Raw genomic sequence first — 57,671 nt, forward strand, 5'->3', positions numbered from 1 at the left:
CATATTGATGGAACCTTTAGTGCTAAAGAGCGTACAAAACAACTTGACTGGTTAAAGGAAGATGCGGGGGAAAATACTTGTCGTGTACTTACCAATGTACGCTGTCTTTCTGAAGGTGTTGATGTACCCGCTCTTGATGCTGTTCTATTTTTACACCCGCGCAAAAGTCAAATTGAGATTATTCAAGCGATCGGACGCGTCATGCGTCGAGCAGAGGGTAAAAAAAGAGGTTATATCATTCTACCCATTGGGATACCCGCTGACATTCCACCGGAAATAGCCTTAGAAAACAACAAAAAGTATAATGTCATCTGGCAAGTTCTCAATGCTTTACGTGCCCATGATGACAATTTTAATAAAATAATTCACCATATGCACAAAAAACAAGACGTAAGCGATTCTCTTGAAATCGTTGCTGCTTCTCAAGAACTTGCGTTAGAAGATACGACCACGGTTATTGATGATTTACCTATACGCTCAAAATTAGAGTATTCAGGACTTAATATTGGATTAGCAACTTACGAATCTTCTCACACATGTGAAGAACAAGGTGAACTCCCCCTTTTTTCTAAATGTAAAGATGTCATTAAAACTGCTATTGTTAATAGATTTTACGACCCTAGCTATTGGAAAAAATGGGCAATAAATGTTGGTGATCTTGCTCAAACTCATATCATACGCTTAACTGAGGTTTTGACGAAATCAGAAACTGAAACACGGCAGGTGTTTAATGATTTTATGACCGAATTACGTAACAATTTAAACACAACCCTCTCCGAAGAAAATGCGATTGAAATGCTTGCGCAACATCTTGTGACGCGTCCAGTCTTTAATGCTTTATTTGAGGGGCATCAGTTTGTTCAAGAAAATCCCGTATCTTGCGCTTTACAACGTGTACTCAATGCCCTTGATAAAGTTACTCCTAAAGAAGAATCTCAAGATCTCAAAAATATTTCTAAGAGTGTACAATTTTACACGCGTGGAATTACCACTCTTGAAGCACAACAAAGTTTAATTGTAGAGCTTTACAATGAATTTTTCCGTTATGCTTTTCCGCGTACAGTAGAAAAATTAGGCATTGTTTATACTCCCATTGAGGTTGTTGATTTTATCATTCATTCTGTTGATGATGTGTTGCGTCATGAATTTGGAAAAAGTCTAGGATCACGTGGTGTTTCTATTCTTGACCCTTTTACGGGTACTGGAACCTTTATCACAAGGCTATTACAATCCAATCTCATCAAACCAGAGGATATGGAATATAAATACCGTCATGATATCCATGCCAATGAGATTGTTTTGCTTGCCTATTACATAGCAGCCATTAATATCGAAGCAACCTATCATGGTCTTATGAAAGGAAATTATATCCCTTTCAAGCATATTGGTTTGACTGATACGTTTCGAATGATTGAAGAAAAAAATTTGATGGAAGGTATTCTCAAAGAAAACAGTGAATATTTAGAGCATCAGAAAAATCTAAACATTGAAGTTATCTTTGGTAACCCTCCTTATTCTTCTGGTCAAAGGAGTGCTAATGATAATAATACAAATGTAGAATATGAAATACTTGATAGAAGTATCCAAAATACGTTTGCACTTAAATCTCAAGCAACATTAAAAAGAAATCTCTATGATAGCTATATTAGAGCGATTAGGTGGGCTAGTAATCGCTTAAGTTCCCAAGGTGGTATTGTAGCTTATATTTCTGGAAATGGATGGATAGATAAAGCCTTTGCGGATGGCATGCGAAAATGCTTACGAAATGAATATTCTTCTATTTATATTATTAATCTTCGTGGTGATATTCGAAAAAATATAAAATCAAAAGAGCTATCAAAGGAAGGAGGCAATGTTTTTGGTTCTGGAAGCCAAAACGGAATAGCTGTAACGATTTTTGTGCGCAATCCAAATAAAAAACAACCGTGTAAAATTTATTATCACGACATTGGTGATAATCTTTCTACCGAAAAAAAGCTTGAGATGCTTCAATACTTTGATAGTGTTGGTGGTATTACACGTGAAGATGGTTGGAAAATAATTACACCGGATGAACATGGGGATTGGCTTCATCAACGTGATAACAATTTCAAAACATTTTTAGCTCTAGGTATTAGAAAAGGTCATGATAAAAAGCTCTTTGAAACGTTTTCTCTTGGGGTTGTAACCAATCGTGATGCTTGGACATATAATGCAAGTCGTGAAGCTTTAGCAAAAAACATGAGTAATATGATCACATTCTATAACAGCGAAGTGGAACGGTTTAATAATGCCTATGGACATGTTGATCGCAGAATACGTACAAAGGCTGTAAATAATTTCGTTGATACAGATGAGAGAAAGATAAGTTGGAGCTATAATGTTAAACAAGAATTAGTAAGAGGAAAAATCTTTGAACTTGAAGATAGATGCCTTATTCAAAGTCTTTATCGTCCTTTTACAAAACAATGGCTCTATTATAATCGCGCCTTTAATGAGAGAGTTTTACAAATGCCGCGGATATTCCCTATGGGAAAAACTGTTGAAAATAAAGTAATTCAAGTTACAGGTACCGGAACTCAAGCGGGTTTTTCTGTACTTATGGCAAAAAGTTTACCTAACCTTCACGCAATAGATACAGGTCAATGCTTCCCACGTTATATTTACAAAGATACTGAATCTTTAAAAGATAAAAGTGAAAAACAATCCCATTTATTTACGAATTCTACAGACGACAGCACATCAGCTGGTTTACAGAAGCGTGATGCCATTACTGATGAAGGTCTAGACTATTTTAAAGCGGCTTATCCTAATGAAGCCATAACAAAAGATGATCTATTCTATTACGTTTATGGAATTTTACATTCGGAAGATTATCGCACCCGTTATGCTGATAATCTCTCTAAAGAATTGCCTCGCATTCCTTGTGTAAAAACTGCTGATGATTTTTGGAAATTTGTGACAGCAGGGCGTGAACTCGGTCATTTGCACGTAAACTATGAAACTGTAGAACCTTATCCTGTCACCTTTAAAAAGGGTAATCCAAAAGTTACAGAGATCTCTAATCCCGAAAAATTCTATTATGTAACTGAAATGAAATTTGCAAAAATTAAGAATAGTAAGGAAAAGGATAAATCAACTGTTATTTATAACAGCAATATCACAATAACAGATATCCCTCTTGAAGCTTATGAGTATATCGTTAATGGTAAACCAGCTCTTGAATGGGTTATGGGGCGTCAATGCGTTAAGACTGATAAAAAGAGCGGCATTGTTAATGATGCCAATCGCTATGCTGTTGAAACCATTGGCAACCCTGCCTACCCTCTAGAGTTATTTCAGAGGGTTATTACCGTAAGTTTAGAGACAATGAAAATCGTTAAGAACCTACCAAAACTAGAAATTAGAGAAACTGAATAGACTTGGCTTGCTAAACTCACAAGGGGTATAGAGTCTTATAACCATAATCTATACCTCTCTTGTTAAGTTGATTAGATACAATCTTTAAAAAGAGTGCTTATATGCGTTATTCTAAAAAGAAATCATTTGCACTTTTAGATACTCTTATTTGGATTGCTTTAAGACTTTTAAGAAACCCTATCTAAAGTGAATTAGATTTTTTTACATTGCCTTTAAGAGGTTATACCGTAATCTAAAATGATAGCTTTATGCTTTTCAAAAGCTTTGTTTAAAGAGAGTTATATATATTCATTTTCTTATATTACTTATAGGTTTTGAAGGTTTCTCAAACCCTCAAAATACTCAAAATCTTCAAAACTCATAACCATAATGGTCTTGATAGCACTTCTTATGAGTTACAAACTATCTTTTGAAGGCTTTAAAAGAGCATATGCTTTTCATAAAGCACATTTTAATCACTCACTAAAATAATCTAGTTTGTCAGTTCAATTTACTGACACATAACTGACAAGTTTTAATCAATTCACATCATTGGTTATCTTTAAAGATTGTACTCTTGATATGAATTATGTCTTAAAAACATTAACCTATTGAAATATTATGTTTTTAATTTTCTCTCATTTAAAAAAAATAATATAGGCTCTAAAAAGAACTGACAAAACTGACACGGTCTATTAAAAGGGATTTTGCTCATCTCTATAATGATCAGTTTCTATTGAGATATTTTCATAACAGTCTATAAATTACAATTATCCTATTTATCAACTAGTTGTATAACATCATCTAAGGTATAAGTTTTCATGAATCTTCCCCTGCATACTCTTTAATTCTTTTGCAGAGAAATTCATAAAAATTACTTGCGTAATATTGGGGATCGTCAAGTGGAAACTTAAGATAGAGCGGGCACTCTCCATCCCGAAATTGAGTATAATCAAAGTAAAAGGTTTCACCGAAATCAGTTGTGCAGATAACAAGTTGTTTGGGATTCGTAAAGCCATCTCTTCTATCGAGCAAATTTCGGTAAACAATATCACCAGCAGGAATACCTGCGCAGATTTCATAAATACTGAATATTTCTTCACCTCCAATTTCTCCTCCTCCATAATTTTTTAAAAAATTCTTATAGGAAGAGGTAAATTGTAAATCGAGAGTGTTCTCAGCTGTTTTAATCCGTACATCATCAGGGGCATTATCTTGAGTACCAAAATTAATAGCATGACTATGCATATCAACATATTGTGCAACATCTGATAAAGTATAACTTTTCATAAATTTTTCTCCATAAGTCACAGCGTGTTTTTACTCATAATGAGTGTTTCTAATGATCAATCTTTTTCTACTATAGCCAATGAAATTGGGATGAGATTGATAAAATCATAAGAGATATGTTCTTGAAGGAGCTCTTTTCTCATCTGTCTCTGTACAATCATCTCGCATTTACAATATATGATGGAATAAAGGAGGTGATCATTAAAGTTTAGAGAGCGCCTTTTAGGGACATTACTCCAATATTTGCAATAATTACTTTTTCTTTTTTTCCTACTTAGGAATTTTTTTTTGAAATCCAACAAATAACTTTTCTGATAAAATTTGTCTTTGGATTCATAGGAGCAAGCAAACTCCTGCCTTGATAAAATGAGTAGAGAACCTCAACGAGAGGACTATCTTGTTGTTGTGTCATAGGATGTAACATAATAGGTCTAAAATCGACTCCAATAGGAGCTCTTCCTGATGCCATTCTTTCCAGATTTGTACCTGTTACTATCTGTCCTTTTTCTTTCCAAGAAGAAACTGTTTCAGGCTCAAACAGTTCATCTTCCTGATAAACTTTTTGACCTTTAAATTCCACAGGCTCAGCTGCCCCCATACTTTTTTTCTTTATCCATTTCATGATTCATAATCCCCTCGATTTTTTCAAAATAATCAATGTATTCTGTGTTCTAAATAGACTTAAATAAACTCTCCTTCCAAGAGCGAGGTTATTCCTCGCTAGAAAGCTCTGAGTGATCATCAAGCTTTTCTGCCACCTGTTTAATCAAAGCGTAACTCACTTGCTTCACCTTTGCTACTTCTTTGGCTAAAGCTAATGCACGTTCAAGGTGGGTTTTGTTGATGCTTTCGTCAAAGCCTAGGTGATCACCTGCTGTAAAACTTTTCTGATAAGATTGTAAGATCTCAATATCACCCAATAAAGCAAGAGCGCCAAGATGAAGTAAAGCATAATGTGCATCGTTTTCTTTAGACGTAGTGCTTTTTTTCCAAGGAGCAGTGCCATAATCAGAGCGAAGTCTTTTAGAAAGGTCAATGTCTTTGACTGACCATTCTAGTGCATCATCAAGTGCTTTCTTTAAGCGATCCGCAGTGATTTCTGGTTCAAAGATTTCTAACCCCTTTGCTTCAAAATTAAGCTGTATATCTGGAATATCTTCCGTGTGGGTAGGATCAATGAATTTACAAGCGGTGGAAAGAATGCCCGTGCTAATCAAAAAGGCGCTATCAAATTGCGGGTAATCTTTGGCAATTTCGTCGTTATAAAGAATATCTACTTCACGATCAGCCAATTGATAGCTTGCCATATGATCATTCTCATTGATTTTCTCGGTTGACCAGCCTAGGCTTTTTAAAAGTGCATGAGCACTTTCCATGGTAAGACGATCATCAGTGTCATCTGCTTCATCCACTTCCTCTGCCACTTCAACAGAAGTTGTTTTAGAAGCAACAGATGCTGTTTGCGGATCCAAGCTTAAAATCGGTGCATTTTTCGGAAAACCTGCTCGATAACCCCGTGCAAGAGTGAGGAGATTATCAATTCTATATTTTGAGATTTCTTCCACAAAACCTAAAGAATTTCCCTTTCTAAAATTCTCCTTATAAGATTTGAGCTTTTCAACATCCCCAATCAAAACAAGCGCAATAAGGTGACGCGCTACAAGATCAAGTTCACTGTTTGTTGGCAAAGCCGCATAATCATAAATGATTTGATTAATATTTTGCCGATCAGCCCATTCAAGAACATCCGCACTGATCTGTTTTAGCTTGCCTTCATCCAATTCAGTAGTAGAAACTGTATAAACTTCTTCTGCTTCTTTGAGGGCTATATATTGAGGCATATTATAGAAAATCTCTCTATGAGCCGTAGAAAAACTAAGTGTTGAAAGGGAAGCCTTAAACGCAACAATCGGCTCTTCTCCATCACTTTGAAGGCTGCACATTATATTGATTATACGGTCTTTACTTACAAAATAAGCATTGCGATTGTAGTTTTTATCACAATAAACTGTCCAACCCATTTCTTTTAATTGCTCTGTAACTTTATTGAAAGTAATCAAAACTTGTGGACTGAGATGTGCTTCTGCTGACTCTCTCTCATGAAGAATTTTCAGATGTTTTTCAGAAAATTCAACGGCATGGTTAACATATTTTTCTACGTCATCATCATCCAAATGTTCAGAAATCGTACCTGCTTTTAGAAAACTTTGATAAGATTTCAGGACATCAATTTTACCTTTTAATGCTAAACAAGCTAAATGCCAGACTATACGTATATTGTAGTTATATTTTTGGATAAGTGTTTTACTTTCGATCGATGCTTGTAAATCTTGGGCGCGTGCCCATTGTATTATCCGCTCAGAGATTTTTATCAAATCTTCCTCATTCAACGTCTCTACACAAATATCAATCCCTTTATCAAAACCGCTAAAAATCCCTCCCCCAATCGTATTAAAAGACTGATAAATATCCGTAGGTCGTATCCAATTATATTCTCCCCTATAGTGAATATATTCGCAAGCTACAGAAATCTTTTCGTTAGAGATCTCAGCTTCAAGACGGACATTGTAATTGTTATGGAGATGTACAAAACCAAAATCAAACTGAATAAAGCGATCTGGCAAAGAGAGCCACATTTTTCCAGGTTCCGTAGAAAACCACCCTTGGGTTTTAAGAATACGGCTTGCTGCAGTAAGGCTTATCGAGCGCTGTTTGGGCTTTTTACGCGTTAGAATATCGTCTAACTCCCCATTTTTATAAGCTTGCGCAAAAAGAATGAGGCGCTCATACCGCGTCATCGCTTTGTAATCTGCAAATTCTGGTACATGTAATTGAGGTGCCGGCTTATCAGACCTTAAAGCCTCAATATCACCAAGTAATGCTTCTGCAACAGCAGAATGATTGGCTGCTTTTTCACGTAATTTTTGTTCAATATCTTGTGCTTTCGCCCAAGCGATAACCCTATTTAAAGATTCCTTAACATGGCTTTCTGAGAGATCTGAAGCTGTAACATCGAAATCCTCTTTCGCAGAAAACAGCGTATCTTCATACTTATCCTGTGATACTTCACCACTAGCATATTCCCAAGCAAGGCAATAAGCAGCAGTGGTAAGATTAGCCGATAGCCGAAACTTTCCCCCATCCTCTCCATAATCTACAACATCATAACTAATGCCTACAATGCGATCGGGAAGATGATAATGCGCAAACATACTACCATCTTCAGCACGATAAGGTTCCCAGCCAAGCGTTTTTAAAATCTCTGTCACGTCTTTAGTTCGCATCGCTATTCACTTTCATTCAAAAAGTCCTAGATAATGAAAAACGTTAATGTCTGTTTTGTCTAACTTATTACTCAATTGTTCTTTAACCCATTTTTTACTAGCTTGGTTTAATTCTTTGCCACTTCCTTTAAAATCTTTGAAAGATTCTTGATATGCCTCTAAGAACTCTTTGTTCTCTTTAAAAAATTTTATAAATTTTCCTTTTGTGGACTCAGCATTTCCTTCTTTATATGCCTCTTTCAAAATCTTTTGTTGTTCACTTAATTTAGCATTCTTCCCCGTTTTTACCTCGCCAATTTTTATTTTACTATTCTCTATATAAACGATATCCGCACGAGATCTTACTACCCCCTTATCCGTCTTAGTTTTGAATACTATTTCTGTTTTGCATGTTCTACATCCTTCATCATTTAATTCTTGTTTTTTCTCATCGCGTTTTTTTTCATGATGCTTCCTGACTTGTCCAAGCCTTTTACCCTTTCCATCATTATCATCATTATTGTTTTGTGGATTTTCATTGCCCGTTTGAGAATTTTTATTTTTTTCTTCTTTTGAGTTTTGGTTTGTTTTTTCGCTGTCTTCTTCTGCATTTTTCAATGCAAACAAATAGCCAAAGAAATCCGTTATAGCCGTCTTATTGCTAGAGGATCCAACAACAGTTGCTCCGCCAGCCATAAAAAGAGACAGAGCTGCCAACTCTTCTGGTGTAAGCGACACAATGAATGCTGCTAATGCTGCTACCGCAGGAAGAAAATTATTCTCCGCAGCATTTCCAGCGGCATCCGCGCCAGTATTTATTGACATCACCACCAGCAAGGGCAGCAGCAAAGCCCCCCACAGCCCGTGCGACATCAATGGCATGATCGCTAAAGTCAGCAAACTGTGCTTCAATCTTTGCATTTATACGCGCTTGTTCTTCTGCCGTTGGAATACGACCATCCAATGCTGCTATTTCTTTTTGTATAAAATTGGGGGACCACAGTTTAAACTGGAGCATAGCAGTGGCTTCGCCCACAGGCCCCGCCGATAGCACCGGCAGAGCAAGCGCCACTCGCAACCGCGCCTTTTAAACAGCCAAGACCAGCGTGGGCAACGATCTGTGTGACCGTGTCTATTTTGCCTTCTGCCTTGGCGGTACCGATTTCTTCTGCCAACGATTTGCCAACCGTATCAGACAGGGCGATGCGCAGATTGTTAAAAAAGTTCTTGTCAAGAGAGCCGCCCTCAAGAGCCGTCTGCACGCCTGTGCCAATGGCGGCTTTGATCAAGTTCTTTTTCGCTTCAAGGGCGATACGATCGACAAAAGGAGCGGTTTTTGGCAAAGATTGTCCAACACCTGCCATTTCCGTTATTTGACTGGTTAAGCCCGCCATTAACATCGATGAGACAATGCTGGGAACATTCTTTGAAGAGCCAAGCTCATGCAAGGCGCCGGCAATATTGCCGCGATTATTGACAAAAGCCACAGCGCTTTTGTCAATCAATGCTTGGACACCTGCCTGTATAACCGCATTCATGGCGGTGCTCGAGCCAAGCCCCAAAGCACCGGTAATGGCACTGGCAGCACCCAAGGCTGCTCCGCCCGTAACCGCGCCCCCGTGACAGCCAATGCCACGATAGCCGCACCGGCTTCTTTCAGCCCTTGGGTTTTATAATCCCAGTCTTTAAACTCAGCCTTAACTGCTAGCCAATCAACTTTCCTTACAAATCTTAATCAACCCAAAGTAATAGCCTGAAATAGCCGTGTGTCGTATGGAAAATTAAAAACAAAAATCGAATGAAGAAAATGCACTTGAGACTTGCATATGGCTTCACAGGTTTATTGCTGTAAAAGCTTCAAATGATGATATCTCTAATACTTTTCGCTTGTTCTCTTGTGGTAGCTTCCACACGCGAAAATATATGGACTATAATACCTCTTCTCAAGCTTATCAAACTGAACTCAAAGGTATTTCCTTATTGATTTTGAAAGAGTCCTTAAAACGCATTTTGCAGAGCAACGTAGAAAGCATGTCTAAAAAAATCATTCCAAGAGCAACAGATTTTTCTAAGTATTGTGAAGAGATTGAAAAAGACCTTCTTTCACGCACCAAAACTCTTCATGAACTAATGATAGGAGAGTTTAAAATAGATTTCTAAAAAGTAGCAAAATAGTGAAAAGTGCTGATCATTTTTGGATTGGATATGCATTTAAAGAGTGATTAAAAAGTTTTTTTAATGTACAATATATTTCTAGAAGCTAAAATAGCTCTATAGTATCAAATTTATAAAGTAAATAAATCCATTAATACAAATTAAGGATTTTAGGATACGCGAATTTCAAAATATTTGTTTTTTAAAACATGAGTAGCCAGCATCAGCTCAAAAAATGTTGCGGCAATTATGATTCCCTTTCGTGTACTTTTGAAATAACAGAGCTTTTCTTTAATCTGTATGAAAGGGTTGCCAGTGCGATGGGCTTTGTTGAAAGGTGGATTTGGGTATCAAAATGCAAGCAAGAGTTTGGGATTATGGAGCTCTGTGTTTAAAGCTATCATCAACTATAGATAAATCATAGACGAGGTTAACTAAAGTATTAAAAGCAACTGGATGCAATAGAAGACATTGCTATTAAAAGAAAAGCAAATGCTAAAAAGACTAAAAGGTAGTTTGTGTTTTTATATCAGAAAATAATTTAAGAAATTGAGATCATAATTTTTTCACAGGAAATAAATATGTTTACAGATAAGAAGAGAAAAGCCTTGTTTGGCGTTATAATTTTTATATTTGTATGTTTTTTAGGAATAAGAAAAAATCTTGACTTATTCAGGGTATTTTGACATTCGCGTCTATTTCTTTGGTGATCGTAACAACTGTTTTTGCAATTTTATGCAATTCTAATATCCCTTCTGAGTTGCAAAACAACCCACAATATAAATGCGGCAATACAAAAGGTTGGAAGAGATTAACATGTGAGTTATATCAGTATATGCACAGTCTCCTAAAGTTAATAATTTTAGCGCTTGTCGTTTTAATTTTCCCAAGTATTTATAAAGAAACTGTTTCTTTGCCTGTCATTTCTAAGTACGTGGAGCACAAGTTTTCTTTTTCATTGGATACCATACTTTGGTACTTAGATATTGCTCTTGGATATTCAAATACCATAATTTGGTACTTTTTTTAGTCTGTGTATTCTTCCTTATGTTGCGTACACGCAGTTTAATAAATATATCTATTTACACGCTACAGAGCTCTATTAAATAGATACAGTAAAATTTACAATTTCATGCTTTAATTTTTATTTTATATTTCCTTCATTATACATACCATTATCATTTTTACTTGTTTTAATAGCAAATTTATGTTGAAAATTTTCAGTATTAAAGATTATATCAAAATTATTATGTGTCTTTCCAACAAAACTTATGTTTTTAAATACGGGATTTACTTCATATTTTTTAAAAAAGTTCAAAAAAAATTCTTTTAAATTATTTTTTTCTTTAAATTTGATATCCAAGCCGAATTCTATTTCAGTATAATCATCCGTGGGAAATTCACCCAACACAAGTTTAGCCATCTTTAGCAAGTTGCCTTCTGATTGCATTGCAAAAAAGTCTGATTGTTTTGGTTGTGTATATTTCAGTTTTATCTCTTTAATTAAACGCAATTTTTTTTCGAACTCTTCCTTACCAACAATATCAGGTGAAATATCAATCGTTTTCGGGGGAAAAGATTTTTTGTAGTGTAGCTGCAAGAATTTGTTTAACTCTTTATTTGAAGAAAAAAGAGTTAACTCTATAGGAATCAAAATTCCAAAATATTGCTTATTCTGTTCAATCTGATTTTTAGAACGTGGGTTAGGAATATTCTGAAAGTCGTTTTCAGAATCAATAACTTCAGGATTATAAGGACTATTTTCTCCCGTTAAAACATAAATCCAATAGCAGATCTTCGAGTTCACAGAAAAATTTTCGATTATTAAAGTAGCACATTGATTATCACAGTTAAAATCGTATCTTCTTTCCTATAAAAATTTATCAGCATCATTGATATTAACTAATTCTGAGGCTGGATCTATTTTATATTTATAAGAAAAAAAGTTAATGGTATTCATAAAGTTAACATAATTACAATGTCTATAGTCTTATCAGATGGCAGGTGCTTCCCAAGTTATCTTAGTGGCCACGAGAAGGTGGTGTATCCAAAATATATTGTATTGTTTAGAATTAGTTAGTTAAAGATCGAAGCTATACAATTTTAATTGCAAAAGCAATACGAATTTTAGAGAACTCTGCAGTGAAAGCTGCTTAGATTTTTAGAATATGGGCTCCCCCTTCCCGGCTTTTAAGTGGAGGAGAAATCAGTGCATTGAACGAAGCATAGTATCACGTAAAATGGCGTTAATACGCATTTGATATCCTTTCCCTTGACTTTTAAAGTCACGCTAGAACGTCTGAATCCACACGCACTGTTGTAACAGTTTTGGGTGGTTTATAGAATGGATTGCGAACGGCATTTTTCCAGAACGCATCATTGAGTGACGGAATATCTCTATAATCAATTGCATTGTCCGGCATTACAGCCAGTTTATCAACTTCAACTCTCTGTTCATCTGTCAAAGGTGATAAGTTACCTACCTCAATTTTATAACGAACTTTCTTCTTTATAAAGTTTCCTCTCTTTCAAATTGGCTCGCCGTGCTGAAATAATACGGATTACCTCTATGCCATTTTTATCGTCATGGACAATATGCGCTACGAATAGTAATAAAAAAACATCCATGAGCCATAAAGCTTGCTAACCATACTCTCCATTTTCAATACGGTCTTGTTTAGCCATGGAGAATGGATCAGAAAAAACATATGCAGCTATTTCAAAACTTTACACGGTGCTTTCTAAGATTACTTTTTGTTTTAGCTTCATTCCATTCAAATCTCATTTTTATACCTTATATTAATACATTTATAAGGGCACTATATACATCAAGAGTTTTTAGATGAACACTAAATTATCCATGTTTTTATACAATTAATATAATTTAACACTTTTAAAATTAGTGATTAATTAACTAAAAATATTAAAAAAATAATAAATTATTCTAAGGCTTTATGCATATAGTATGCAAATCGAATAAAACTTACAAGCCTGTTGAATAAAATGATATTAATTGGCTATGTAGGGGCTGCTCCTGAAAGCAAAAAAATGAATTTGGGTGCCGAAATATTCAACTTTCGTATGGCTACCTTTGAGAGCTATACAGATAAAAATACCAATAAAAAGTAGACAAAACAGAATGGTATTCCGTGATGCTTTTTAATCTACATACATTTGGCAAAACTTGTTCTTCAGTACAAAATTGCCCCTTTTTCCGAATGAATGAGAGGAACGGTTTTTTTTATGGTCAACGCTACAAAGGATGCAATCAGCACTTTCAAGAAACCACTAACCAAAAAACCTAATGAACTTATTAAAACTGTCAGCAAAGGAACCTGTGTCATATACGCTACCCATGGTATTCCAAAAGAATAGACTATCCCAATGCCACCCACAGTATTTATCACAAATAATATTATAAAATTTAACCGCTGCCAAAATAATTCTACCATAAAGCCAATAAAAAATGCAGCAAATGGAAAACTAATCAGATAACCACTTGTAACTCCTGAAAAAACACTAATTCCACCACGACCACTAGGCAATAGAGGTAACCCAATCGCAATAAGAACAAGGAAAAGAAGTGATGCTAACGCTCCCCTTTTTGCTCCAAGTATAGAGCCTGCTAACATCGGAGCCATAGACTGAGCTGTAATAGGGACACCCAGCAAAAAAGGAAGATAAATAGGAGGAAAAAGACTCAAAACAGCGTAAATAGCGGCAAATAAAGCAATATAAACCAAATCTTTTGTATTCACTGAATTATTCCTTCACTAGGGAAAAGCTTTCGTTATTGTTGTACAATTAATAAAAAGTATCAGATTTATAAAAGTACACTTTAAATGCCTTAGATATAGAGAAAAATATTATAATAATTTATTTTAATAATATTACTTATATAAATCATATTAGATTCTACAATGTTTAATTATATCATAAATTACTATAGTTAAATTCAATAATAGTGATATACGAATATTATATAACAACAGCATAACAAAATAATACATTTATTTTAGTTATTATGCTTTGAATGCATGAGAGGAACAGATCTTTTAATCGCGAGTGCAATAAAGGATGCAATCAACGCTTTTAAACAATCGCCTATCAAAAAAACTGATGAAGCCATTAAAACATTCAGTAAAGAAACTTTGGTCATATACGCTGTCCATGGAACCCCAAAAGAATAAACTATCCCAATGCCACCAAAAGTATTTATCATAAATAATGTTATAAAATTTAACCGCTGCCAAAACAACTCTACCATTAAACCAATAAAAAATGCGGCAAATGGAAAACCTATTAAATAACCACTTGCAATCCCTGAAAAGACACTGATTCCACCACGACCACCAGACAACAGAGGTAATCCAATCGCAACAAGAACAAGAAAAAGGAGTGACGCTAAAGCACCCCTTTTTGCCCCAAGTATAGACCCTGCTAGCATCGGTCCCATCGATTGAGCTGTAACAGGTACCCCTAGAAGAAAAGGAAGATAAATAGAAGGGAAAAGGCCCAAAATAGCATAAATAGCGGCAAATAAAGCAATATAAACTAAATCTTTTGTATTCATTTAATTCTTCTTTTACTATAAAAACTCTGATTATTACGAGATGCTGTATCAATAGTATCAGCATCATAAGAACGCGCTTCCAATGCTTCAGACACTTCTGACGCCATTCTTATGGTCCGTATAATTAAAGGTATCGCAAGAGCAACAATGTTAGTATTAAGTCCCCGTGCTTGCTGTGCTTCATGTACCTCATTAAACTTTTCACTCAAAAGAGGAATAAACCTGATCGCCATAGAGATAACCATACTCACTTTTGATGGATTTATACCAAAACAACGAAAGGGCTGGAGGCCTGCTTCAATTGCATCCACCATATCTGACACTTTTGTTGTGAATGAAATAACTGATGATAAAGAAAAGAGGATAACAAGACGTAATATGACCTCAACCCCCGTAAGCCAACCGCTAAAAATAGTTTGAAATACAAATAGAAGAACTAAAAGCAATCCCATCGATTTAAATTGCTTTATCACAGTTTTGAAAGGAATCTTGGCGACTCTATAGAATAAGATGACAAACAACAAAAATAAACCAAGAAGCGCTATGGAAGAAACCATTATTATAAAAGTTCCACACGCCGTAAGAAATAATAACTTAACTCCAGGCCTTAACCTATGAATAAATGTATCCCTCGGAATATATAAACCGATCATGACATTCTTCTTATATACTCCTTTATAGCAACAAAAGGTACATCATCAATTGCTATCTCCCCCTTATCAAAAACCAGCACTCTATCAAACTTTTTCAAAAACTCTAAATCATGCGATACAACTATTGCAGTTTGTGGTAATTCTTCTATCACTTGCGTAACGCGATGCTTATTTCGCAAATCAAGTAATGTCGTCGGCTCATCAAAAATAATATAGTCTGGTTTCATTGCAACTACACCGGAAATAGCAACGAGTTGTTTTTGCCCACCACTTAATAAATGGACAGCGTGATTTCTGAAATCTTGAAGTTCATAGCGCTGTAAAATTTCATCTACACGCTCCTTAATTTCATCTTTATTAAGCTTTAAATTTTTGAGACCAAAGGATAAGTCCTCTTCAACTAATGGTAAAACAATCTGATTATCTGGATTTTGAAAAACAAATCCAACTTTACGCTTTACTGCTTTTGCATCGCGTTTTGTATCAAGCCCATCAACGCTTACAAAACCATGAGATGGTAATTGGAGCCCATTAATAAGACGAACAAATGTACTTTTTCCAGAACCATTCGCACCTATAATAGCAATTCGTCTTTCGGTAAGCTGTACAGTAATATTTCTTAAAACACACAAATCACCAAAAACTTGTGTTACCTCATCAAATTTTATAATCCCCAAAGTTTATTCCAATCAATTCCTTTTATTAGCTCTTCTTTCTCTATCGTTTCAGTTTATAACCTAAAAGTAATAACAAGCACCATAGAGGAATAATAATGACTGCCAAACTCATATCAGGCATCTGTACAGGAATATATGTTTCAAGAAAAGGCACGCTTATTCCTATCATATCAAAAAGTCGAGTCATCAATCCATTTTGCCCAAAACCACTGACAAACATAATGCAAAACAATAAAGCAAGAAAGCTGAGGCAAAGATAGTTAGCGTAAGGATATAAACCAAATGCATAAATAAAATCGCCCTTTCTGTTCTTATATGCATTGCGAAATTTCAAATGAACAATAACAATAATAGCCCAAGTAATCACTGCTGCTGCAGTTGCAAGAGCCATGATCCGCATGAAACTATTATCAGGAACAAGAGCATTAACAACGACAATCAACGCCGTACATAATGATGAAAAAAGGATAGCAATATAAGGAACACGAGCAGCACTCAGTTTACTAAAAATATGTGGTGCATTTTTTTGTACAGCTAAACTATAAAGCATACGGCCATTAGAATAAATGCCACTATTGTAAACAGAAATAGCAGCCATAATCACCACAAAATTCAAAATATGACCAGCAGCAGGAATTCCTATAGTCTCGAAAATTGTGACAAAAGGACTACCATTTTTTCCAATCATATTCCAAGGGCTGATTATCATAATAACGCTGATAGAACCAATATAAAAAATTATAATCCTCCACATAACTTGACGAATAGCCGCTGGAATTGTTTTTTGTGGATTAGATGCTTCTCCAGCAGCAATACCAATAAGCTCCGTTCCTCCAAAAGAAAACATTACTACAGAAGTTGCTAAAACAACCCCTACTGCTCCATAAGGGAAAAAACCGCCATGGTCCCAAAGATAATGAATATTCGCTTGATTTTCCCCTAGTCCAGTGACAATGAGAAAAATTCCCAAAATAATCATACCAATAACAGCAGCCACTTTGATCAAAGCGCAAACAAATTCAAATTCTCCATAAAAACGAACATTAAACAAATTAACAAATGTAACAAATAAAAGAACAATGAAAGATGTCTTCCAATGATCAATCAAAATCCAATGATCAAGGTAAAACCCTATCACTGTAAGTTCAGCCATGCTCACAAGAATATAAAGAAACCAATAATTCCAACCTGTTATGAAACCAGCTAATCTCCCCCAATATTTATAAGCAAAAAAACTAAATGCTCCTGAAGACGGTTCTTCTACTGACATTTCACCAAGCATTCGCATAATGAAATACATAATAAGCCCGCCGACAAGATAAGATAAAATAACTGAGGGACCAGCTAATTGAATTGCCTCGGTTGACCCATAAAAAAGTCCCGTCCCAATAACGCCACCCAAAGCAATCATTTGAACATGGCGATTTTGAAGGCTACGCTTCAATTCCTCGTGCTTTTTTTCAGACATCATGCCTCACTACTTTTGTTGAACTTAACCTCAACTTTTATTGAAAAATTAGGCACCTCTTTCAAAAAACACAAAACAAACGTAAACTTATTTTCTCATCATAATGCAACTCCTCATTTTTTTGTGCATTATACGTATGTCCCGTTGAAGTTTTAAGAAAAAATATGCTCCACCCTTTATTTAAATTAATGTCCTTCATTTTCGTTACACTGACCATTATAGCATTGGTCATTGATAACGCACACTCTGTAATCACATCACATTGGACAACAACCCCCTTTAATAAAATTTTAATAAACCTTCTGCAAACAGATATCTATCACCTTAATCAATCTCTATGCAAGGTAATGCCTGATTTTCTGTCCTCAATTTGCATTACTCTCACTTATTTACCCGCATGGTCTATCTTTGGTGCTTTAGCAATAGTATTTTGTATCTTAAATTACGAAAAACAAAAGCCTTTTCACAAAATATCATATACATATAACGAAGAGTACATTTGATCTTGAAAAAAACTTCTAGAGCTCTCTGTCCTATAACATAATCGATGTCGCTTAAAACCCCTCACTCTATAAAACAACTGAAAATCACTTGATCATCAGAACAAATTAAAACGCTTTATTATAAATATAGACGCTCACTTATGATTTCTATAGATAACGATAACATCACTTCATTTGTATCAATTTAAAAAAATTAGCGAATAAATCTACCTCCCACCTATAAGAAAACTCTGTACAGAAAAAACTTAAAATATTGCAGTTCATATATTTTTCTATGGCTGCTTCTTTATACTCTACAAAAACTTTTCTTAATTTTCGTACTAGAAACCCCATGTAAAAAAACGTCTTCTAATATCAGCTCTCCTTATAAGATTAGAACTTATTAGAATTAATGAAGAAGCTTATAAAAATTATTCTACAAGTCTAACAAAATGCGTGAAATAAAAACTCATCTGTAAATAATTGCAATTATGATAAAAAATATTTCGCACCTTCTCCCTATTGAGAAAATGGTAAGATAACAGCTTCAGTAACACTCTGTTCTTTTAAATCTGAAAATCGTCTCGCTAAAATATCAACTTTTTAGATATCTCATCCAAACTTTTCCATTGATTAATTACCTCTCGAGAAAGTTCTTCAATGAATTTTTCTTGGTAAGCTAGCTTCATTTCTAGTTCTATCAGCCGATCTTCATCCGACATGATTTTTACTCCCTCTTAAATAAAAAAACGTGATTAATTTTATTAATCCTCCTCCCTTTTTCTTCCCATAAAAATGAGAAGTAACTTTTAAACTAATTCTACTCATCTTATTTGCACATTATAAAGGGTTTATGATGATCTTTATTTTCCCAATCACTTATGCAACAAATTTCTTTCTCAAAAACCAGAAAATGTTTTTATCTTTACTAAGATATCGTGACACCATTTTTCATCCTAAAGATCTACATTCCCAGCTTCTTAATTTAAGTGTTATCTAAATTGGAAAGCATTTTATAGCATTAAGGTCAAAGAATACTTTCCTCTGACTTTTACATACTTCTCCTTCAAATTATTATCATATTTATAAATTATTGAAAAAATGCATTCTTGCTTTTATACGTACTTTTAGCTATTACCCTCAAATTAGTTTTGTTTCATTGACTTACAAACCTATGCCGCATTAGCTCAGTTGGTAGAGCACATCATTCGTAATGATGGGGTCGCTGGTTCGAATCCGGCATGCGGCACCATTTTATTTCTTAAACATATTGAAATATATAGATTTTTTCTTTAAATAGCCATTTTCAGACCACCTTTTAGACCACCTTCTACAGTTTATATAATTTTACCTAATTTGTTCTTATTTTCTCCTTATTTTTCGTTGAAGTGAATGCTAAAATCTCTTTTTTCCTTCACCTTACTGCTCTCCCTAGCTTGCATGGCTTTGGAAATACACCTGAGGCATCTAATGGCGAATCGTTGTTGTGGATACACTAAAAAGCTGTGCACATTCACGGATTGTTACATATCTATCGCCATCATCAAATATCATTTCATTGCCTTTCTCTTTTTTATGTTATGTAAATGGGCTGGGGGGCTAGGAGGAGAGAACTTCCTATATCTTTAAGCGGCTTTTTGTCAAAATCTTTTTTGTCTCTTGTGCTATTGCCTCTAAAAAGATTTCAATAGCTTGATTGATTTGCTTAAGACGCTGCTGGAAACGTAGCCAATACAACACCAGACAAAGGTGATACCATTGGACCCGAACACCCCACAAAATGCTTCATATGAAAAAGACAAAAGCGTTATTCATATGGAAAAAAATATCTGACGGTGAGGTCAGCGATCATAGCAGCTTTTCTTATAGCTTTAGTCAAAGCCTTTTTTCTTGGGAAAAAAGTTGAGAAGCAAAAGCAAACAAAGGAAGCTTTCAAGATAGCGATAACACGGCTTGAGATAGAAAATGAAATTAATAGAAAAGTGATGCTGATGTGCGCACTAAGCTTTCTAGCTAGTTGCGCGACGAATGAATGAACTTCTTGTATTGGATGGCTGCCAATTTATTTGAATCGACAAGATATCAATGTCATTAGTCCAAATTTGGCGAGAGATATTTAAAACATAATGAACAAGGTGCTGGTCCATGTGGTTGGAGGCATAAACGGAAAATAAAGTGCTAAGGATACAATTCCTCTGAAAGATTAATCAATGAAAAGATTTGAAAGAGGTCGATATATTCAGATTAAAAGTAAAAGAACTTAAAGGATAAAAACGCTCTGGTGGTCGATTGGATTTAATTAGAGTGACGGAGATGTCTGAGTTGAAGCGAAAGGATTCAACAAGGTTATATTTGTATAAAGTGATTGAGTCTATTGATGTATTCTAAGGGCATCTTTGTTATCTTATCAAAAGAAGATGAGAAAAGATTTTATGGATAGCACTACTATCGTCGTTCAAAGAACTGATCATACACAAAGGTTCTGTTTTCAACAAAAATAATATCTAGGAGCCGGCATGCTTGAAGAAAAGCAATCTACGGAACTATATAATGAATAATGGTATAGGCTTTATGTGATTTGTAAATGACGTTGCTTCAGCTTCCTAATTATAATAATGATGTTGACGATAAGGCAAATACTTTCGCACTATATCTGCTTTTTCATGCTAAAGTGGCGGGAACACATTGTGAATGATCTTGGCTGTTAATTTTTCTATAGGTAAATTTCCTATGTGGGAAATAACATGCAACTCCAGTAGAGAAAACCAACAACCATTTTTTCTTTTATTTTTTAACTTAGCTTTTTTACTTTCAAAATTGGCCTGGCAATTTCTTGGAAAATATTGCTTTGCTATTTTAAGACAATTTCTTCCTGAAATAAAATCCTTCTTTTAAAATATCACTGTAATATCTTGCAAACTCATGTACTGCTCTTAGAGAAAGTTTGTAATAGGACCGTGCCTTTCATGGCGTTTATTTTGATGTGTATAACGGAAAAATTAAGAGCGCGTATTATCTTTTCGACACTCAACCACAATCTTACTTTATCACAATATTTATCTTGAGAAGGTACTTTTACAAAGATACTGATAATCTATAAATCGCCCTCACCTAATTCACCTTCTCGCTCATCCTTCCATGCATTGCTCGTCCACCTTTTAAACTACCTTAAATTTTTGATATAGAATTTTTTCTTTAATTTTTTTATTGAATCATAAAAATGATATGTCTCAATCTCACCTCTATGCATCTTTATACGCTTTGATTCTTATTTCTAAAGCCCAGACAGCCCGCATATCGCACTGTTTTTTATATTTAATATATATTTTTAGATTTATTCGTAACTTGTTAGAAAAGTTGCTATATTTTGATAGAAAATCTTCTATCAATTCACTTTTTTCAAAAGGTTCTGAAAGGATTCTTAAAAAGTCTGTAAAGTTAAAGACTATTTAATACGTATTGTTTCTTTTTTAGAAATCAAAATTGGTGATGCCCCATTCCTTACCAGCAATTGTGTTATTTGCAGAGCAATCTGTATAAGATGGTGTAATCTCTTTTATGAAGTTAACTAAAGTTTTTTGAATTTCTAGCATATTGCTTAAAGACAAAACACTCCCTTTTATTTATGCAAACAGCTTAGACATCGGCTGATAATCCTCTCGCTTATAAAAAATCCTTTCTTTATAACCTTCAGAACCACAATTAAAGTGGTAAAAGATAGAACAAGATTTTTAGACAATCATAATGCATAATAAAAATAGACCAGTTTAAATGTTCAATGCTAACACCTGCTAAACAGAGGAAAATAAGTTTTAGCACGCCTTCAAATTGTAAGGGCTTAAGCCCCCGCGCGCTACGATGGGTTTCACCTCTCATCGTACGATTTACTTTCTCTCAAAAACTTAATCGCTGTAAATATAAAAATCTTCAAGCCCGTTCTAAATCCGTGAGAGTTTCTGGATCTCGCTGTATTAAACGTTGAAACTCCTCACAGCTGCTTATCTGAAATGCTAACATTTTTCATAAAAGGACGATAGTGGTGTTGAAACATCCCCAAAAAGTTTACGCCATAACCTGAGAGATTATTGCTGATTTCAGGGGATAGAATCAATTTCAGCTCAAAGAAAATCCCACCCATACCAACAAAAAGGTTTAGTCTACATGCCATGAGGAATGTCCTCAATAATTTTGATAATTTTTTGGTAAAATTTCTTTTGCCACCAATATCAGCTGCAACAGGTGTGGAATTAACAGGATTATAATTTTTTATCCTAAAATGTATCCATCATTTTTTTTACATTCTTTCATCTATCTTAGCCTTCTTTTCACAGCTTCAAGTGATAAAAAGTAACTGCAATTTAAATTATCTTGCATCGAACAAATTGCTCGCAAACTATCCCTATTGGCTAGATGACAACCCATCATCTATTTAAAGAGAGAAAAACTTTTCTTTTTTATTCAGCGATAAAGTAAATACTATTCAATTACTTATGAGTAGTAATTAGATCAAATGGAAACTGCTAATCTGAGTAATCTTGTACCCGTTTATATAGGTTTAGGAAAGCGTGCTGTTATGAATATTCATAAAAATGCTTTAAAAATTGATATCAGCAAAACTTCTGTTAAAAAAAGGAAAAGATGTTCTCTTACTTGCTACTGAAAAAACTGTTCAGATTTGTCTTATATTACTGAAGAGCTTCAAAAAACATGAAGTTATCCCAATAATTACAAGTGTGCCAACAATTCAACTTTGAGATAATATATCTGTGCTAGAGTTATGCCAATCTCACCAATCTGTTGTTGTCTGTGAAGAGCATAGTATCCATGGAGAAGCTTGGAGATGTAATTGTTAAATCGATTATGGAACAAAACATTCTATGCCAATTTGTATCATTATGAATACACAACGACCCCATATGTAATAAAAATAAACTGGATATTTTTAACAAATTATGAAATAAATCTAGAACACATAAATAGTGTTAGAAATGACATACTATACAAAAAAATATTCAACTGCTTCCTAATATGTTCGCCAGTTCAAAAACATCATAAATCATTGAGTATGCAAGAAAAGCACATTAATTCACGCAGTCTTGCTCTCAGTAAACCAGCTTTTTTTAAAGATAGTACAGGTATTTTTTTCATTGCTTAAAAACGTACTCCATAAAAACAATATCATATCCTTATAATATATTATTCAATAAAATTAATATAAATAATATATATATTATAGAAAAATTATTTATATTGATCCAATTTTATTATAATTAAATGTTACAATAAATACATATTGACATTTTTAATAATTTTATTTATATATCATAATTAATATTATTCTATATTAAAATAAAACTAAATGAGGTTTATATTTTATGCTAATGTGGAAAAAGAGTGATTAATATATTATGTTTTTATATATAGGAGGGAAAAATGCTCACAGCATTATTTATATCTATTTTTTCTATATCAACAGTTGTTTTGCCTTTAATATCAGCGCTTGTTCCTTTTTATCCATAGAATGAGCTGTTAATAACGTAAATAAAAGATGTATGCAATGTTATTAGTATTTTTTTTGTGTTTATTATTATTAAGATTTTTGCGTTAATATTATTGTAGTTACTTAGTATTATTGTAGTTACTTAGTATTTTCTGTGATTTTATAGAGGAGCTTCTTGATCTTTTCTATTTAAATTTAACTATCAACATATTTGTAAAGTATATAATTATGCTCCTCTATAAAAAGACTTTCTTTTTCTAAAATAAGTTATAACATATTGATTTCGTTACTTAAAAACATCTATATTCACTAAACTTTTGCGTGTAATATCTTTGATTGTCTGAGTACCGGTCAGTGTCATAGCTACCCGCATTTCATTAGCAAAAAGATCAAGGAGATGCATAACACCTTTCTTACCTGCTGCTGCAAGCGCATAAACAAAAGCACGACCAATCATAACAGCATCCGCACCTTGTGCTATCATGCGTACAACATCAAGACCAGAACGAACACCTGAGTCCACTAAAATAGTCAAATGATCCTTTACAGCATCCGCAATTGCAGGCAACGCTCGTGTTGTTGATAATACACCATCAAGCTGACGTCCGCCGTGATTAGAAACAACAATACCATCCGCACCAAATTTTACTGCTTCTCGCGCATCTTCTGGATCAAGAATACCTTTCAAAATCATTTTTCCTTTCCAAAAATCGCGAATCCATTGTAGATCATGCCAACCAATTGATGGATCAAAATTTGCACCAAGCCAACCAACGTAATCATCCAATGCAATTTTCTTTTTGAGATAAGTGGAGACATTTCCAAGATCATGAGGGCGCCCCATAACACCAACGTTCCAAGCCCAATATGGATGAGTCAAAGCTTGTAAAAAACGACGTAAACCAGCATAAGGACCAGACATTCCCGAATGCGCATCACGATAACGTGCACCAGGAATTGGCATATCAACTGTAAAAACCAACGTGCGTACACCAGCCAACCAAGCCCGTTCTAGTGCATCACGCATGAAACCGCGATCTTTGAGAACATAAAGTTGAAACCAAAATGCATCTCCAACCGCCTCTTGTACTTCCGCAATGGGACAAACTGAAACAGAGGATAGAGTAAAAGGAATCCCTTTTGCCGCTGCGGCACGCGCTGCTTTTACTTCTCCACGACGTGCATACATGCCCGTTAGCCCAACAGGTGCAAGTACAATCGGTAAATCAAGTGTCAGATCAAAAAGCTTGATTGAAAGATCAACTTCACCAACTTGCCTTAGAATCCTTTGACGCAGTGCAAGTGCTTGAAGTTCTGTACAATTACGTCGCATCGTTTCTTCAGCATAAGCCCCACCATCAATATAGTGAAAAAGAAAGGGAGGAAGACGACGCTTTGCTGCTTTACGATAATCAAGTGTTGAAGAAATAATCATTGATGGCACCATTGTTCCTAAATAAAAAAAGAAGACATCCTAAAACGCATATAAAGCGAATCCGTATACCTACCTATTCGACATCCTCCCAAAACGCTCTATTGAATAGATAGAAGTAACAGAGATTGCAACTTTCTAAAAAAACTAATTGATAAAAACAACGTCTTTATTTCTCTTATCCAAATTTAAAATCTCACAGTATGTAGTATCATTAATAACGTATCTACTCATATATCGTTCATGTGCAATTGAAATGTTATACTCTCGTTAAACCAATACCTCTTCGAAAGCGATTGCTCCGTAGCTTAATTAGTTATAATTTAAAGTCGTTTCTCCCTCCAAAGGTCCTTACATTATCAGTTATTAAGAATATAGAGTGTCATTAAGTATAAACCATAACCTCCTCCAAAAGATGAAAAAATCCTTTATTAATACTGTAAATAAAGCTGTCGCATACATCCATAAATCTTCTTATATCAATATTCAAAACTGAGACCTGTTACTTGTTCATGAAAGTTTATAAAAATATACAGTGTCTAATTCACATAAAGCATAAAAAAACTTTTAATGTTCATACTAATAGAAGCTCTTCATATTTAATTGAATAATTTTCTAGCAATATTATATCTTGAGGCTATAAATGAGTTACTAAAATTAGAACAATGTTTAAAAAAATTGTTACTAAACTGTAGTGAAAAACTTATTTATTGGCTCTTAAGGATAATTTTTATACGAAATAAAATATACTGGTCATTTAAGCTCTAGAAAAATGGCGCCAAGTGTAGCATCCAATCTCGCATATTTACTTTGAAAAGTGAATACGCTACTGTTATATTGAATTTTATTAACCTATTGATTTATTATAATAATAAATATGAATAACATATTGAATATAGTAAAATTCTTTCATTGTAGATTTTGTCATGATGAAATAACCAAAACTATTCTTTTGCACATCATAAATGGAGTTTGTATAGATAAAACCTCTTTAAAAAAGAAGTAAAAATGCCTCTCATACCCTCTCAAATACAAAACCATAACTTTGAAAACTGAAAATAAAATGCATAGTGCCGGTTTTATGAAGGATAAATTTTTCTTTTATCTAAAATACGCTTTCTGCATACATGTTATCAAAATTCGTGGTTCCCAACTCATTTAAAATGCTTGGACAACTTTAAACCCTGTGCTTGATAATGTGATCCAACATCATGTCCATAAAGGGTTGATGGTCGATTAAGCATATGCTCATAGACCAAACGGCCAATAATTTGACCATGCTCTAAGATAAAAGGAACTTCATGGCTCCGCACTTCTAAAACCGCTCTTGCTCCTTTTCCACCCGCCTCCTTATGCCCAAATCCTGGATCAAAAAAGCCTGCATAATGCACCCTAAACTCACCAACTAAAGGATCAAAAGGAGTCATTTCTGCGGCATAAAGCGGAGGCACATGAACAGACTCTCGTGAAACTAAAATGTAAAATTCATCAGGATCAAGAACCAACTCTCTCTGACCACGATCAAAAAGAGGTTCCCAAAAATCTAAAACGTGGGCAACAGCACGTTTATCAATATCAATAACACTTGTATGATGTTTACCACGATAACCTATAAGCCCGTTTTCGTCTCCCTTTAAATTAATGGAAAGACCAATACCACCAACACTAATATTAGGAAAATCATCCGATATCAGTGTTTCTTGCCTTTGCAAAGTGTGCAACTCTATTTCATTTAAATAACTTTGCCCTTTTCTAAACCGAAGCTGTGATAAATGTGAGCCTGTATGCACCAAAATTGGAAATGTGCGTGGACTAATTTCCAAATAAAGTGGACCATGATAACCAGCACAAATTTTATCAAACTCTTGAGCATTATCCGTAATGACACGTGTAAAAATATCTAATCGGCCTGTAGAACTTTTGGGATTGGCAACAGCAGATAAAAATTCTGGTAACGCTAAACTTTCCAAAAGAGGAACAATATAAACACACCCCGTTTCCAAAACGGCTCCACCTCGTAAATCAAACTCATGCAACTTTAACCGTTCAAGCTTATCCAAAACTTTTGTATCAGATCCCGGCATAAAAGAAGCACGTATACGATAAGCCTTCTCCCCTAAACGAAGATCAAGGCTTGCTGGTTGTATTTGAGATCTATCAAATGGATACTGAGCCTTGAGAACGTTATTCTCAATCAAAGCTTGTATATCACTATCTGCTAAAATACCGCTTATACGCGCCATATATATTGCCTTCCCTTTTTACATTGTTTCTTTTTTGACCTAGATGATAAATTGGTGCAAGCTATTTTAAAGTGATAAAAACTATTTCTATGTTTTTTCCAACTGATTTGTTAACATAAAATAAAATAGGAGGTATTGTAAAAATAATACCTCTCAGCTCTCTTGTTCTTGAATGTCGCGCAAATGATGTTATCATAATTTTCTATAGAACCCTTAAGATTCCTGTTAGAATTTATTATGATTATACGCCATCTTAGCGAAAATATTATTAATCAAATCGCCGCCGGTGAAGTTATTGAACGACCAGCAAATGTTGTCAAAGAACTTGTTGAAAACGCTATTGATGCTGGTGCAACACGCATTGAAATTATTACAGCAAATGGTGGAAAAAATTTTATAAAGGTGAGTGATAATGGTTATGGAATTCCTGCAGATCAGTTAACTTTAGCAGTTTCTCGCCATTGTACCTCAAAGATTACCGATGACGTACACAATATCTGCTTCCTTGGATTTAGAGGAGAAGCCCTCCCCTCTATTGGTTCTGTTGCTAAACTTAAACTCATTTCACGAACAAAAGATGCTGAGAGCGCTGCTGAAATTTCCGTTACTGCAGGAAAAATTGTAGGACCCAAACCAGCTGCTGCAAATCTTGGAACAATTGTTGAAGTTCGTGATCTTTTCTTTGTCACGCCGGCACGATTAAAATTTATGAAAACTGATCGGGCTGAAACAAATGCTATTAGCGATATGATTAAGCGAATTGCTATTGCATTTCCACATATCCGCTTTTCTCTTTCAGGATTAGACAGAACATCTATGGAACTGTCTGCTACAGAAAATAATATTCAAGGACAATTACAACGTATTACGCAAATTATGGGAAAAGAATTTGCCCCTAATAGCATTGCGCTGAATGCTGAACGCGAAGCGGTGCGCTTAACAGGTTTTGCCTGTTTACCATCTTTCAACCGAAATAACAGCCTTCATCAATTTGCTTATGTTAATGGGCGTCCCGTGCGTGACAAGTTTCTATGGGGCGCTATCCGAGGTGCTTATGCTGATGTCATGACACGAGATCGTTATCCTGTCGCTATACTTTTTATTGATCTCCCACCTGCTGAGGTAGATGTTAATGTTCACCCAGCCAAAGCTGATGTACGATTTCGTGATCCAGGATTAATTCGTGGTTTGATTGTTGGAGCTATTCGTGAAGCATTGCAGCAATCTGGTATTCGTCCTACCTCAACCCGTTCTGAAGCAATGCTTGCTGCATTTCAAACACAACAATCATTGGCACAACAATCATTGGCACAACAATCATTGGCACAACAATCATTGGCACAACAATCATTGGCACAACAACCATTAGGCAATTTTAAGAACACGCACCTGTCCTCTTCTTACAGTTCACAGCCTCATCATTTTACCAGCGCTTCAATGGTCCAAAAACCATTGGATAGTACTAGCTCTTTTGATTTAAAAGAAGATGCCGCTCCTATTATGGAGGGCTTAAATACACCAAGTGGGGATGCATACATTCCAAGCACTACATCTTCATCAGAAGAGTTATCTTATCCATTAGGAGCGGCCAGAGCACAAATCCATAAAAACTATATTATCGCCCAAACACAAGATAGTTTGATCATTGTCGATCAGCATGCAGCTCACGAACGATTGGTTTATGAAGCACTCAAAAATGCACTTTATTCCAAACCGCTTCCTTCACAGTTATTACTTATTCCTGAAATTGTAGAACTCTCTGAAGAGGATGCAACATGTCTTTTAACGCATAAAGATGCTTTGCAAAAATTTGGATTAGGAATAGAACCATTTGGACCAGGAGCAATTGTTGTGCGTGAAACACCTTCCATGTTAGGAGAAATCAACGTCCAAGCCCTTATTAAAGATCTCGCAGATGAGGCCGCTGAGTATGATACAACAAATAATTTAAAAGAAATGCTTGATTATGTTGCAGCAACGATGGCCTGTCACGGCTCAATACGGTCAGGGCGCCTTTTACGCCCCGAAGAAATGAACACACTATTACGGCAAATGGAGGCAATACCTAATACAAGTACATGTAATCATGGACGCCCTACTTATATTGAACTCAAATTGGCAGATATAGAACGGCTTTTTGGCAGAAAATAAACTCTTCATCATTTTGACAAGAAAAATATTTTTAAATTAACTCTCGACTTTATAATATATTTTATGGCACTTTTCTTGAATCTCTTGTATCAAGCAAAAAGGAGTTATAATGTTTTCCGATAGTGAACGCGAAGCAAAAATTCATTATTCTAATAACGGATATGACATTATAGAATATGGTACCTATACTATTTGTGCTGTTAGCGGGCAAAAAATCCCTATAGATGATTTAAAATATTGGAATCATCACCGCCAAGAAGCATATGCTAGTTGTGAAATCTCCTATCAACGTGAACTTGAGTGCAACCCATATCTCAAGCAATTGTTAAAAACAAAAGAAAAATAACCCTTTGAAAGCTATAAATTTAGCCTTTGCCTTTTAGACAAGAAAACTCAAGGGAACGTTTTCTAAAGCGGGTCAAGACCTCCTCAAGGACCATGCGACAGAAGTCTTTTTGAACAAAATCGACATTCACATCAAAGACAATAAGATTTTTCAAATCTTTTTGCGTGTGAATTGTCTGTATACGGGTATAATCTTTAGCTGTTGTTGCGAGCCATAAATTGTGCATTTTAGCCTTTTGTATAAGGCTTTTTAAATTTTCATCTGTGAAAAAATAGTGGTCTGGATATATGTAAGTTTGCACCACATGACCAGACAATTCTTTAATAGATTTAAAAAATTTATCTGGATTGCCAATACCGGCAAATGCCAAAAATGATTTTCCTGAAACCTCATCAGAAGCACTGGCTTTAAGATGAGCACGATATAAAGGCTTTCCAGTACGCGAAACAAGAAAAGCAACATTATCAGGCACATCGGAGTGACCAATCAATAAAACACTATCCATAAAAGAAAACTGCGTTTTTAATGGTACGCGCAAAGGTCCTGCTGGAAAGACAGCTCCATTACCAAAACCGCGCATCGCATCAACAACGAGTAACGCATAATCCATATAAAGACGGCGACTTTGAAATCCATCATCCATTAAAATAAGATTACATCCCTCTTGCTTAAGCCGTTGCGCCGCTGCATAACGATTAGGTGATACAGCTACAAAAGCATGCCGTGCAAGTAAAAGTGCCTCATCTCCAACATTGTATGGAGTATCATATTTCTCATTTACAAGATGTACCCCTTTAACTGATCCACCATAACCACGAGATACAATACCAGGTACAAAACCAAGTTCTTTAGCCACCTTGGTAAAAGCAATAACAACCGGCGTTTTACCCGCACCACCACATGTAAAATTTCCAATACACAAAACAGGCAGATTAATCACGGGAGGCTGTCTTGCCATAAAACGACTTGAAAAATAACCATACCCCCATGAAACTGGGGCTAATACAAAACGCAAAAAGCTTTTATTTTTCCACCAAAAATGGGGGGCGCTAATATGCATATCTACCCTGACGCTGACGTAAACCTGTTTGTATTACAAGGGGTTGTAAAAATGGATCTAAAATCTTTAATGTGCGCTCAAGTGCACCTGCCATACCTGTCGCCACTTCATGAGCCTTATCAACCATTTCTTGTCGCAATGTTTCATTTGTTAAAAGCTTATACACCTGAATAGCAAGCTGTTTTGTATCTTGAACCATATATGCTGCATCATGCGTTAGAAATTGTTTGAACATCTCTTGAAAATTTGAAACATGGGGCCCTGTCAAAATAGCGGAACCAAGTAAAGCCAATTCCAATGGATTGTGTCCACCATTTCCACATAACGATTTACCAACGAAAGAAACTTTCGATAAGCGAAGAAAAAGCCCCATTTCTCCAATGGTATCTCCCCATAAAATATCGGTATTCATGTTTGGAACAGCATCTCTACTCCTACGAATAAAACTTAACCCCTTATTATCGCATTTTCTGATAAGATCTTCTGAACGTTCAGGATGACGAGGCACAATAATTGTCAATAAATCTGGCAAATAATTTTTAACAATCTTATGGACCTCAAAAGCAATCTCCTCTTCCCCTTCATGCGTTGAAACAGCTGCCCAAACTGGGCGATTGCCGATAGCATTACGATAACGTGCAAGCAATGCTTGATTTTCAACCAGAAAAACATCAGCCTTGAGATTACCAGAAAACGTAACAGATTTTACGCCAAGTTTATGGTAATAAGCTACATCTCTTTCGTTTTGACCAATCGCCAAATCAATATCCTTAAAAATATGTTTGGCAAGAACGCGTCGTTTTTGCCAAGCTTTAAAAGAACGTTCAGACATATGGGCATTAACCAAAATCTGCGGAATACGCATTTTTGCAAGTTCTTTAATACGAAGGGGCCAAATTTCTGATTCACAAATCAAGACGAGATCAGGCTTCCAATGACTAATAAAACGGCGCACTGCAAAATCTAAATCTAAAGGAGCATATTGATGAATCAACCTATTACCAAAATGTTTTTTCACAAGAGTAGAAGATGTCACAGTCCCAGTTGTCATTAACACATTGATTTTCAATGATAAAATATAATTTACAAGTGGAAAAAGTGCAAGTGTTTCTCCAACACTTGCTGCATGTAACCAAACTAATGAACCTTGGGGGCGTACATGAGAACTTTTACCTAAACGCTCTTTTTTGCGACACCACTCTTCTTTTCCACGAATAGCACGACAGAACAAATAAAAAGGAATAACAGGACATAAGCAAAAACCAATTATCCGATAGCTTAAAAGAGCTGTATGTGCCTTTAATTCTACCATTTAAAATCACCTCATCCAGCTATTTTAAGATATCTATATGCTTATTTTGTTAAAAAATTCATCAACACTAGTGGTTGCTTCCGTATTTTTTTAATATCATCCATATCTTAAATAAAAAACGCTTAATCCATGAGAAAATTCAATACATAAAGGACAAAAAATGCAATTTTATCACCATATTTTTTTAAAAACTTTCCTATAAAAATAACATATACACATTATTTAAATCTCTTTTAATGAAATTTTATCACTTCATTCTGCACCCTATAAAAATCTTACTCAAAAATAACAAAACTATTTTTTAATCAATTATAATTTTGAAAATATAAATGATAAATACCATACAACCTATGACATATTTTTTCAGCTCACTGAATAAATACTTCTTATGATTTTAGTGAGGCTTTGAATTGTACACGTTGGTATTTTAGAGAAAAAAACTTATTTTTACATATGTTAGGTATTGTCAATTTTTCAAAAAATAATCCATATAGACATTACAACCTAATATAAATAAAATATGTTTAAAAGGAAGCTCAATCTCTATTGTTTCATTTCAATAAAATGAATATGTCAAACAAATCTTAAAAAAAAACTTTTGAATGGTATAGAGTTCTCATTTTAAATTGTGATATCATCTCTTAAAGGTAATCCAGAAAAATCTAATCTTGTTTAATAGAGAATTTCTTAAAAGTCTTACAACAATTTAAATAAGAGTTTTCAAAATTTTAAATCCTCTCTTTTCAGGAGGTTGCATGATATCTTATTCCTTTTAAGATTGTATATAATCAACACAAAATGACTAACTTATAGATTGTAGTTTTAAACGAGTACTCAAGAAGCCCTTATGAGGTAAGTTAACTTTATAAATCTATTCAGTTTCTCTAAGTTTCTAATTTTGGTAAGTTTCTAACAACTTTCATGGTTTCTAAGCTTATAGTAATAACTCGTTGAAAAAATTCCAATGGATAAGTAGGGAGTGCTAATAATCTCAATAGAGTAGTAATTCGTATCATTAATAATGCTACTCTTTGTATTAATCTTAACGCATTAATGTCTCATACCTCATTCAAGAGCAGAGTGACTATTCACAATATAATCATAAAATTCGAGTGATCGCTGTCATGATAATATTGCTGTTGCAAATAGGTTGATAGAACTTTCTTACATTTTTATTAAGCGCAAAGATGGTGGTGCAACAATGTATTTTATACCTTGCACGAACACTATTATGAAATGGGTTTGGGTGCCTTGAGAGATGTTTTTTTAAGAAAACATATGAATTTTAAACAACAAGCATATTCTTTTTTACGACGTTCTATTTTACTCGAAGAAAGTACCTATGAAAAGGACGACTAAACAAAAGCGTGCAGCAATCTACAAGCTATAATAACCAAATATTCAAGCTTTATTCTGCATCGCCTAACTCAGCATCAAGAAACTGATGCAAATCTACAATGTAATAACGTTGTAATGCATTATCTACACTGCTTTGCGCTTTTGCCTGCCATGCTTCTTGAGCGGATTTATAATCTGAGAAAATACCAACCACATCTAAATCATCGGGATTCTTGAATTGATTACTGTTAAGATTTTTTAATTCCCCACCAAATACAAGATGTAAATATTGTTTTTTTTCGTTGGTTTCAGTCATATGTGCCTCTATATTATTTAGATTATTTTAGCATGCTTTTACGTGATTAAACTAACTTTGTTTGACGAACAACATCTATCATATCTTGACAGCAATTATTTTTACCAGCAATTAAAAATCCATATTGGTAAGGTTCAATTCCATAAGATGGTAAAGAGGCATCAAGCGATAAAAAACACCCTCCACACTCCTGCAAAATAAGATCAGCAGCGGCAATATCCCATTCATGACAATTTGGACGAACTAATACGATATCAATTTCATCTTGAGCAACAAGAACAATACGATAAGCAAGAGAAGGAAGATAATGGTAAAGACTAACTTGATTGAGGAAATCATCTGGTAATTTTTGTGCGAGCGATTTATCAAGTGAAATTTTATATTTTCGATGAACCTGAAAGGCTAAACGAGGAAGTTTTATCCCATTTAATGTTGCCCCTCCACCCGTTACAGCTGTATAAACATCTCCTTGAGCCGGACATTGTAGTACGCCCACAATAGGACGCCCATTCTCAATAATGGCAACCGAAATACACCAATAAGGACTGCCAGAAAGAAAACCACGCGTTCCATCAATAGGATCAACAACAAAAGAGCGCTCATAATAATCTTGTTTTTCTCGATTATCTTTTGTTTCTTCTGAAATCCATCCATAATTTGGACGTGCCCCTAGAAGCTTCTCTTTCAAGAAATGATCAACAGCAAAATCTGCTTCACTGACCGGGGAATTACCTTCTTTAATCCAGACATCCAACGTGCATCCAAAATACCGCATTGCTAAATCTCCTGCCTCTCGACAAACGTCACGCAAAAGATTTAAATCAGAAGAATGATGCGTATTATTTTCCTGCAAGTGTCATCCCTTCAATTAATAATGTTGGAGCTGCTGTACCATAACGCCGATCAATATCATTGGCAGGTGTTAAATGTGCTAACATATGAAGCAAATCAGAGCCTAGCGTTACTTCACTCACCGGATAAGCAATTTCACCATTTTCAATCCAAAAACCGGAAGCCCCACGACTATACTGACCAGTAATAAAATCAATGCCATGACCGAATAATTCGGTCACATAAAATCCATTTCGCAAATCTTTTATCATATCGCAAGGCGATACTAAACCCGGTTCAATAGCAAAATTTGTACTGGTCGGCTGCACTAATGATGCTGAACGCACACCATGTCCATTTGTTTTAAGTCCCAGTTCACGTGCTGTAGATGATGAAAGAAGCCAATTTTTTAAAATACCATTTTCAATAATATTGAGTGTTTGTCCCTCTACCCCTTCTCCATCAAAAGGATGAGAAGCATTTCCACGTAATCGCAAAGGTTGATCGGTTACATTAACATTAGGCTTCATCACTTCCTTACCTAAGAAATTCTGTAAAAGACTCGTTTTTCGAGCCACAGAGGCTCCATTGACCATAGATGCGATATGCCCTGCAATTCCACGAGCCGTACGCGGATTAAAAATAACATCAACGCCCCCAGTTGCCGCACGAACTGCACCCAAACGTCGAACTGCACCAAGCCCTGCATTCTTTCCCACAGTTTCTGCTGCCTCTAAATCAGAAAAATGTAAGGCTGTTGTATAATCATAATCCCGCTCCATCTGTGTTCCTTCACCTGCAAGAGCACTACAAGAACGTGAAAAACAACTTGAGCGATAGGCTCCACAAAAACCATCGCTGGTCACAAGAATAAACCCACTACGGCCATAAGCTGTTGCAGCGCCACCAGAATTGCTTACACCTTTAATATCAAGAGCTGCTGCCTCCGTTTTTAAAGCATCTTCTGTTAAAAAATGACTGCTAGGTACAAAATCATCAAAAAGATCAAGATCTTTAGGATGCTTAACCAAACACTCTTTATCTGCCAAACCTTCAAATAAACTATCGGGAGAAGCTTTAGCCATCGCAACAGCACGTTCCGCAAGTTCTTGCGGATAAGATCCTAAATTAGCAGAAACACTTGCTACTTTTTTTCCAACAAAAACCCTTAGAGTAAAATCATTGCTCTCTGCTGCTTCTGTCGATTCAACTTTCCCAAAACGAACTGATACACTGGTAGAATGAGCATGAACAATAACAGCATCAGCAGCATCTGCCCCAGAACGCCTTGCTGCTTCAACCAGCGAAACTGCTTTCTCAATCTGGTTTTTGTCAGTCATCATAGACTCCCTAAAATATTTTATTATTTACATTGATAAGCATTCTGACAAATTTATACAAATCAGAATATAACTCTTGTGTGTTTATTCATAAGATTATGCATATTTCATGCATTCTTTTTTTTAATGCATTAAATCATTTCCCTTTTAGCTTCTTTATGAAAAGACGTAATATGCTGTATATGCCGTAAAATCTCTTTAGTTTCAAGATTTCTCATGGGCCCTTATCATTTTAGATAATCCAATCTGTACTGACAATCAAATCAACCGAAAATTTGGCAATTAACAAAAGGCCTAACAATAACATTTGAATTTAAGCCAAAATCCTCAAAAATTCGAAAAGTATAAAATGACTTAAGTCACAAGCCTTATGTCCTCTGGATAGTCAAATAACTTCCTTCATTCCTATAGCATTCTTTAATTTCCAAGCAAGAATCAAGAAAATGCCTTATATTTGTGTATACTTCTTTGCTTCTATAAACTCTCTCATAATAAGATGGCAATCTTGTAAACAAAAAAATATAAACGGAATAAAAAAATTTTTCTTGCGTTATTGCTTCAACAAAATGAGCAGTCATTAGCTTCTTTATTCTCATAAGCGTGATATCACAAAGAACTCATTTTTTATATTTATCAGAAATAAGTTATAATCATAACATTCTCTCTCGTTTTTAATGCGTCTAATCAAGAGCATCTCATTTTTCATGCCTCATCCTTAACTGGTTATTTTGTTACTAAACAGATATAACTTAATAGACTCTTTTTCCTGAAACAAAAATCCCAAAATACTGGATAGATTTTGATTTAAGAACTACACTCCTTCCTCTTTTCCTTCCATTAAAAAATAAAGAAGCGTAATATTGTTATAAAACGATAATCAATAAAACTTTTATATAAAACTCAATGTTGTATCTATTGTTCAATTCAATCTACAATAAGCATATTCTTCCAATTAATTTGGGCAAGTTTATCGCTCATAATTGTTTTAATAGATACAAAAATATTTGCAGAAACTGGGATATCTGTGCGCATTTTAAAAAATCGCTTTTTAAACATTTAAACCAAATACATACAACGATACGAGATTAATTTTTACGAAAATTAAGGGAGGTTTTATTTTATCATCTAGAGCCTTTTAGAACTGCACTCTCTAGAAAAGTAATCAAAGAAATTATCTGTTCTTATAATCTTTTAATCAAAAAAACACTTTGATTTATAATCATAATTGATCATTTTGTAATTTGCATAAAAGAATCAAATATCATTAAATTTTCTCCGTTTCGAACCTATTCATGTTGAATCAATCACAACTATTTGCGAGCATATCATCAGTAAGGGGCGTATGAATAAAAACTATTTAAGAAGGAGTCAAAATGTCTTTTATGAATGCTCTCAAATCAAAAACTATCGCAACATTAGAAACTGGCAAATATCATGACAATATCAACCTACAGATTCACAAGAGCAGAAATAAGCTTCTACAACTTTCTTTATTTTCAGTAAAAATGCGCGCCTTATAAGCTTTTATATATTGAATAAAATTCAATGGCTTTTATAAGATCTTTGGTGCAAAATTAATTTTCTCAGATGATTTGACACGATTTCAACGACTAACTAAAAAACAGATCATAGCTCATCGATTTGCTATATACTCATAACTGATTTCATTCTAACAAGGCTAAGATTTCTGCACCTTTTTTAAGGTATTAACTTCTTTATAAATGCCCCCCTTACGAGATGCTTTTGTTTTCAGTAAGAGCACGTCTGCTCATTTCAATCATTGCATCGCGAAGATGTAACTTAATTTTTGACCCAATAATCATTCCAAAGAAAGGAGAAAATAAACCAGACATGGTTACAGTATGACGAATTTTGTTATTTGAAGAACCCGATTTTGTTGAACAAATATATTCATGATCAAAACTCATACGTGTAAAAGGAAGTTTAGCATAATCAGAAAAACAAACATTTTTTATAACTTTATCAAGTGTAAAAGTTACTGTAGGTCCCTTTTTAGGTTTCATGCGTCCTATAGCACCTTCTTTGAAAGGACCAGAAAGTTCTACCCACTCAAGTTCACTATCCCAGCAAGGCCATGATGCCACATCTTCCCATATAGCCCAAATTTGCTCAGCACTTGCTTCTGTATTAATCTCTTCACTATATATCCAATTAAACACGATAATCTCCCCTTTTTTACAAATTACTTATCTTTAGTGATAAAGAATAATATAAAAAAGTATCCTTAAAGCTGCACAACGATAAGATAATTAATACTCTCAGATTTACTTAATATGTAATGATTAACTCAACAAGCGATATTACTAAACTAAACACACAAATATTCAGGATAAATGAACAATATTTTCAATACTAAACAAAATATCTTTTTTAAGTTTAGACAATAGCAAAAATAGAAGTTACGCATCATATAAGATATCAATGCAGACTGCATAGCTTAAAGCTTTCAACTGCTGATGAAATGTGATGATTAAGGTATGGCAGAAAGAAATTAGATAAAAAAGATCATAACTATTATCGAGGAATATATATCCTATTGGAGAAAAAACATCCTTCTGTATTAAAGCTAATAAAAATTCATCAATTCCTTTAACATTAGAATCTTTTATTTATTTTCTGCTTAACCTTTTAAAAACCATATAAAATGAAGAAAACTGTGAAGAAGCATTTTTTCATCCTATCGGATAAAAACAAGAACTTTCTCAAGATGTAAGCGATCGTAATTTATAGAGACGTATTGCTGTCTCACCATAAAACCGCTCATCATCTAAATAAAAGACATCAGGTAAATGAATCATTGTATCTTTCTTTTCTTCAAGTATGAAGAGTGTATCAGCTTTTGCCCACCCCCCTCGCAAAGCTTCTACGAAAGCACGTTCACCTAAACAACGGCTATAAGGAGGATCAGCGCAGATAACATCAAATGGAAGCATTGTGCCAATATTGCCAAGTTTGGTCGCATCACGACGTAAAATCCGTCCTATCGACTGTAATTCAAAGGCTTCTATATTTTTTTGAAGCAACCCACGCCCCTCAACCGAGTTTTCAACAAAAACAGCCGCCTTTGCTCCACGTGAAAGTGCTTCGATGCCTAAAGCACCAGTACCAGCAAAAAGATCAAGAATGCGTTTATTGGTCCAAAATTGTTCTTCACGGCTAGAAAGAATATTAAAAAGGCTCTCACGTGTACGATCACTCGTTGGGCGAATCGACTGATTAACAGGCGAAAACAAAACACGCCCAGCAAATTTACCGCCTATGATCCGCACGTGGACCTCCAAATCGCTTCGAAGTTTTTGCACCGTCCCTATGTGGTTTAGATTTTTTCATAGCACCACCAAACGATTTTTTCTTTCTCTCAAAAGAATGTTCATCATGACCACCTTTTATCATGTTCTCTTTATCCTTTAAAAAGCGATCTTTCTTACCAAAGGGGTGCGTCTCATCATAAGATGTTTTGCCACGTTTTTGAACAAAACTTCCCCTCTTCTCTTTGTGTGACGGACTTTCTTTTAGTTTTTCCTTGCCTCGATGAAAGGATTTTTTACCATCCAAACCGCTCTTATGATCATGCGATTTCTCCTCACTATAGGAAGGCTTTCTACGTGCACTCTGGGGACGCGCACCAGGAGCCATCCAAACATTAGCACGGCGAGAACGCGGTAAAAAACGCTCTGCTTTTCCTTCTTCACTTTTCTCCTTCTTTACATTCTCATGAGACTTTGTACTTAATTGCGCGCGACTATGTTCAACAGAACCATCTCTTGGTCGGCGTCGTATCGCCCTTTCACTTGAGAAAACCCAACCATCATTTGCAACAGAAAGATCTTTCTGGCTTTGCTTTTCTGCAACAACTGCAGAATTTGAAAAGGGTTTCAGAATAGGAGCATCAAAATCTGCATTGGCTTGCATAATCAAACGCTCCCCCAACTGATCTCGTAACATCCGCCCTTTTAACTCTTGCACGGCTCCTTCTTCTAAATCAGAGAGATGAAATGGACCATAGGATACACGGATTAATCGATTAACTGATAATCCCAATGCCCCTAAAACATTCTTTATTTCACGATTTTTTCCTTCACGCAACGCAACAGAAAGCCATACATTCGACCCTTGTTCACGTTCAATTGATGCTTCAATCGAACCATAAAAAATACCATTAATCGCAATACCATTTTTAAGGTTATCCAGCGCACTCTGTTTTACTCTTCCATGAGCACGGACGCGATATTTGCGGACCCACCCCGTTACAGGAAGCTCTAATACACGCGCTAAGCCACCATCATTGGTTAAAAGCAAAAGCCCTTCCGTGTTAATGTCAAGCCTTCCAACAGAAAGAACACGCGGCATTCCTTTTGGTAAATTACTAAATACTGTAGGTCTGCCTTCAGGATCACGGTTCGTGGTGACAAGACCTGCTGGCTTATGGTAAAGCCATAAACGCGTTCGTTCTATAGGAGGTAAAGGTTTGCCATCAACTTTAATAACATCAGAGCGGCTAACATTAAAAGCAGGCGTTGTCACGACTTTACCATTCACAGAAATACGACCTGCAACAATCATCATTTCTGCATCTCGACGCGAAGCAATACCAGCACGCGCTAACCTTTTAGCAATTCGTTCACTCTCATTATTTTCATTCATTTGCGTTTCAAACCAATCTTTGCAAGTATGTTCAGAAAATTATTCACATGCACCATACCGCTTATCCTGAAAAATGAAGTAGCATAATCATTGATCATTTTCTATCCTTTAACGACAATAATGTATCTGCCGACTTGCAAGTTTGTTTTAAACTCTTAAAAAAAATAGAGGTATTCTTTTCATTATAAAAGCGTAATAAATTATTCATTCTATAGCATTCCTTATCGAGATAACCTTTAGATTTTCTATACCTTCAGTAGAAAGAATATTATGACTTTGACGCCCATGGAAATAGCCCTTTTAGAAGCACAAGAGGCTGCAAAAAAAGATGAAGTTCCCGTAGGTGCTGTCATTACACGTGGAAAAGCTATCATTGCACGCGCTGGTAACTTTATAAAATCTGCATATGACCCTACAGGACACGCAGAAATACGCGCAATCCGTATGGCTTGCGAAACATTGCAAAACGAAAGGCTTCCTGATTGCGATCTTTATGTAACACTTGAGCCTTGTGCTATGTGTGCTGCTGCCATTTCATTTGCACGCATACGTCGTCTCTATTACGCAACAAATGATCCCAAAGGGGGTGCTATAGAAAATGGTCCACGTTTTTATCAGCAACCAACCTGTCATCACAAACCTGAGATTTATTCTGGTTTTAAAGAAAAAGAAGCTGCTCAATTACTTAAAGATTTTTTTGTACAAAAGCGATACTAAAAACAATTCTTCTTCCATAACTTTCACTCTTAAAAAACTATCCTACTTCTCAAAAAGACTATTAATTCTTCTGACATATATAGTAAAAGCTATTTCAAAGCATTTTTCTCTCTTTTAATCCTGCATATTGCTTCTATTAGATGATACATTCATTCATAAGAATAATTCATTATTTTGTATAATAAAATATAAATTCCAACATATCGTAGATCTACTCTCTTTCAAATTACATTGAAGCAATAAAAATCACTTTTTTGCACATCATAAGCGGGATTATCGTCTGGATAAAGAACGTTGTAGAAAAGACTAAAAATGTCTCTTATGAAGGCTCTCAAATGCAAGAATTGTCGCAACTGGAGTCTGGAAAATAAAATGATGGTATCAGCTTTCTCCTTCCTAAGCATCAAGATAGTGGAGTACAATAGATTTTACGTTATACTATCCACATGAACGATGTTGCAAAATGAACTTGAGAAATATTTCTTGTTAGGAAACGCATGAAGTACTCTCTCGATGCTGTTGTCATATTGCTATTTCATGAGAATAACACCCCTCCTCCAACAGCATTATAACTGTGCATGAATGAGAGCTTAGTATCATAAGTAATTGGAAAAATACTTTACTTTAAATATTTTGTCTTTCCCTTATCGACCAATAGGTGCGGTTTTTGCCGGTTGGCGATAACTTAAAGGTGGTTCAGTGAGATAGCGACGGTATTTTGAACTTCCAACTTGTGCTCTCTGACGACGTAAATATTCCTGTCGTTGCTTCGCATTCAACTGTGAAGGGTTTTCTGAACCAGCGCCATTAACTGACGATCCTTTATGAGGAAAAGGAGTATTTCCTTGATGCTTCTTCGATGCTGCCATTTCATTGACAGATCTATCTTGTTGTGGTACCGGCAAAAATCTGCGTGAACTAGGGCTTGGTATTACAAGTTTTGGATGAGGTTTCATAACAATCTGGCTGCTATTATTTGTTGGTGTTAATGAAGTAATGTTAGCAACATCTTCAAAAAACTGTATCGAAACCGGTTTATTGGTACCATAGGTAGGAGCGGATAAATTGCATCCCGTTAGAACAAAGCACATCCCTAAAATTCCTATTGGAAATATTTTTACTTCACGTTTTCTCACTGCCTATTCCATTTCCTAAGTATATGGCTGATTAATATTCCCGTTATTTATGAGAGAACGGTCCATACACAAATTTCCCCCCTGCAGAAAAAACAACGGAATTTACTTTGTACCACAAAAAACTATATTCATCAATATGAGAAATATACTTGTACTCCTTTCCCTTGATTTAAAATTTTAAATCTTACCAAGAATCTGTAGTTCCCGCAAAGCAGCTGCATCACGAGCAGATACATCCGGATAAGCTGGATCACTCCCAACATCTTGTGTATAACGCCATGATCGAGCACATTTTTTTCCTAATGCCTTCTCTGGATATACACCAACACCTTCAACATCATTCAAAGTAAAAGAATCGGAAGGTATCGTGTCCTGCCTAATTGTGAGTGCACTGGTAATACAGATCTCCGCCATATCCACATTTTCTAATGCCTCTCGTAAAACCAGATTGGAAATAAAAACAATAGGCGCAGCTTCCAAAGAGGATCCAATACGCTTATTAGCACGTTCAAGCTCTAAAGCACCTGTCACAACTTTACGGACCTGCCGAATTTTTTTCCAACGCTCAGCCAAAGATTGGTTTTGCCATTCTTCTGGTACAGAGCGAAATTGTTCCAAATGCACCGATTGGCTTTCTGGATAACGCTCTAACCAAGCTTCCTCCATAGTAAAAGGCAACATTGGAGAAAGCCATGTTACCATACGCTCAAAAATCTCACGGACAACCTGCAAGGAGGCCTTGCGTTTTTTTGATGAAGGCGCATCACAATAAAGAGAATCCTTGCGGATATCAAAATAAAATGCCGATAACTCAATGATTGAAAAATCCAATAATGCACGCATAATCTTTTTAAAATCAAATTCGTCGTAAGCGCGATTAATCAACTGATCAAGTTCAAAAAGCCTATGCAATATAAATTTTTCAAGATCCGGCAGTGCACCATAAGATATTTCTTCCCCATCATCATGTGCTAAAGTTCCTAGCATCCAACGAATTGCATTGCGTAGTTTACGATATGAATCCACATTTGTTTGAAGAATTTTTTTGCCTAAACGCTGATCTTCCCAATAATCGGTTGTCATAACCCAGAGACGAAAAATATCAGCTCCAGATGTTTTAATGATCTCTTGCGGAACAACCGTATTGCCTAAAGATTTAGACATTTTCTTACCATTCTCATCCAAAGTAAAACCGTGTGTGATCACGGCTTTATAGGGAGAACAAGCACGCGTACCACAGCTTTCCAAAAGAGAAGATTGGAACCATCCGCGATGTTGATCTGAACCTTCAAAATAAACATCAGCAGGCCATTTCAAATCAGCCCGATCTTCTAACACAAAGCTATGGCTTGCTCCAGAATCAAACCAAACATCCAAAATATCATAAACCTGTACCCAAGGCTCATGTGCACGCTCACCTAAAAAACGTTCACGTGCTCCTTCAGCAAACCATGCATCTGCCCCTTCTGCTTCAAAAGCCCGTAAAATACGCTCGTTCACACCTTCATCTTTTAGAATAACACCATCCTCATTCGCAAAAATACAAATAGGAACCCCCCAAGAACGCTGACGAGAAAGAACCCAATCAGGACGATCCTCTATCATAGAAGCTAGGCGGTTTTGTCCAGAAGATGGCACAAAACGCGTTTTTGAAACAGCTTCCAAAGCCCGACTACGTAAAGTTGAACCATCCCCAAAATCTTTATCCATTGAAATAAACCATTGTGGTGTATTGCGAAAAATAACGGGTTTTTTTGAACGCCAACTATGGGGATAGGAATGCTTTAAACGCCCCCGTGCAAACAATCGATCTGCTTTAATTAAAGCGTTAATGACCTCTTTATTGGCGTCACCCATTTTTCCATTATCATCAATAACACGTGCAGGTCCTCCTTCACGATCTGGTCCTAAACCTAGAACATCTTTCGTATAGAACCCTGCATCATCAACAGGAAACGGTATAGATGAATCAATCCCCGCTTGCTCCAGTAAGGACTTATAATCATTCCAAATTTCAAAGTCCTCACGCCCATGGCTTGGTGCTGTATGGACAAAACCTGTACCAGCACTCTCTGTTACGTGTGAACCATCAAGCAATGGAATTTTATAATTATACCCTCCAGCTAAACCTTTGAGTGGATGAGAAAGAACAAGAGCTTTCAATTCCTCAGCAGAAATAACACGTAAACGCTTCAAAACAAGTTTGGCTTTTTCTCCACAACTCATCGCTAAAGCGTCTGCAAAAAGAAGCTTTTCTCCCACTTGAGGACCAAAATCATTTTCAGCACTTTCAACTTCGTAAATACTATAAGAAATCTGCGAAGAATAACTCACTGCACGATTGCTTGGAATTGTCCACGGTGTTGTTGTCCAAATGACGACATGAGCACCATATAAATCATCAGAATTTGCTTCAAAAACAGGAAACTTAACCCAAAGCACCTCTGATTCATGATCATGATATTCAATCTCAGCCTCTGCCAAAGCCGTACGCTCCACAACAGACCACATCACTGGCTTGGAACCACGATAAATCTGATCTGACATAGCAAATTTTATCAATTCACTGGCAATGCGTGCTTCTGCATGAAAAGCCATTGTAGTATAAGGCGCGTTAAAATCTCCCACAACACCAAGGCGTTTAAATTCTTCACTTTGAACGGTTACCCAATGCTGTGCAAATTCACGGCATTCTTGACGAAACTCGTTAAGAGGTACCTCATCCTTATTTTTTCCTTGTGCTCGATATTTTTCTTCAATTTTCCATTCAATTGGAAGCCCATGGCAATCCCAACCAGGAACATAATTTGCATTAAAACCGCGCATTTGGAATGAACGGACAACCACATCCTTTAGAACTTTATTTAAAGCATGCCCGATATGAATATGACCATTTGCATAAGGTGGACCATCATGAAGAATATAAAATGGACGATCTTTTGCTTGTTGGCGCAATTGCGCATAAAGCCCCATATTTTCCCAACGCGCCATCAATTCAAGCTCTTTTTGCGGAAGCCCTGCACGCATAGGAAAATTTGTCTGTGGGAGATAAAGAGTTTTTGAATAATCTATTGTTTCATTTTTCACAGCCATTGTGAAATATCCCTGTCCACTTTTACGATTTCATTTTTGCATAACTTCCCTGAACCCTGCAACTCTGGTTTTTATCTATAGGGAAAGCCGAGCTTATCATTCGTATTAAGCAGCGATCAGGAAAATATATCATCACACTCTATGGGCTTTATCATGAAATTCACAAGAAAAGAAACCAAAAAGTGATCTTTTAAAAAATAAAGGCTCCACTGACAGTGGAGCCTCTTAGAAATTTACTCTTTAAAAAATTAGAATTTATAAGCTACACCAACACGGAAATCATTGGTTTTGTAGTTAACTTCAAGTTTTTCCTTTGCAAATTTCTTTTTACCAAAATCAGAGTAACGATATTCTGCACGTACAATCACATTATCCAGAAGCGAGAAATCAACGCCACCACCAAGTGTGTAACCAATCATGGTTTTTGTTTCATCAGCTAAATTCTTAGAAGAAACGACTCTTCCATCCTCATCCTTAACGGATATTGATACAGTGTCTTGGAATTGCCCATAAGCAATACCACCAGCAAGATAAGGCATAAAGCGATCAGCAGCAAAACCAATACGTACCCGTGTAGCACCACCCCAATTTTGTTTGAAAGTATGACTTAACGTTTCAACTTCATACTCTTGATCAAGACCAAGTTCAGAAGCCATCTTTTTTATTTGTTCTATACCATATACACTGGAATCATTCTTATCCACCGCTTGTGTACTTTGTGCACCGTGTCCAGCCATATTCTGTCCACCATGAGAACGAGAAGCATGTGGATTAGCACCATGCGCATGAGCACCAGAACCATGCCCACCTGCATGAGATGCACCATGTGGATGAGCATTTCCGCTACCATGGAAAGAGCTATGATGATTCCCGTGTTGGGCTCCGCTTGTTCCATTAGAAGCTTTTGCTGATTCAGAGGATGCCCCTGATCTCGCGAGTATAAGTGTCCCTCCGCTCGGTACTGTTCTTTCTACTGCTGATGATTGTGATGCAGGTTGTACCGATGCAGGTGCTTTTGCTGCTGGCTGACTTGCTTCTGTTCCCGTTGTTGAGGTAGAGGGCGCGGGTTTTACAGCAACGGATTTTGTTGGAGTAGATTGCACTTGTACAGCCCCTGTTGATACAGATGACGTTTCTGCAGATTTTGCAGACGCCGTTACTCCATTTGTTCCTCTTACTGATGGTTGATCTCCTGTGTCTGATCTTGCCAATAGGAGCGGTGACCGCTCTGGTGAGCTTGCTCCTGTGGTAGAGGATATTGATTTAGATTCAGGTAATTTTAATCCATTTACCGATGTCTGTCCTACATCTGTTCTCGTCACTTGTCTGACGAGGACTGGTTGTGTTGTTGACGATGCAGATGACGTTTTTGATGATAGCGTTGAAACTCCTGATGCTCTTTCCACCGTCACTGTTTTTTCTGCTGTTGTAGAATGAACATTGCCAGAATTGCCAATTGTTGTGGGTTGACTTGATTGTCTTGCTTCTGCATTTGGTTGTTGAGCTGGATTTGCTTGTCCAGTTTGTGCTGTAGCAGGTTTTCTTGACTTGGATTTTTCTGTTGGAGTTACCGTTTTAGCTCCTGCACCTGCGGATATTCCTGAGCCTGCAGGTGCTCCTGCACTTGCAGCTCTTCCTGCGCCTGTGGATGCTGTTGATGCGGCTTTTTGTGTTTGTGATCTACTTGATGTTGTTACTTGTAGTGGTTGAGGCGTTGGTAGGCTTGCGGATCTGCGGGATCTTACGACTGCATTTTCTACTGTAGTGTTATCAGCTGCACCTATAGTAATGGTCTTTGTGTGTTTTTTTCCAGATATCATTAAATCCGTATCGACGCCAAAAATAAAGTTGTCACCGAGATCAATATTAGAACCTGCATAAAAACCACCTGCAAAACCTGAAAGTTTAGGAGAGAACTCTTTATCCAGTGGTAAACTCTTTTCTTGACCAACAAGAGCCATATCAGCTTTGCTCGAAAAACCACCCGCTTGAACACCTAAATAAAGACCTGTCCATGAAAAAGTAGGCGCGATAATGGTAGAAGAAGTCGATGATGCTGGCTGATGAGGAATTATAACATCAGCAGCTAGTGCTGTAGACGCTGAAATTAAAGAAAAAATAGACGCTGTTATTAAACGTTTTGTATTCATAAAATCTCTCCAAATATCCAAAATGAAATATATATAGAGCATCTTTTTTGAAAGATCTGTAGCAAAAATGACACACTCACAAAAAAATAAAGAATTTTTGAAAATAAGGCTTCTTAAACTTTTAATTTTGCATTCAATGAGCATTTGTAAACTAAATCACACTAAAATTATGTGTATTAAAGTTGGATTCATTTTCATTAAAGTTTCGCATAACTGTTAATGATAATATTCTTTATAAATTTCTTTTTATCAAAATCTAAATAACAGTATTCTGCATACAATAAACTATTATCTGTTATTGCAAAATCAATGCCAGCGCAAACAGTGAAATCAAATATTGCCTTTTTTAAAACCAAGCGCCATCAAAGTCTCATCTATTTACCAGCATGATCTACTTTTAGTACTTTAGCAATAGTATTTTGTATCTAAAATTCAGAAAAACAAAGGACTTATTCAAACACTCGCAAAAAAAACTTTTAGATTCTTTGCATAAACATCTTCATCCTGCTACATCACATTGATTTATAAGGATAACTTATTGTTTTCATATTGAATGAAAAAACTAATACTGTAGGATTCTCTCATTTTAAATCTGTTTATCTTGAATCAATCAAAACCGCTTGCTTGCACATCACAAGCGGGGCTGGCGTATGGGTAAAAACTATAGAAGAAAGGACTAAAAATGGCTCTTATGAACCGTCTTAATGCAAGGACTGTCGCAACACCCACGAGCTGGTAAATATAATGATGGTGCCGGCTTGTTACTTCATAAGTGTAAAGATGGAGGTGCTCAATGGATTTACCGTTTTACCATTCATGGTCGGCGCCGTGAAATGGGCTTGGGAGCGTTGCAAGATGTTTTTTTAAAACAAGCTCGTGAATTGGCAACTGGGTGGCGTTCTGTTCTTCGTGAAGGTCGTGATCCTATTAAAGAACGTGAAAAACAAAAGCGTGAGGCAATAAGTAATCTCCATTATTTAAAAGATATCGCGTTGGATGCTTTTGAAAGTCGTAAAGCTAAATTAAAAAATGATGGTAAAGATGGGGATTGGTTTTTACCATTACGCCTTCATATTCTCCCTAAACTAGGCTGTCTTCCCGTTTCTGAGATTACTCAAACAGAGATACGCAATACACTTGCCCCTATTTGGCATTCAAAAGCTGGAACTGCTTATAGAGCTCTTATTCGTCTCAATCTTTGTCTCAAACATGCGGCTGCATTAGGATTGAATGTTGATTTACAAGCAACAGAAAAAGCACGCGCGCTCTTAGGTAAACAACGTCATAAAACGCAAAATTTACCAGCCATGGATTGAAAAGATGTGCCGGCTTTTTATAAAACACTCTGTGAAGCATCAACCATAACACAACTGGCTTTGCGTTTGCTTATTCTTACAGGCGTTCGTACCAATCCTTTACGTCATATTCATAAAGATCAAGTTGAGGAGAATATATGGACCATTCCTGCTGAGAATATGAAAGGAAGGCGTGATGCTACAACAGAATTTCGCGTGCCTCTATCAACAGAAGCATTAGAAATTCTAAAACAAGCGCGCTTGCTCTCTCGTAATGATTTCTTTTTTTCTGCTAGAGTTCGTGGTCCCCTCGCTGAGAAATGTATGGCTACGTATATGAGAAAAAATAAAATTGAAGCCTGCCCCCATGGTTTTCGCTCTAGTTTACGCAATTGGCTCGCTGAAACAACCGATGCTCCCTATGAAGTCGCTGAAACTATTCTAAATCATACAGTAGGAGGACAAGTAGAGCGTGCCTATCGTCGTACTGACTATCTAGAACAGCGCCGTGTCTATATGGATAAATGGGCGGCTTATGTCACCGGTCAATCTTAAGATATGGGGTGCATAACCCCATTATCTGTGGATAACTTTAGCTCTCTTTTCTCTCATTCTTTCTCAATAAGAGTCATAATTTATCACATCAGAAAAAATATGATAAAATATTGTTTTCTATAAATAAAATACCTTCAAAAATGAACAAAAATATGGTTAATAAATGCTTATGATTTGTTACCATTTTTTTATAGTGAAAGGAAATTATTATGACAGAAAATGATATTCTTTTAACAGACCGTGAAAGTGCAAAATTGCTTCATATGAGTGTTTCAACATTCCGCCGTCATGTAACCAATGGCTCTCTCCCAAAACCTTTAAAATTTGGTTTTTTATCGCGTTGGTTGCAATCAGATCTTATCAATGTCATCGAGCAAGCAAAGCAGCAACGTTATAACGACGCGGCATAAAAAAAACCTTGTCACGTAAGGACGGACAAGGCTTTCTCAAGCTCATCAACCTAGAGCTTTATTTGGTGTAAATTCAAGGCTTTCTCTGCTGAAGCAAGACCTAAGGTTTGCATTCAAGTTGTTCTGAATGCTTTTTACAATAAGGGCTATTTAAGCGCTTCTTGACACTTCGCTGTGGTATGACAGTGCCTGGACGACAAATGGGAAGGTTTTCGTCTCTAAAAGTATAACACCATCCTCCCTCATGTTCATTTTCATAATGGAAACCTGATTGAACCATACACGCATGAATTGTTGCCCATGCATTGTTACTTAGCTTTCTGCTTTCTGGATCGGTATAATAAGGTGTTGGCATTCCACATTCTAACAAGGCTTTTCCTACCTCTGTAAAATCTGCTCCTGGTTTCTTCCACGCTGTCACCTCTCCTAGAGGAGGTTTGTTAAATTGACATCCGGCTATACTGAACAAAGTTACAGCGCTTAATAATTTTAGAGTTTGTTTCATTTGTTCCTCCTTAAAAGGACTTGTACTCGATTGGATGAGCCGTAAATATACCGACATGCTTGGCCCGCATCTCCAAGACAGGTATGGGAACTTATGGGATTTGTAGCCACTCTCAATCATTCTTTCCAAACGTTACTACCAGCAGGTATTGTCTCGTAGGTATACACCAATAATTCTGCTTACAAAGTCATATCTATTCCCATCAAAGCCAATAGTAGTTTGTTTGCCATCACTCACATAACCTAACAGACCAGATGCAACTAAAACATTAAAGGCTGGTCTATAGAAATTGATATTCGTGTTGTCGGCTATCCCGTGCATACCTTCTTGTTTGAAAGAATTCAGCATATTAAAGTCTGTCAAACTGCCACAACTATGGGCATCAATATGCAATCCTGTATTGCCATAAAGATACATTGTATCCTGAAATTTCTTGGTTGAATTGGTCAATCAAAAAAAGTTTACTTTCCAGAAGCTTCTGAAAAATCGCTATCCCTATTTCCACTTCCCAGTCTTTAGCTTGTGGGAAGTATGTAAAATAAAGGGGACCATGATCATTGTCAGCAAATTGGACAGCATAACACGCAGCATCATCGGATGTGTTAAAAATGCCATTTTAGAACATACGCCTGTTGCCATCAGAACCAACTTGTAAATGCTTGCTGCTCATCTTCAGCTTTTAAAAAGTGATACAGAGTAATATATTCTCCATCACTGTCTTTATATAGGTTCTCCATTTTCATCAGTTAAATAGAGGACATTGCCATTTTCATCATGCTCAACCTCACCTACTGGATGCTCTTTGACATTTGTCATTTCGCGCACTTTGTCCCAGTATCCAAGACCTTCATCCGATAAATCATTGATCATGTCTAAGCGATTATGAACGATGCCCTCAAGCAATATGGCATCTATCGGTGCGACAGCCCTGGTGGACTGCTGCGGTGTTGTGGTTGAGAGAGAGAGCCAATGATTTGTCCAGCATCTTGCCCCATCGCCCTCTGTCCAGTTGTATCAGTGAGGATGATGGTGCACCGCCGATAGAGGATTTGTATATCCTTCCGCTCCATTATGGGCTTTGCCGTGACTTAAAGCATTTTTGGCAATGTTTTTTATCGTGTCATTCCCAGAAATGCTAAACCCTTGGCTGCTAGCTTGAGCATGCGCACTGTTGCTGATATCACTGGTACTAATGCTTCCTGTGGTCAGGCTGTTTTTATCTGCCGGCGCGGTGCTGGCAATGATGCCTCCGGTCAGCGTTGTTTTATCTTTAACGTTGATCTTAAAGCCGCCATCACCCGCTTTGATGCCTGATTGTTCCACAACACTATGATAATCACTAGAGGATTTATCCTTTTGGAAAGAGGCGCTCATAGAGCCCCCACCCATTTACTAAGGAAATTAAATGTGTGTAACATCAAAAATATCATCATACAGCCTGCTAAAGATGAGAGCTTTATTTTTTTACCATTGGCTATGAAAGAAAATCCTCTGAGGACTATCTCAATCAACTGATCAAAAATAATATTAAACTTTTGTGTGATGTTCGTAAAAATTCAATAAGTAGAAACCTCGGATTTTCGAAAAGACAATTAGAGAAAGCTGTAAGCAACATTGATATTGAATATATGCATATGCCTGAACTTGGAATTGCTTCTGAAAAACGAAGAAATTTGAAAACACAAAAAGATTATGACCGCCTTTTTGAAGATTATCAAAATACAACTCTCAAGAATAATTCTTGTGCAATAAACAAATTATATCAAATTTTTTTAAAAAAGCGCGTTGCAATCACCTGTTTTGAAGCCAATGTATACATGTGTCATAGAGGACAACTCGCATTAGCTCTCACTCAATTGTCTGATTGGAAATATGAAATTAAGCACATTTTAAAAAATAAACTTACAAACTTTTTACATATGGGGGGCATTTACAACCTCTAGCCCTCTCCCCATTCCTAACAACTTTTAAATAATGCATGATTCACGCTACGGGTGGATTGTACGCAAATCAAGGAAATAAACCATGGAAAATAAATATAAACTGACTGATGAAATAACTGAGGTTGATGGAAAAACTCTTCACCGAATTCGTGCTTTAAGGGATTTTGATGCTGTTAAAGCAGGTGATCTTGGCGGGCTTTATACAAAAAAAAGACAACCTAAGTCATGATGGTAATTGCTGGGTAGGTGATGATGCAAAAGTCTATGGTTATGCCAAGGTTTTTGGTGATGCTTATATTGATAACATTTCTGATATTTATGAAAACGCATGTGTTTTTGCCAATGCACAAGTTTCCGGTGCTACATTTATTAGTGGAAAAGCTAAAATTTATAGAAATGCTAAAATTTATGACAGTCCTTTGATTTCCATCAGAGCAAATATACACTGGCTATTAAATAAGTGCAAAATGGCATCTCCAAGAAAATAACCAGACTTACAAAAGGCTCTTTCAATTGGTTATTGCATCAGTATTTACAAAGCATGCAATGGCATAATCAATCAGAATCTACTCAAAAAGTTAAATATCGAATTCTGAATAATGTTTCTAAACATATTGCTGATCGTGCATATAAAAGTATAGAAAGACACCATATCCTTGACGCCGTAGACAGAAGGCGACATACTCTCGCAGCAGCAAAACATTTTTTGACCTCTTTAAACGGTCTCTTTAATTAGGCGGTTGATAATGCCCTTTTAAATAAAAATCCTGCCTTTAATATAAAAGCACCAAAATCTCTTAACAACGAGGAATTACTGCCTTGGCTAGAATAGGACATAGACAAATATTATCACCGTTGGTCACATGGTACACATGAACGCATCTGGATTAACCTTCTTCTTTATACGGGCTTGTTTTACCAGAACTAGAGGCAACCCTTAAAATTGGTCCCATAGGTGATGAAACATTCATTTGTGGTAAAGATGGAAATAAGCTTATCAAAGAAAGTTTTGGCAACCTCTTTCGTGAAGCATGTAATGCGGCGGGTATTAAAAAATCAGCGCACGGATTGCAAAAATTAGCAGCAAAACATACTGCCAATGCTGGTGCTACGGTTTCACAAATGAAAGCGCTTTTTGGTTGAACCGAAGATAAAATGGCATCCCTTGATATAAAGAGTGCAGACCGTAAAAACTTTCCCTTGAAGCAATCAAAAAGCTCCAAAAAAGTTAGCCTCACAAAGCACCGCTTAACAAACTAAATTGCTATCAAAATTATTAACGAAATCAAAGCGGCGTTTGAGATGTATCAGAAACCAGAGGAGAAATAGGTGGTTGTGCCTGTTGCATTGTTTGCCATAAATTATAGTTTGTTTGCATATCCAACCAAAATTTTGCTTTACTAAAACCAGCTAATTCTAATTTAACAGCAAGCTCGGTACTTATAGAAGCATGTCCGTTAATCACTCTTGATAAAGAAGCTCTTGTCATATGGACATGATCAGCTAATTTTTGTATTGTTATCCCCATTTCTTCTAAGAAAGCTACTTTCAGAACTTTACCCGGATGTGCGGGGTTGTGCATCATTTTTTTTCATTCCTTTCTTCAATGGTAATCTTGATAATCAACAAGCTCCACATCTGTTCCTATAAAGCGAAAAGTAGCACGCCAATTTCCATTCACCCATATAGAACAGTACTCTATAAGTTCACCTTTAAGATGGTGCATTTTAAAGGCAGGCTCTCTCAATATTTCAAGCGTAGTAGCACTTGTTAAAACCGTTAAGATAACGCGAATTTTTTTACATGATCTGGTCAAATAGCTTTTGTGGAACCTGTTGTACAAAATAATTTTAAGCCCTTATGTTTAAAACTCACAATTGCCATTACCACCCCTTGTCGTATATCATCGCTATACGGTTAATAACAAATAAGAGTTAAGCCCATGTTAGAAATATCTGATTCTATATCTGGAAAAAATAGATAGGAATAAGTGATAAAAAAGCTTCAAAAAGGTTAGGGATAGACACTCAAAAAACATAATAGAATCAATGATTATAAAACCCCTTACTCTTGTAATAAGTAACTGATTTTAATTACCTTTTTTACACTCTTTTAGTGGTGCAAAACTATAACGATGTAACCCTATAACTGGTCCATATTTATCAAGAGCTGTACGATGCGCTAGCGTTGCATAACCTACATGCTTCTCTAAACCATACCCTTTATAAACTTGTCCTGCACATTCCATCATCCGATCACGCGTTACTTTCGCAATAATAGATGCGGCTGCAATTGAAACTGAACGCTGATCGCCCTTAATCAACGCCATTGCAGAACAGGACAACTCAGAAGGAATATCACGCCCATCAACAAGGACATAGTGGGCTGGAATGGCTAATCCTATAATACAGCGACGCATTGCTTCTAAAGTTGCTTTTCTAATATTAGATTGATCAATTGTACGAGCACAAAGACTGGCGACTGAAACCGCTAATGCACTTTGCAAAATTTCATGATAAAGTCTATTTCGTTGGAAAAAAGAAAGTTTTTTTGAATCATTTAACCCATTAGGAATACGATCTCTATCCAAGATAACGGCTGCTGTTACCACAGGTCCCGCGAGAGGCCCCCGTCCTACTTCATCAACACCTGCTATATGAAAAAAACCCTGTTTTTGCAAATCCAATTCGCACGAAAAATTTGGTTGAAGCGGCAAATTAAACATCTTTGATAAATCACACATACAACAAACATACATCTATTTCTGTAGCCTGATCATTTTTTGCAAGCATTACAGTTTTAAATGGCTCTTCAAATATTCTGCGAACTCTTACACAAAAGATAAAAAGCACATTTCTTTGGTTCCCCTCTTTCATTATGTATAATAAAATCATGATGAAATAAAAGCTTTTATATTTATTTATCAAATATTTCCTAAAGTCATGATAGGTTTTACAAACCAATTTGGGTGCATTGATTTGATAAAAAGAGCTGCTTGTTGCGCCGTTTGTTTATTTTTAAAAATGCCAAAGCAAGTTGCTCCCGTTCCAGACATACGGGAAAAAAGAGCTCCACATTCATCTAATATAGATAACACTTCAGCTAACTGAGGTGCTATTTTTAATGCAGGAGAAAAAAGATCATTACGCGTTTCTTGTAAAGCTTTAACCAATGAATCAACACTTTTTAAAGCGTCTGTATTAATTTTTAAAGAAGGATTATGACGCTTCTCTAACGCTTTAAAAACAGTTGGTGTTGAAATCTCTTGTCCATGATTAACCAATACTATTGCAAGAGAACAGGCTCCTTTTATTTGTATCATCTCTTGACCAATTCCTTTGACCAAAAGCGGCTGCTGATATTCTAATGCACAAAGGCACATGGGAACATCAGCACCAAGAACTAAGCTCTTTTTTGCTAATTCTTCGTAAGGGCAATCAAGATTCCACTGTTGACGCAACATGCTGATAACCCCAGCTGCATCACCTGAGCCGCCACCAATGCCTGAAGCAACAGGTAATGTTTTTACAAGCCGAAAAAAAGCAGGTTGAGCACATTCCGGAAAAGTCTTATGCATAAAGTCCCGTGCGCGAATAACCAAATTGTCTAAATGAGAAACAAGTCCTTTTGCAAACGGCCCCGTCAAAACAAACTGATTATTTTCACAAGGTGCATAGTGTAGACAATCACCGCTAAGACTAAAATAAACCAAACTTTCTATTAAATGATACCCATCAGCACGTTGCCCCACAACATGTAGAGCTAAATTCAATTTAATAGGTGTAAATAAATAGGAATGTCTTTGGAACGAAGCTTGTACATTTGGCATCATATGACGTAATATTAACCTGTATAGGGTTCTTTTACAAATTCCCCCCTTTTATCCACACTTTTAGCACTAGCACTATAAACAGCTTGGAATATTCTTAATCGTTTTCTAAAAAACAATAAATATAAAGAGTTCTCATACAAAACAAACGACATGTTCTCATTCGTATCATTTCAAGCCTTTTTTCTTCTAGCATCTGTTTTTAGATAAAAATCTCTCTGGCTTGAATGATCCTTTCCATCACAAACCATAACGCTGCCAAAGTGCTCGCTCTTCTGCTGCCATCAATGCACTATCAATGACTGTATAAACCGTATGTGCCGTCACTCCTGAAGGCGTTTTAGGTCCTAAAAAACTTTTTGGAGGCGTAATAAGTCGAAGTTTTGCATCATTACCAAAGCGCTCTTTAATAACAGAACGTACATCATTCAATCCATCAACAAGACCAAGCTCAACGCTTTGTTTTCCACTCCAAAACATTCCTGTAAAGAGATTCGAATCATCTGATAATTTTTCAGCACGCCGTTCTTTAACCAAATCGATAAAAGTTTGATGCACTTCAAGTTGGAGAGATTTCAAATGCTCAATATCCGCCTTTTTTTCTGGCTGAAATGGATCTAATGTAACTTTGTTCTTTCCTGCTGTGTAGACACGCCGTTCGATACCAATTTTTTTCAAAAGTTCCGGAAAACCAAAGGAAGCTGAAACCACTCCAATGGAACCAACAATTGAAGAAGGATCTGCAAAAATTTCATCCCCCGCACAAGCAATCATATAACCACCGGATGCTGCAATATCTTCAATAAACACAAGAACCTTTTTATTTTTTTCTTCTGCCAAATCACGAATACGCTTGAAGATAAAACGCGACTGTACAGGTGAACCACCAGGAGAATTAATAATAAGTGCAACAGCCGGTGACTTTTTGTGTCCGAAAGCCTTCTCTAAAAGATTTGCACACCTACTGAGGGAAAGAGTACGAGATATAGACGCTGATGAATCCATAATTGCTCCTTGAAGGCGCACCACAGGAATTTCAAGTTTATCGGAAGAAAAACGGCGTGGAATAAAACTTTTAATAAAATCCATCAAAACAAAATCTCCTTATAAATTAAGAACAATTAAATAGGAAAGGACAACAAAAAGGAAGAACGCGATAATATCCAAAAGCGCCAATCAATCCCCACATTACAAGCAGAAATATAACTTCACCCAAAGTCAAACCTCCCTAATAACAAAGTTTGGACTCTAAATAATAAACTAAAAAACACAAGATACTATTAGAAAAGTTCCCACAAGCTTATATATCCATTATTAATTGCATCAACCCGTGGTGAAAAAGTATGGTCATTACCTTCATGTATAACCAATGCCGGCAAAACAGATAAAGCTGCTCTGCTTCCTCGTTTTGCGTAAAATAAAAGACGAATTGCTGCTGTTTTCGCACGTGCATGCACAGGAATTATACAAATACCACCAAAACGCCCTTCTAAAGCACGCAAGATATCTGTCAGCGATTGTGGACGCGCAATGAGCCCTAAGTATCCACCTGGCTTAACAATGGCT

42 protein-coding genes, 1 tRNA gene and 11 pseudogenes (1 of these 54 running past the window's edge) are annotated in these 57,671 nt (G+C 36.0%); 15 read left to right on the forward strand and 39 right to left on the reverse strand.

Translation table 11 applies throughout. The features are described from left to right. The coding region (locus ACFILL_RS04025) for a type ISP restriction/modification enzyme (RefSeq protein WP_375643365.1) at positions 1-3,399 on the forward strand (3,399 nt) is incomplete at its 5' end. A 798-nt stretch (positions 3,400-4,197) separates the two neighbouring features. Here ACFILL_RS04025 and ACFILL_RS04030 read toward each other — a convergent pair. The 4 genes and pseudogenes from ACFILL_RS04030 to ACFILL_RS04045 all read right to left on the reverse strand — a co-directional run. Next, positions 4,198-4,668: an SMI1/KNR4 family protein gene (locus tag ACFILL_RS04030; RefSeq protein WP_375643364.1), complete on the reverse strand. Its 471-nt coding sequence runs from the start codon at positions 4,666-4,668 to the stop codon at positions 4,198-4,200. A 274-nt stretch (positions 4,669-4,942) separates the two neighbouring features. Further along, a complete protein-coding gene (locus tag ACFILL_RS04035; protein WP_375631046.1) occupies positions 4,943-5,290 on the reverse strand; it encodes an HNH/ENDO VII family nuclease in 348 nt (115 codons plus the stop codon). A gap of 88 nt (positions 5,291-5,378) precedes the next feature. Further along, entirely contained in the window at positions 5,379-7,952 is a 2,574-nt protein-coding gene (locus ACFILL_RS04040; protein WP_375643363.1) for a DUF6990 domain-containing protein, read from the reverse strand. Positions 7,953-7,964: 12 nt separating this feature from the next. Then, positions 7,965-9,654: pseudogene (locus ACFILL_RS04045) on the reverse strand (DUF637 domain-containing protein); the annotation flags it as partial. Between the two features lie 1,012 nt (positions 9,655-10,666). Between ACFILL_RS04045 and ACFILL_RS04050 the strand changes: the two are divergent. After that, positions 10,667-11,195 (forward strand): annotated as a pseudogene (locus tag ACFILL_RS04050) (hypothetical protein). Between the two features lie 34 nt (positions 11,196-11,229). Here the strand turns inward: ACFILL_RS04050 and ACFILL_RS04055 are convergent. The 3 genes and pseudogenes from ACFILL_RS04055 to ACFILL_RS04065 all read right to left on the reverse strand — a co-directional run bounded on the left by ACFILL_RS04055 (position 11,230) and on the right by ACFILL_RS04065 (position 12,713). Next, positions 11,230-11,892, reverse strand: coding sequence for a hypothetical protein (locus tag ACFILL_RS04055; RefSeq protein ID WP_375643361.1), 663 nt, complete (start codon positions 11,890-11,892; stop codon positions 11,230-11,232). A 399-nt stretch (positions 11,893-12,291) separates the two neighbouring features. Next, a pseudogene (locus tag ACFILL_RS04060) lies at positions 12,292-12,598 on the reverse strand (BrnA antitoxin family protein). After that, the gene (locus ACFILL_RS04065; protein WP_375637499.1) at positions 12,576-12,713 is read right to left on the reverse strand and encodes a hypothetical protein; all 138 of its coding nucleotides are present in this window, start codon (positions 12,711-12,713) and stop codon (positions 12,576-12,578) included. Before ACFILL_RS04065 ends, ACFILL_RS04060 begins: the two are co-directional and overlap by 23 nt. A 363-nt stretch (positions 12,714-13,076) precedes the next feature. Between ACFILL_RS04065 and ACFILL_RS04070 the strand changes: the two are divergent. Further along, positions 13,077-13,255: pseudogene (locus ACFILL_RS04070) on the forward strand (single-stranded DNA-binding protein); the annotation flags it as partial. Positions 13,256-13,276: 21 nt separating this feature from the next. Here the strand turns inward: ACFILL_RS04070 and ACFILL_RS04075 are convergent. The 6 genes from ACFILL_RS04075 to ACFILL_RS04100 form a co-directional block, all read right to left on the reverse strand. After that, a complete protein-coding gene (locus ACFILL_RS04075; protein WP_375643360.1) occupies positions 13,277-13,843 on the reverse strand; it encodes a biotin transporter BioY in 567 nt (188 codons plus the stop codon). Positions 13,844-14,100: 257 nt separating this feature from the next. Beyond that, entirely contained in the window at positions 14,101-14,658 is a 558-nt protein-coding gene (locus ACFILL_RS04080) for a biotin transporter BioY (RefSeq protein WP_273790434.1), read from the reverse strand. Continuing rightward, on the reverse strand, positions 14,655-15,311 hold the full coding sequence (locus ACFILL_RS04085; protein WP_375631038.1) for an energy-coupling factor transporter transmembrane component T family protein: 657 nt from the start codon (positions 15,309-15,311) through the stop codon (positions 14,655-14,657). Before ACFILL_RS04085 ends, ACFILL_RS04080 begins: the two co-directional genes overlap by 4 nt. Next, positions 15,308-15,988 (reverse strand): energy-coupling factor ABC transporter ATP-binding protein, encoded by a 681-nt coding sequence (locus tag ACFILL_RS04090; protein ID WP_273790432.1) that lies wholly within the window; start codon positions 15,986-15,988, stop codon positions 15,308-15,310. Before ACFILL_RS04090 ends, ACFILL_RS04085 begins: the two co-directional genes overlap by 4 nt. A 40-nt stretch (positions 15,989-16,028) precedes the next feature. Further along, on the reverse strand, positions 16,029-17,456 hold the full coding sequence (locus ACFILL_RS04095; protein ID WP_375631049.1) for an amino acid permease: 1,428 nt from the start codon (positions 17,454-17,456) through the stop codon (positions 16,029-16,031). Between the two features lie 1,069 nt (positions 17,457-18,525). Next, on the reverse strand, positions 18,526-18,660 hold the full coding sequence (locus ACFILL_RS04100) for a SlyX family protein (RefSeq protein WP_273790429.1): 135 nt from the start codon (positions 18,658-18,660) through the stop codon (positions 18,526-18,528). 454 nt (positions 18,661-19,114) lie between these two features. Here ACFILL_RS04100 and ACFILL_RS04105 point away from each other — a divergent pair. After that, positions 19,115-19,190: transfer RNA gene (locus tag ACFILL_RS04105), tRNA-Thr, on the forward strand. A 99-nt stretch (positions 19,191-19,289) separates the two neighbouring features. Here the strand turns inward: ACFILL_RS04105 and ACFILL_RS04110 are convergent. Next, positions 19,290-19,492: pseudogene (locus tag ACFILL_RS04110) on the reverse strand (helix-turn-helix transcriptional regulator). 275 nt (positions 19,493-19,767) lie between these two features. On the opposite strand from ACFILL_RS04110, the pseudogene ACFILL_RS04115 reads away from it, so the two are divergent. Next, positions 19,768-19,955: pseudogene (locus ACFILL_RS04115) on the forward strand (hypothetical protein). 652 nt (positions 19,956-20,607) lie between these two features. Here ACFILL_RS04115 and ACFILL_RS04120 read toward each other — a convergent pair. The 3 genes and pseudogenes from ACFILL_RS04120 to ACFILL_RS04130 all read right to left on the reverse strand — a co-directional run. Further along, a pseudogene (locus ACFILL_RS04120) lies at positions 20,608-21,049 on the reverse strand (integrase); the annotation flags it as partial. A gap of 2,675 nt (positions 21,050-23,724) precedes the next feature. Beyond that, on the reverse strand, positions 23,725-24,873 hold the full coding sequence (gene lldD / locus ACFILL_RS04125) for an FMN-dependent L-lactate dehydrogenase LldD (RefSeq protein ID WP_375643359.1): 1,149 nt from the start codon (positions 24,871-24,873) through the stop codon (positions 23,725-23,727). A gap of 1,151 nt (positions 24,874-26,024) precedes the next feature. Continuing rightward, a complete protein-coding gene (locus tag ACFILL_RS04130) occupies positions 26,025-27,113 on the reverse strand; it encodes a 2'-deoxycytidine 5'-triphosphate deaminase (protein ID WP_375643358.1) in 1,089 nt (362 codons plus the stop codon). Between the two features lie 237 nt (positions 27,114-27,350). Between ACFILL_RS04130 and mutL the strand changes: the two genes are divergently transcribed. Together mutL and ACFILL_RS04140 are read left to right on the forward strand one after the other, a co-directional pair. Then, entirely contained in the window at positions 27,351-29,264 is a 1,914-nt protein-coding gene (mutL, locus tag ACFILL_RS04135) for a DNA mismatch repair endonuclease MutL (protein ID WP_375643356.1), read from the forward strand. 109 nt (positions 29,265-29,373) lie between these two features. Continuing rightward, positions 29,374-29,610, forward strand: coding sequence for a DUF2093 domain-containing protein (locus ACFILL_RS04140; protein WP_273787833.1), 237 nt, complete (start codon positions 29,374-29,376; stop codon positions 29,608-29,610). A gap of 19 nt (positions 29,611-29,629) precedes the next feature. Here the strand turns inward: ACFILL_RS04140 and lpxK are convergent, their stop codons facing one another. The 6 genes and pseudogenes from lpxK to ACFILL_RS04170 form a co-directional block, all read right to left on the reverse strand. Continuing rightward, positions 29,630-30,670 (reverse strand): tetraacyldisaccharide 4'-kinase, encoded by a 1,041-nt coding sequence (gene lpxK / locus ACFILL_RS04145; protein ID WP_375643355.1) that lies wholly within the window; start codon positions 30,668-30,670, stop codon positions 29,630-29,632. Beyond that, the gene (gene waaA, locus ACFILL_RS04150) at positions 30,660-31,982 is read right to left on the reverse strand and encodes a lipid IV(A) 3-deoxy-D-manno-octulosonic acid transferase (RefSeq protein WP_375643354.1); all 1,323 of its coding nucleotides are present in this window, start codon (positions 31,980-31,982) and stop codon (positions 30,660-30,662) included. The genes lpxK and waaA overlap by 11 nt, the downstream gene beginning before the upstream one ends. Positions 31,983-32,853: 871 nt before the next feature. Next, a pseudogene (locus ACFILL_RS04155) lies at positions 32,854-33,129 on the reverse strand (hypothetical protein); the annotation flags it as partial. A gap of 261 nt (positions 33,130-33,390) precedes the next feature. Next, positions 33,391-33,636: a DUF4170 domain-containing protein gene (locus ACFILL_RS04160; RefSeq protein WP_273790423.1), complete on the reverse strand. Its 246-nt coding sequence runs from the start codon at positions 33,634-33,636 to the stop codon at positions 33,391-33,393. A gap of 46 nt (positions 33,637-33,682) precedes the next feature. Continuing rightward, positions 33,683-34,489 (reverse strand): 3'(2'),5'-bisphosphate nucleotidase CysQ, encoded by an 807-nt coding sequence (locus ACFILL_RS04165; protein WP_375643352.1) that lies wholly within the window; start codon positions 34,487-34,489, stop codon positions 33,683-33,685. After that, complete coding sequence (locus ACFILL_RS04170; RefSeq protein ID WP_273790421.1) at positions 34,476-35,807, reverse strand: TldD/PmbA family protein; 1,332 nt, start codon at positions 35,805-35,807, stop codon at positions 34,476-34,478. Before ACFILL_RS04170 ends, ACFILL_RS04165 begins: the two co-directional genes overlap by 14 nt. Before the next feature lie 1,373 nt (positions 35,808-37,180). Between ACFILL_RS04170 and ACFILL_RS04175 the strand changes: the two genes are divergently transcribed. Next, positions 37,181-37,327 (forward strand): hypothetical protein, encoded by a 147-nt coding sequence (locus ACFILL_RS04175; RefSeq protein ID WP_273790420.1) that lies wholly within the window; start codon positions 37,181-37,183, stop codon positions 37,325-37,327. 210 nt (positions 37,328-37,537) lie between these two features. Here the strand turns inward: ACFILL_RS04175 and ACFILL_RS04180 are convergent, their stop codons facing one another. The 3 genes from ACFILL_RS04180 to ACFILL_RS04190 all read right to left on the reverse strand — a co-directional run bounded on the left by ACFILL_RS04180 (position 37,538) and on the right by ACFILL_RS04190 (position 40,472). Beyond that, positions 37,538-37,987, reverse strand: coding sequence for a hypothetical protein (locus ACFILL_RS04180; protein WP_375643351.1), 450 nt, complete (start codon positions 37,985-37,987; stop codon positions 37,538-37,540). 543 nt (positions 37,988-38,530) lie between these two features. Next, positions 38,531-39,097, reverse strand: coding sequence for a 16S rRNA (guanine(966)-N(2))-methyltransferase RsmD (gene rsmD / locus ACFILL_RS04185; RefSeq protein WP_273790418.1), 567 nt, complete (start codon positions 39,095-39,097; stop codon positions 38,531-38,533). Further along, positions 39,078-40,472: a pseudouridine synthase gene (locus ACFILL_RS04190; RefSeq protein WP_375631030.1), complete on the reverse strand. Its 1,395-nt coding sequence runs from the start codon at positions 40,470-40,472 to the stop codon at positions 39,078-39,080. The genes rsmD and ACFILL_RS04190 overlap by 20 nt, the downstream gene beginning before the upstream one ends. Before the next feature lie 270 nt (positions 40,473-40,742). Between ACFILL_RS04190 and ACFILL_RS04195 the strand changes: the two genes are divergently transcribed. Next, entirely contained in the window at positions 40,743-41,189 is a 447-nt protein-coding gene (locus ACFILL_RS04195; protein ID WP_273790416.1) for a nucleoside deaminase, read from the forward strand. 644 nt (positions 41,190-41,833) lie between these two features. On the opposite strand, the gene ACFILL_RS04200 is transcribed toward ACFILL_RS04195, so the two are convergent. The 3 genes from ACFILL_RS04200 to ACFILL_RS04210 all read right to left on the reverse strand — a co-directional run bounded on the left by ACFILL_RS04200 (position 41,834) and on the right by ACFILL_RS04210 (position 47,568). Next, positions 41,834-42,325, reverse strand: a complete 492-nt coding sequence (locus tag ACFILL_RS04200) for a hypothetical protein (RefSeq protein ID WP_375643350.1) — start codon at positions 42,323-42,325, stop codon at positions 41,834-41,836. A 177-nt stretch (positions 42,326-42,502) separates the two neighbouring features. After that, positions 42,503-45,418, reverse strand: a complete 2,916-nt coding sequence (ileS, locus tag ACFILL_RS04205; protein ID WP_375643349.1) for an isoleucine--tRNA ligase — start codon at positions 45,416-45,418, stop codon at positions 42,503-42,505. Between the two features lie 248 nt (positions 45,419-45,666). Further along, positions 45,667-47,568: a porin gene (locus ACFILL_RS04210; RefSeq protein ID WP_375643347.1), complete on the reverse strand. Its 1,902-nt coding sequence runs from the start codon at positions 47,566-47,568 to the stop codon at positions 45,667-45,669. 682 nt (positions 47,569-48,250) lie between these two features. Here ACFILL_RS04210 and ACFILL_RS04215 point away from each other — a divergent pair. Continuing rightward, positions 48,251-49,418, forward strand: a pseudogene (locus tag ACFILL_RS04215) (tyrosine-type recombinase/integrase). Positions 49,419-49,627: 209 nt separating this feature from the next. After that, on the forward strand, positions 49,628-49,828 hold the full coding sequence (locus ACFILL_RS04220; protein WP_004860538.1) for an AlpA family transcriptional regulator: 201 nt from the start codon (positions 49,628-49,630) through the stop codon (positions 49,826-49,828). A gap of 100 nt (positions 49,829-49,928) precedes the next feature. Here ACFILL_RS04220 and ACFILL_RS04225 read toward each other — a convergent pair whose 3' ends face one another. The 4 genes from ACFILL_RS04225 to ACFILL_RS04240 all read right to left on the reverse strand — a co-directional run bounded on the left by ACFILL_RS04225 (position 49,929) and on the right by ACFILL_RS04240 (position 51,707). Continuing rightward, positions 49,929-50,333 carry a hypothetical protein gene (locus ACFILL_RS04225; RefSeq protein ID WP_273790412.1) on the reverse strand — a complete coding sequence of 135 codons (405 nt, stop codon included), beginning with the start codon at positions 50,331-50,333 and terminating at the stop codon, positions 49,929-49,931. Between the two features lie 135 nt (positions 50,334-50,468). Beyond that, positions 50,469-50,783 (reverse strand): hypothetical protein, encoded by a 315-nt coding sequence (locus ACFILL_RS04230; RefSeq protein ID WP_375637509.1) that lies wholly within the window; start codon positions 50,781-50,783, stop codon positions 50,469-50,471. A gap of 270 nt (positions 50,784-51,053) precedes the next feature. Continuing rightward, a complete protein-coding gene (locus ACFILL_RS04235; RefSeq protein ID WP_273790410.1) occupies positions 51,054-51,236 on the reverse strand; it encodes a hypothetical protein in 183 nt (60 codons plus the stop codon). 111 nt (positions 51,237-51,347) lie between these two features. Next, positions 51,348-51,707: a hypothetical protein gene (locus tag ACFILL_RS04240; RefSeq protein WP_375631024.1), complete on the reverse strand. Its 360-nt coding sequence runs from the start codon at positions 51,705-51,707 to the stop codon at positions 51,348-51,350. Between the two features lie 161 nt (positions 51,708-51,868). On the opposite strand from ACFILL_RS04240, the gene ACFILL_RS04245 reads away from it, so the two are divergent. The 4 genes and pseudogenes from ACFILL_RS04245 to ACFILL_RS04260 form a co-directional block, all read left to right on the forward strand. Beyond that, positions 51,869-52,276 (forward strand): DUF488 family protein, encoded by a 408-nt coding sequence (locus ACFILL_RS04245; protein WP_375631023.1) that lies wholly within the window; start codon positions 51,869-51,871, stop codon positions 52,274-52,276. Positions 52,277-52,358: 82 nt separating this feature from the next. Continuing rightward, the gene (locus ACFILL_RS04250; protein ID WP_375637510.1) at positions 52,359-52,505 is read left to right on the forward strand and encodes a hypothetical protein; all 147 of its coding nucleotides are present in this window, start codon (positions 52,359-52,361) and stop codon (positions 52,503-52,505) included. After that, positions 52,465-52,764, forward strand: a complete 300-nt coding sequence (locus ACFILL_RS04255; protein WP_375637538.1) for a hypothetical protein — start codon at positions 52,465-52,467, stop codon at positions 52,762-52,764. Before ACFILL_RS04250 ends, ACFILL_RS04255 begins: the two co-directional genes overlap by 41 nt. After that, a pseudogene (locus ACFILL_RS04260) lies at positions 52,716-53,508 on the forward strand (integrase); the annotation flags it as partial. The gene ACFILL_RS04255 and the pseudogene ACFILL_RS04260, both read left to right, overlap by 49 nt. A gap of 53 nt (positions 53,509-53,561) precedes the next feature. On the opposite strand, the gene ACFILL_RS04265 reads toward ACFILL_RS04260, so the two are convergent. The 6 genes and pseudogenes from ACFILL_RS04265 to ACFILL_RS04290 all read right to left on the reverse strand — a co-directional run. After that, entirely contained in the window at positions 53,562-53,861 is a 300-nt protein-coding gene (locus tag ACFILL_RS04265) for a HigA family addiction module antitoxin (RefSeq protein ID WP_273790446.1), read from the reverse strand. A gap of 18 nt (positions 53,862-53,879) precedes the next feature. Further along, positions 53,880-54,160 (reverse strand): annotated as a pseudogene (locus tag ACFILL_RS04270) (type II toxin-antitoxin system RelE/ParE family toxin). Between the two features lie 205 nt (positions 54,161-54,365). Further along, a complete protein-coding gene (locus ACFILL_RS04275; RefSeq protein WP_375631022.1) occupies positions 54,366-55,034 on the reverse strand; it encodes a ribonuclease HII in 669 nt (222 codons plus the stop codon). Positions 55,035-55,199: 165 nt separating this feature from the next. Continuing rightward, the gene (locus ACFILL_RS04280) at positions 55,200-56,108 is read right to left on the reverse strand and encodes a 4-(cytidine 5'-diphospho)-2-C-methyl-D-erythritol kinase (RefSeq protein ID WP_273790406.1); all 909 of its coding nucleotides are present in this window, start codon (positions 56,106-56,108) and stop codon (positions 55,200-55,202) included. A gap of 237 nt (positions 56,109-56,345) precedes the next feature. After that, positions 56,346-57,194 (reverse strand): S49 family peptidase, encoded by an 849-nt coding sequence (locus ACFILL_RS04285; protein ID WP_273790405.1) that lies wholly within the window; start codon positions 57,192-57,194, stop codon positions 56,346-56,348. Positions 57,195-57,385: 191 nt separating this feature from the next. Then, positions 57,386-57,671, reverse strand: the 3' end of a protein-coding gene (locus tag ACFILL_RS04290) for a tRNA1(Val) (adenine(37)-N6)-methyltransferase (protein WP_375631021.1). Its footprint extends 503 nt past the window's final position; only the last 286 of its 789 coding nucleotides appear in the window; the start codon falls outside the window, past its right edge — the gene reads right to left on this strand; it ends in the stop codon at positions 57,386-57,388.

This window comes from Bartonella sp. AP20NXHL (assembly GCF_042196165.1).
Classification (GTDB): Bacteria; Pseudomonadota; Alphaproteobacteria; order Rhizobiales; family Rhizobiaceae; genus Bartonella.

Excerpts from the sequence above, each read along its gene's own strand:
- ACFILL_RS04030 (WP_375643364.1), bottom strand. The coding sequence starts at position 4,668 with ATGAAAAGTTATACTTTATCAGATGTTGCACAATATGTTGATATGCAT.
- ACFILL_RS04035 (WP_375631046.1), bottom strand. The coding sequence starts at position 5,290 with ATGAAATGGATAAAGAAAAAAAGTATGGGGGCAGCTGAGCCTGTGGAA.
- ACFILL_RS04040 (WP_375643363.1), bottom strand. The coding sequence starts at position 7,952 with ATGCGAACTAAAGACGTGACAGAGATTTTAAAAACGCTTGGCTGGGAA.
- ACFILL_RS04065 (WP_375637499.1), bottom strand. The coding sequence starts at position 12,713 with ATGGATGTTTTTTTATTACTATTCGTAGCGCATATTGTCCATGACGAT.
- ACFILL_RS04080 (WP_273790434.1), bottom strand. The coding sequence starts at position 14,658 with ATGAATACAAAAGATTTAGTTTATATTGCTTTATTTGCCGCTATTTAT.
- ACFILL_RS04085 (WP_375631038.1), bottom strand. The coding sequence starts at position 15,311 with ATGATCGGTTTATATATTCCGAGGGATACATTTATTCATAGGTTAAGG.
- ACFILL_RS04095 (WP_375631049.1), bottom strand. The coding sequence starts at position 17,456 with ATGTCTGAAAAAAAGCACGAGGAATTGAAGCGTAGCCTTCAAAATCGC.
- ACFILL_RS04100 (WP_273790429.1), bottom strand. The coding sequence starts at position 18,660 with ATGTCGGATGAAGATCGGCTGATAGAACTAGAAATGAAGCTAGCTTAC.
- lldD (WP_375643359.1), bottom strand. The coding sequence starts at position 24,873 with ATGATTATTTCTTCAACACTTGATTATCGTAAAGCAGCAAAGCGTCGT.
- ACFILL_RS04130 (WP_375643358.1), bottom strand. The coding sequence starts at position 27,113 with ATGGCGCGTATAAGCGGTATTTTAGCAGATAGTGATATACAAGCTTTG.
- mutL (WP_375643356.1), top strand. The coding sequence starts at position 27,351 with ATGATTATACGCCATCTTAGCGAAAATATTATTAATCAAATCGCCGCC.
- ACFILL_RS04140 (WP_273787833.1), top strand. The coding sequence starts at position 29,374 with ATGTTTTCCGATAGTGAACGCGAAGCAAAAATTCATTATTCTAATAAC.
- lpxK (WP_375643355.1), bottom strand. The coding sequence starts at position 30,670 with ATGCATATTAGCGCCCCCCATTTTTGGTGGAAAAATAAAAGCTTTTTG.
- waaA (WP_375643354.1), bottom strand. The coding sequence starts at position 31,982 with ATGGTAGAATTAAAGGCACATACAGCTCTTTTAAGCTATCGGATAATT.
- ACFILL_RS04160 (WP_273790423.1), bottom strand. The coding sequence starts at position 33,636 with ATGACTGAAACCAACGAAAAAAAACAATATTTACATCTTGTATTTGGT.
- ACFILL_RS04170 (WP_273790421.1), bottom strand. The coding sequence starts at position 35,807 with ATGACTGACAAAAACCAGATTGAGAAAGCAGTTTCGCTGGTTGAAGCA.
- ACFILL_RS04175 (WP_273790420.1), top strand. The coding sequence starts at position 37,181 with ATGTCTTTTATGAATGCTCTCAAATCAAAAACTATCGCAACATTAGAA.
- ACFILL_RS04190 (WP_375631030.1), bottom strand. The coding sequence starts at position 40,472 with ATGAATGAAAATAATGAGAGTGAACGAATTGCTAAAAGGTTAGCGCGT.
- ACFILL_RS04195 (WP_273790416.1), top strand. The coding sequence starts at position 40,743 with ATGACTTTGACGCCCATGGAAATAGCCCTTTTAGAAGCACAAGAGGCT.
- ileS (WP_375643349.1), bottom strand. The coding sequence starts at position 45,418 with ATGGCTGTGAAAAATGAAACAATAGATTATTCAAAAACTCTTTATCTC.
- ACFILL_RS04210 (WP_375643347.1), bottom strand. The coding sequence starts at position 47,568 with ATGAATACAAAACGTTTAATAACAGCGTCTATTTTTTCTTTAATTTCA.
- ACFILL_RS04220 (WP_004860538.1), top strand. The coding sequence starts at position 49,628 with ATGACAGAAAATGATATTCTTTTAACAGACCGTGAAAGTGCAAAATTG.
- ACFILL_RS04225 (WP_273790412.1), bottom strand. The coding sequence starts at position 50,333 with ATGAAACAAACTCTAAAATTATTAAGCGCTGTAACTTTGTTCAGTATA.
- ACFILL_RS04240 (WP_375631024.1), bottom strand. The coding sequence starts at position 51,707 with ATGAGCGCCTCTTTCCAAAAGGATAAATCCTCTAGTGATTATCATAGT.
- ACFILL_RS04250 (WP_375637510.1), top strand. The coding sequence starts at position 52,359 with ATGGAAAATAAATATAAACTGACTGATGAAATAACTGAGGTTGATGGA.
- ACFILL_RS04265 (WP_273790446.1), bottom strand. The coding sequence starts at position 53,861 with ATGATGCACAACCCCGCACATCCGGGTAAAGTTCTGAAAGTAGCTTTC.
- ACFILL_RS04275 (WP_375631022.1), bottom strand. The coding sequence starts at position 55,034 with ATGTATGTTTGTTGTATGTGTGATTTATCAAAGATGTTTAATTTGCCG.
- ACFILL_RS04280 (WP_273790406.1), bottom strand. The coding sequence starts at position 56,108 with ATGATGCCAAATGTACAAGCTTCGTTCCAAAGACATTCCTATTTATTT.
- ACFILL_RS04285 (WP_273790405.1), bottom strand. The coding sequence starts at position 57,194 with ATGGATTTTATTAAAAGTTTTATTCCACGCCGTTTTTCTTCCGATAAA.